General features: G+C 62.5%; 56 protein-coding genes, 1 tRNA gene and 2 riboswitches (2 of these 59 only partly in view). Of the genes, 16 read left to right on the forward strand and 41 right to left on the reverse strand.

Features of this window, described 5'->3' with window-relative positions; translation table 11 throughout:
* From AC0JZ4_RS05995 to obgE, 7 genes are all read right to left on the reverse strand, one after another.
* Positions 1–534 carry the 5' portion of a murein hydrolase activator EnvC family protein gene (locus AC0JZ4_RS05995; RefSeq protein WP_471885502.1) on the reverse strand. The gene continues 828 nt to the left of window position 1, outside the view, so the window shows 534 of its 1362 coding nt (coding positions 1–534); its start codon is at positions 532–534; the stop codon falls past the left edge of the window.
* Between the two features lie 136 nt (positions 535–670).
* The gene (gene rlmH / locus AC0JZ4_RS06000; RefSeq protein WP_471885503.1) at positions 671–1153 is read right to left on the reverse strand and encodes a 23S rRNA (pseudouridine(1915)-N(3))-methyltransferase RlmH; all 483 of its coding nucleotides are present in this window, start codon (positions 1151–1153) and stop codon (positions 671–673) included.
* A 103-nt stretch (positions 1154–1256) separates the two neighbouring features.
* Entirely contained in the window at positions 1257–1646 is a 390-nt protein-coding gene (gene rsfS / locus AC0JZ4_RS06005) for a ribosome silencing factor (RefSeq protein WP_471885504.1), read from the reverse strand.
* Positions 1647–1843: 197 nt separating this feature from the next.
* Positions 1844–2437, reverse strand: coding sequence for a nicotinate-nucleotide adenylyltransferase (locus tag AC0JZ4_RS06010; protein WP_471887812.1), 594 nt, complete (start codon positions 2435–2437; stop codon positions 1844–1846).
* Positions 2438–2485: 48 nt separating this feature from the next.
* Entirely contained in the window at positions 2486–3766 is a 1281-nt protein-coding gene (locus tag AC0JZ4_RS06015; RefSeq protein ID WP_471885505.1) for a glutamate-5-semialdehyde dehydrogenase, read from the reverse strand.
* Positions 3756–4937: a glutamate 5-kinase gene (gene proB, locus AC0JZ4_RS06020; protein WP_471885506.1), complete on the reverse strand. Its 1182-nt coding sequence runs from the start codon at positions 4935–4937 to the stop codon at positions 3756–3758. Before proB ends, AC0JZ4_RS06015 begins: the two co-directional genes overlap by 11 nt.
* Positions 4934–5998 (reverse strand): GTPase ObgE, encoded by a 1065-nt coding sequence (gene obgE / locus AC0JZ4_RS06025; protein ID WP_471885507.1) that lies wholly within the window; start codon positions 5996–5998, stop codon positions 4934–4936. The genes proB and obgE overlap by 4 nt, the downstream gene beginning before the upstream one ends.
* Before the next feature lie 102 nt (positions 5999–6100).
* Here obgE and AC0JZ4_RS06030 point away from each other — a divergent pair, with 102 nt between their 5' ends.
* Positions 6101–6964 carry an endonuclease/exonuclease/phosphatase family protein gene (locus AC0JZ4_RS06030; protein ID WP_471885508.1) on the forward strand — a complete coding sequence of 288 codons (864 nt, stop codon included), beginning with the start codon at positions 6101–6103 and terminating at the stop codon, positions 6962–6964.
* Between the two features lie 38 nt (positions 6965–7002).
* Here the strand turns inward: AC0JZ4_RS06030 and AC0JZ4_RS06035 are convergent, their stop codons facing one another.
* The 4 genes from AC0JZ4_RS06035 to rplU form a co-directional block, all read right to left on the reverse strand.
* Complete coding sequence (locus AC0JZ4_RS06035) at positions 7003–7590, reverse strand: GNAT family N-acetyltransferase (RefSeq protein ID WP_471885509.1); 588 nt, start codon at positions 7588–7590, stop codon at positions 7003–7005.
* The gene (locus AC0JZ4_RS06040; protein ID WP_471885510.1) at positions 7587–8234 is read right to left on the reverse strand and encodes a GNAT family N-acetyltransferase; all 648 of its coding nucleotides are present in this window, start codon (positions 8232–8234) and stop codon (positions 7587–7589) included. The genes AC0JZ4_RS06035 and AC0JZ4_RS06040 overlap by 4 nt, the downstream gene beginning before the upstream one ends.
* Before the next feature lie 127 nt (positions 8235–8361).
* Positions 8362–8631, reverse strand: coding sequence for a 50S ribosomal protein L27 (rpmA, locus tag AC0JZ4_RS06045; protein WP_132278681.1), 270 nt, complete (start codon positions 8629–8631; stop codon positions 8362–8364).
* 32 nt (positions 8632–8663) lie between these two features.
* Positions 8664–8975 carry a 50S ribosomal protein L21 gene (gene rplU / locus AC0JZ4_RS06050; protein ID WP_148143782.1) on the reverse strand — a complete coding sequence of 104 codons (312 nt, stop codon included), beginning with the start codon at positions 8973–8975 and terminating at the stop codon, positions 8664–8666.
* 315 nt (positions 8976–9290) lie between these two features.
* Here rplU and AC0JZ4_RS06055 point away from each other — a divergent pair.
* From AC0JZ4_RS06055 to AC0JZ4_RS06065, 3 genes are all read left to right on the forward strand, one after another.
* Positions 9291–9380: transfer RNA gene (locus tag AC0JZ4_RS06055), tRNA-Ser, on the forward strand.
* A gap of 137 nt (positions 9381–9517) precedes the next feature.
* Positions 9518–10186: a pseudouridine synthase gene (locus AC0JZ4_RS06060; RefSeq protein ID WP_471885511.1), complete on the forward strand. Its 669-nt coding sequence runs from the start codon at positions 9518–9520 to the stop codon at positions 10184–10186.
* A gap of 12 nt (positions 10187–10198) precedes the next feature.
* The gene (locus AC0JZ4_RS06065; RefSeq protein ID WP_471885512.1) at positions 10199–10834 is read left to right on the forward strand and encodes a class I SAM-dependent methyltransferase; all 636 of its coding nucleotides are present in this window, start codon (positions 10199–10201) and stop codon (positions 10832–10834) included.
* Positions 10835–10861: 27 nt separating this feature from the next.
* Here AC0JZ4_RS06065 and AC0JZ4_RS06070 read toward each other — a convergent pair whose 3' ends face one another.
* The 4 genes from AC0JZ4_RS06070 to AC0JZ4_RS06085 all read right to left on the reverse strand — a co-directional run bounded on the left by AC0JZ4_RS06070 (position 10862) and on the right by AC0JZ4_RS06085 (position 14481).
* On the reverse strand, positions 10862–11482 hold the full coding sequence (locus AC0JZ4_RS06070; RefSeq protein WP_471885513.1) for a nucleoside triphosphate hydrolase: 621 nt from the start codon (positions 11480–11482) through the stop codon (positions 10862–10864).
* On the reverse strand, positions 11479–12303 hold the full coding sequence (locus tag AC0JZ4_RS06075; protein ID WP_471885514.1) for an ATP-binding cassette domain-containing protein: 825 nt from the start codon (positions 12301–12303) through the stop codon (positions 11479–11481). The genes AC0JZ4_RS06070 and AC0JZ4_RS06075 overlap by 4 nt, the downstream gene beginning before the upstream one ends.
* The gene (locus AC0JZ4_RS06080) at positions 12279–13358 is read right to left on the reverse strand and encodes an ABC transporter permease (protein ID WP_471885515.1); all 1080 of its coding nucleotides are present in this window, start codon (positions 13356–13358) and stop codon (positions 12279–12281) included. The genes AC0JZ4_RS06075 and AC0JZ4_RS06080 overlap by 25 nt, the downstream gene beginning before the upstream one ends.
* 97 nt (positions 13359–13455) lie before the next feature.
* Positions 13456–14481, reverse strand: a complete 1026-nt coding sequence (locus AC0JZ4_RS06085) for a substrate-binding domain-containing protein (RefSeq protein ID WP_471885516.1) — start codon at positions 14479–14481, stop codon at positions 13456–13458.
* A 226-nt stretch (positions 14482–14707) separates the two neighbouring features.
* Here AC0JZ4_RS06085 and AC0JZ4_RS06090 point away from each other — a divergent pair, with 226 nt between their 5' ends.
* Positions 14708–15940 carry an ROK family transcriptional regulator gene (locus AC0JZ4_RS06090; protein ID WP_471885517.1) on the forward strand — a complete coding sequence of 411 codons (1233 nt, stop codon included), beginning with the start codon at positions 14708–14710 and terminating at the stop codon, positions 15938–15940.
* Between the two features lie 62 nt (positions 15941–16002).
* On the opposite strand, the gene AC0JZ4_RS06095 is transcribed toward AC0JZ4_RS06090, so the two are convergent.
* The 5 genes from AC0JZ4_RS06095 to AC0JZ4_RS06115 are packed head-to-tail and all read right to left on the reverse strand — an operon-like array spanning position 16003 to position 20871.
* The gene (locus AC0JZ4_RS06095) at positions 16003–16758 is read right to left on the reverse strand and encodes a 5-formyltetrahydrofolate cyclo-ligase (protein ID WP_471885518.1); all 756 of its coding nucleotides are present in this window, start codon (positions 16756–16758) and stop codon (positions 16003–16005) included.
* Positions 16759–16776: 18 nt separating this feature from the next.
* A complete protein-coding gene (locus AC0JZ4_RS06100; protein WP_471885519.1) occupies positions 16777–18360 on the reverse strand; it encodes an ABC transporter permease in 1584 nt (527 codons plus the stop codon).
* Positions 18350–19120, reverse strand: a complete 771-nt coding sequence (locus tag AC0JZ4_RS06105) for an ABC transporter ATP-binding protein (protein WP_471885520.1) — start codon at positions 19118–19120, stop codon at positions 18350–18352. Before AC0JZ4_RS06105 ends, AC0JZ4_RS06100 begins: the two co-directional genes overlap by 11 nt.
* Positions 19120–20091 carry an ABC transporter substrate-binding protein gene (locus tag AC0JZ4_RS06110; protein WP_471885521.1) on the reverse strand — a complete coding sequence of 324 codons (972 nt, stop codon included), beginning with the start codon at positions 20089–20091 and terminating at the stop codon, positions 19120–19122. The genes AC0JZ4_RS06105 and AC0JZ4_RS06110 overlap by 1 nt, the downstream gene beginning before the upstream one ends.
* 42 nt (positions 20092–20133) lie before the next feature.
* Positions 20134–20871, reverse strand: coding sequence for a 5-formyltetrahydrofolate cyclo-ligase (locus AC0JZ4_RS06115; protein ID WP_471885522.1), 738 nt, complete (start codon positions 20869–20871; stop codon positions 20134–20136).
* A gap of 100 nt (positions 20872–20971) precedes the next feature.
* On the opposite strand from AC0JZ4_RS06115, the gene AC0JZ4_RS06120 reads away from it, so the two are divergent.
* Positions 20972–21820: a MurR/RpiR family transcriptional regulator gene (locus AC0JZ4_RS06120; protein ID WP_471885523.1), complete on the forward strand. Its 849-nt coding sequence runs from the start codon at positions 20972–20974 to the stop codon at positions 21818–21820.
* Positions 21821–21855: 35 nt separating this feature from the next.
* On the opposite strand, the gene AC0JZ4_RS06125 is transcribed toward AC0JZ4_RS06120, so the two are convergent.
* Together AC0JZ4_RS06125 and cobA are read right to left on the reverse strand one after the other, a co-directional pair.
* Positions 21856–23169 (reverse strand): cobyrinate a,c-diamide synthase, encoded by a 1314-nt coding sequence (locus tag AC0JZ4_RS06125; RefSeq protein WP_471885524.1) that lies wholly within the window; start codon positions 23167–23169, stop codon positions 21856–21858.
* Positions 23166–23969, reverse strand: a complete 804-nt coding sequence (gene cobA / locus AC0JZ4_RS06130; RefSeq protein WP_471885525.1) for a uroporphyrinogen-III C-methyltransferase — start codon at positions 23967–23969, stop codon at positions 23166–23168. Before cobA ends, AC0JZ4_RS06125 begins: the two co-directional genes overlap by 4 nt.
* A 47-nt stretch (positions 23970–24016) precedes the next feature.
* On the opposite strand from cobA, the gene AC0JZ4_RS06135 reads away from it, so the two are divergent.
* The gene (locus AC0JZ4_RS06135) at positions 24017–25138 is read left to right on the forward strand and encodes a cobalt-precorrin-5B (C(1))-methyltransferase (protein WP_471885526.1); all 1122 of its coding nucleotides are present in this window, start codon (positions 24017–24019) and stop codon (positions 25136–25138) included.
* On the opposite strand, the gene cobM is transcribed toward AC0JZ4_RS06135, so the two are convergent.
* From cobM to cbiE, 3 genes are read right to left on the reverse strand one after another with little or no spacing between them, the layout of a single operon-like run.
* Positions 25114–25911, reverse strand: a complete 798-nt coding sequence (gene cobM / locus AC0JZ4_RS06140) for a precorrin-4 C(11)-methyltransferase (protein WP_471885527.1) — start codon at positions 25909–25911, stop codon at positions 25114–25116. The two genes, AC0JZ4_RS06135 and cobM, sit on opposite strands and share 25 nt — an antisense overlap.
* A complete protein-coding gene (locus tag AC0JZ4_RS06145; protein ID WP_471885528.1) occupies positions 25908–26294 on the reverse strand; it encodes a cobalamin biosynthesis protein in 387 nt (128 codons plus the stop codon). Before AC0JZ4_RS06145 ends, cobM begins: the two co-directional genes overlap by 4 nt.
* The gene (cbiE, locus tag AC0JZ4_RS06150; RefSeq protein ID WP_471885529.1) at positions 26291–27523 is read right to left on the reverse strand and encodes a precorrin-6y C5,15-methyltransferase (decarboxylating) subunit CbiE; all 1233 of its coding nucleotides are present in this window, start codon (positions 27521–27523) and stop codon (positions 26291–26293) included. Before cbiE ends, AC0JZ4_RS06145 begins: the two co-directional genes overlap by 4 nt.
* Positions 27524–27542: 19 nt before the next feature.
* Between cbiE and AC0JZ4_RS06155 the strand changes: the two genes are divergently transcribed.
* A complete protein-coding gene (locus tag AC0JZ4_RS06155; protein ID WP_471885530.1) occupies positions 27543–28310 on the forward strand; it encodes a cobalt-precorrin-6A reductase in 768 nt (255 codons plus the stop codon).
* On the opposite strand, the gene AC0JZ4_RS06160 is transcribed toward AC0JZ4_RS06155, so the two are convergent.
* The 7 genes from AC0JZ4_RS06160 to AC0JZ4_RS06190 are packed head-to-tail and all read right to left on the reverse strand — an operon-like array spanning position 28274 to position 36549.
* On the reverse strand, positions 28274–29038 hold the full coding sequence (locus AC0JZ4_RS06160; RefSeq protein WP_471885531.1) for a precorrin-3B C(17)-methyltransferase: 765 nt from the start codon (positions 29036–29038) through the stop codon (positions 28274–28276). The genes AC0JZ4_RS06155 and AC0JZ4_RS06160 overlap by 37 nt on opposite strands.
* On the reverse strand, positions 29035–29790 hold the full coding sequence (locus AC0JZ4_RS06165) for a precorrin-2 C(20)-methyltransferase (RefSeq protein ID WP_471885532.1): 756 nt from the start codon (positions 29788–29790) through the stop codon (positions 29035–29037). The genes AC0JZ4_RS06160 and AC0JZ4_RS06165 overlap by 4 nt, the downstream gene beginning before the upstream one ends.
* Complete coding sequence (locus AC0JZ4_RS06170) at positions 29787–30416, reverse strand: precorrin-8X methylmutase (protein ID WP_471885533.1); 630 nt, start codon at positions 30414–30416, stop codon at positions 29787–29789. Before AC0JZ4_RS06170 ends, AC0JZ4_RS06165 begins: the two co-directional genes overlap by 4 nt.
* Positions 30413–31774 (reverse strand): precorrin-3B synthase, encoded by a 1362-nt coding sequence (gene cobG / locus AC0JZ4_RS06175; protein WP_471885534.1) that lies wholly within the window; start codon positions 31772–31774, stop codon positions 30413–30415. The genes AC0JZ4_RS06170 and cobG overlap by 4 nt, the downstream gene beginning before the upstream one ends.
* Positions 31771–35061 carry a cobaltochelatase subunit CobN gene (cobN, locus tag AC0JZ4_RS06180; RefSeq protein ID WP_471885535.1) on the reverse strand — a complete coding sequence of 1097 codons (3291 nt, stop codon included), beginning with the start codon at positions 35059–35061 and terminating at the stop codon, positions 31771–31773. Before cobN ends, cobG begins: the two co-directional genes overlap by 4 nt.
* 25 nt (positions 35062–35086) lie before the next feature.
* Positions 35087–36136 carry a cobalamin biosynthesis protein CobW gene (gene cobW, locus AC0JZ4_RS06185; protein ID WP_471885536.1) on the reverse strand — a complete coding sequence of 350 codons (1050 nt, stop codon included), beginning with the start codon at positions 36134–36136 and terminating at the stop codon, positions 35087–35089.
* Positions 36133–36549, reverse strand: a complete 417-nt coding sequence (locus AC0JZ4_RS06190) for a DUF1636 family protein (protein WP_471885537.1) — start codon at positions 36547–36549, stop codon at positions 36133–36135. Before AC0JZ4_RS06190 ends, cobW begins: the two co-directional genes overlap by 4 nt.
* Positions 36550–36650: 101 nt before the next feature.
* A riboswitch (cobalamin riboswitch) is annotated at positions 36651–36858 on the reverse strand.
* A gap of 59 nt (positions 36859–36917) precedes the next feature.
* Positions 36918–37129: riboswitch (cobalamin riboswitch) on the forward strand.
* Between the two features lie 38 nt (positions 37130–37167).
* On the opposite strand from AC0JZ4_RS06190, the gene AC0JZ4_RS06195 reads away from it, so the two are divergent.
* The 4 genes from AC0JZ4_RS06195 to AC0JZ4_RS06210 are packed head-to-tail and all read left to right on the forward strand — an operon-like array spanning position 37168 to position 40195.
* Entirely contained in the window at positions 37168–37341 is a 174-nt protein-coding gene (locus AC0JZ4_RS06195) for a CbtB domain-containing protein (protein ID WP_471885538.1), read from the forward strand.
* Positions 37342–37355: 14 nt separating this feature from the next.
* Positions 37356–38120, forward strand: coding sequence for a CbtA family protein (locus tag AC0JZ4_RS06200; RefSeq protein WP_471885539.1), 765 nt, complete (start codon positions 37356–37358; stop codon positions 38118–38120).
* On the forward strand, positions 38120–38734 hold the full coding sequence (cobO, locus tag AC0JZ4_RS06205; RefSeq protein WP_471885540.1) for a cob(I)yrinic acid a,c-diamide adenosyltransferase: 615 nt from the start codon (positions 38120–38122) through the stop codon (positions 38732–38734). The genes AC0JZ4_RS06200 and cobO overlap by 1 nt, the downstream gene beginning before the upstream one ends.
* Before the next feature lie 3 nt (positions 38735–38737).
* A complete protein-coding gene (locus AC0JZ4_RS06210; protein WP_471885541.1) occupies positions 38738–40195 on the forward strand; it encodes a cobyric acid synthase in 1458 nt (485 codons plus the stop codon).
* Here AC0JZ4_RS06210 and cbiB read toward each other — a convergent pair.
* Positions 40179–41144 (reverse strand): adenosylcobinamide-phosphate synthase CbiB, encoded by a 966-nt coding sequence (gene cbiB / locus AC0JZ4_RS06215; RefSeq protein ID WP_471885542.1) that lies wholly within the window; start codon positions 41142–41144, stop codon positions 40179–40181. The genes AC0JZ4_RS06210 and cbiB overlap by 17 nt on opposite strands.
* A 19-nt stretch (positions 41145–41163) precedes the next feature.
* Between cbiB and cobD the strand changes: the two genes are divergently transcribed.
* Positions 41164–42168 carry a threonine-phosphate decarboxylase CobD gene (cobD, locus tag AC0JZ4_RS06220; protein ID WP_471887813.1) on the forward strand — a complete coding sequence of 335 codons (1005 nt, stop codon included), beginning with the start codon at positions 41164–41166 and terminating at the stop codon, positions 42166–42168.
* On the opposite strand, the gene AC0JZ4_RS06225 is transcribed toward cobD, so the two are convergent.
* The 3 genes from AC0JZ4_RS06225 to AC0JZ4_RS06235 all read right to left on the reverse strand — a co-directional run bounded on the left by AC0JZ4_RS06225 (position 42165) and on the right by AC0JZ4_RS06235 (position 46080).
* Positions 42165–43160, reverse strand: a complete 996-nt coding sequence (locus AC0JZ4_RS06225; protein ID WP_471885543.1) for a P1 family peptidase — start codon at positions 43158–43160, stop codon at positions 42165–42167. The two genes, cobD and AC0JZ4_RS06225, sit on opposite strands and share 4 nt — an antisense overlap.
* Positions 43161–43170: 10 nt before the next feature.
* Complete coding sequence (amaB, locus tag AC0JZ4_RS06230; RefSeq protein ID WP_471885544.1) at positions 43171–44712, reverse strand: L-piperidine-6-carboxylate dehydrogenase; 1542 nt, start codon at positions 44710–44712, stop codon at positions 43171–43173.
* 84 nt (positions 44713–44796) lie between these two features.
* Complete coding sequence (locus AC0JZ4_RS06235; protein ID WP_471885545.1) at positions 44797–46080, reverse strand: NAD(P)/FAD-dependent oxidoreductase; 1284 nt, start codon at positions 46078–46080, stop codon at positions 44797–44799.
* Positions 46081–46177: 97 nt separating this feature from the next.
* Between AC0JZ4_RS06235 and AC0JZ4_RS06240 the strand changes: the two genes are divergently transcribed.
* Together AC0JZ4_RS06240 and AC0JZ4_RS06245 are read left to right on the forward strand one after the other, a co-directional pair.
* A complete protein-coding gene (locus AC0JZ4_RS06240; protein WP_471885546.1) occupies positions 46178–47101 on the forward strand; it encodes a LysR family transcriptional regulator in 924 nt (307 codons plus the stop codon).
* A 50-nt stretch (positions 47102–47151) separates the two neighbouring features.
* On the forward strand, positions 47152–47388 hold the full coding sequence (locus AC0JZ4_RS06245; RefSeq protein WP_471885547.1) for an Lrp/AsnC ligand binding domain-containing protein: 237 nt from the start codon (positions 47152–47154) through the stop codon (positions 47386–47388).
* 80 nt (positions 47389–47468) lie between these two features.
* Here AC0JZ4_RS06245 and AC0JZ4_RS06250 read toward each other — a convergent pair whose 3' ends face one another.
* The 3 genes from AC0JZ4_RS06250 to purU all read right to left on the reverse strand — a co-directional run bounded on the left by AC0JZ4_RS06250 (position 47469) and on the right by purU (position 51667).
* The gene (locus tag AC0JZ4_RS06250; RefSeq protein ID WP_471885548.1) at positions 47469–47666 is read right to left on the reverse strand and encodes a hypothetical protein; all 198 of its coding nucleotides are present in this window, start codon (positions 47664–47666) and stop codon (positions 47469–47471) included.
* 407 nt (positions 47667–48073) lie between these two features.
* Entirely contained in the window at positions 48074–50695 is a 2622-nt protein-coding gene (locus AC0JZ4_RS06255; RefSeq protein WP_471885549.1) for an aminotransferase class III-fold pyridoxal phosphate-dependent enzyme, read from the reverse strand.
* A gap of 87 nt (positions 50696–50782) precedes the next feature.
* Positions 50783–51667, reverse strand: a complete 885-nt coding sequence (gene purU / locus AC0JZ4_RS06260) for a formyltetrahydrofolate deformylase (protein WP_471887814.1) — start codon at positions 51665–51667, stop codon at positions 50783–50785.
* 392 nt (positions 51668–52059) lie between these two features.
* Between purU and AC0JZ4_RS06265 the strand changes: the two genes are divergently transcribed.
* The gene (locus AC0JZ4_RS06265; protein WP_471885550.1) at positions 52060–53106 is read left to right on the forward strand and encodes a glycoside hydrolase family 5 protein; all 1047 of its coding nucleotides are present in this window, start codon (positions 52060–52062) and stop codon (positions 53104–53106) included.
* 56 nt (positions 53107–53162) lie between these two features.
* Here the strand turns inward: AC0JZ4_RS06265 and AC0JZ4_RS06270 are convergent, their stop codons facing one another.
* A complete protein-coding gene (locus tag AC0JZ4_RS06270) occupies positions 53163–54191 on the reverse strand; it encodes a lysine-2,3-aminomutase-like protein (protein WP_471887815.1) in 1029 nt (342 codons plus the stop codon).
* A 14-nt stretch (positions 54192–54205) separates the two neighbouring features.
* Positions 54206–54248, reverse strand: partial view of an EF-P lysine aminoacylase EpmA gene (gene epmA, locus AC0JZ4_RS06275; protein ID WP_471885551.1) — the end only. Its footprint extends 1022 nt past the window's final position; only the last 43 of its 1065 coding nucleotides appear in the window; the start codon falls outside the window, past its right edge; it ends in the stop codon at positions 54206–54208.

The following is a 54248-nucleotide window of genomic DNA, read 5'->3' on the forward strand; positions in this document are numbered from 1 at the left end:
GACGAGGCGTTCGGCCTCCGTGCGCATGCCGGGCACGACGGCGCCGAGAAGGATCGCGCTTCTGACCGAAGCGAGCGCATCCTCCGGCTTGACCAGAAGCGCTGGCGGTGGGTTGCGTCCCATGCGCTCCAGAGCGCCCAGAACTTCAGCGAGAACGCCGCGGCGGCTGCGCAGCGACGCCTTGATCGCGTCTTCCTGCACCCCGAGTGCGGCGATCTTCGTCTCGCTGTCCTGGATCTGTTGCTCGAGGGTCTTTCGCTTGGCAGCGGATTCGATCAGCGCCTGACGGATCTGGCTGCTGTCGCTGGTCGTCTGGGCTATGCTACGCTCAATCTCCGCCACCTTTTCGGCGGAGAGCTGCATCGTCCTGCCAAGCGTCTCGAGTTCTTCGCGTGTCTGTTGCTGCTTCAGCTGCAGCTCGGCTGTCGGCCCGGCTGATGCCGTATCGCTGGACATCGCTTCAGGCGTTTCGGCAGACGTTTGCGCATGGCTGGACTCGGGCGTCGCCAACAGCAGGCCGCCAGCGGCCAGCATCACAACCAGACCTGATCCGCATGTGCCAGATATCGTCCGCTCTGCGCCCATTAAAGCTCCGTTTCAAGTGGCAAAGACTAAGGTGATTTGCCCTGCCATGCCACAAACAACATCGTGTTTGAGCTTCAACGAAAGGTTAAACGCGGTGGTAGGGGTGACCGGAAAGGATGGTGACGGCCCTGTAGAGCTGCTCCGCAATCAGGATGCGGACGAGCTGGTGGGGCCATGTCATGGTGCCGAGGTTGAGAACGATGTCTGCACGATTTCGCAGGTCGGGATCAAGTCCATCGGCGCCGCCGATCGCCACCATCATCTCGCGCTTGCCGTTGTCACGGAAACGGCCGAGCGTATCGGCGAAGGTCTGGCTGTCCATCGTCTTGCCGCGCTCGTCCAGAAGAACGAGCACTGCGCCATCTGCCAGAGCCTTCTCAAGCACTGCCGCTTCCTCGCGCTTGCGGGTGTCCGGGTTGGAGGCACGGCTTTCCGGCACTTCGACGAGCTTTGCCAATTCAAGCCCGATGGCCGGACCCGCCTTGGCAAACCTGTCGAGATAACGGGACGCAAGATCCTTCTCCGGTCCGGCTTTCAGCCGTCCCACGGCAAAAAGGGTAATACGCATGTCCTGGTCCGTCCAAATTCAAGCCGCCAAATTCCTCAAGCCCGGTGCGACGCACCAGCTTCGCTTTAGCGGCTTCAGACGATTCAGGCCAAGCCCAAACCGCTTAATGGAGCAGCGGTCCCTCTTCGATTTCCGGAGCCGCCCACATCTTTTCGATGTTGTAGATCTCGCGGATTTCGTGACGGAACACATGCACGATTATATCGCCGGTATCGATCAGCACCCAGTCGCCCGTTTCCAGGCCCTCGACCCGCGGAAAGCCGAGGCCTTCATCCTTCAGGTCGGTGACGAGATGTTCGCTGATCGCCATGACATGACGGCTCGATCGCCCGGTGACGACGACCATGTAGTCGCCAAGCGCCGACTTTCCAGCAATGTCGATGGAGACGATATCTTCTGCTTTTGAGTCCTCAAGGCTGTTGAGGATCAGTTCGAGAGCACGTTCGGCAGCATCGGCGCCGCGTTCGGAACTCTGCGGGAGGATGGTCGCCATCCGTCCCTTGGCGTGTACTGTTGTCAGGGTCTGTCCTTTCGTCCAAGTAACAGCAACAAGCACTTTCAGCTGCACCGATCAAGAGTCGGCCGCTTACTCGAAGGTGGCACCGAATGGTTAATCTTTCAAGGGAGAACCATAAAAGGTGAACGCTATACGCGCGGTCTTCACCTGCCTGTCACGGTAGGGATTGATTGCTATGCTTTGCCGCCGTTGATCTTTCTGAGCGCGGTTGAGCTGAGGGTCGAGCGCGGGCCATGGATGAAGGTCCAGGCCGGCGGACGACGTTTCCAGAGCGTGCCTGCATCGTCCTCGTCGATACGCGCATAATCGAAGGTCCGTGCCATTTTCGACGAGAGGAACGACAGGGTCGAGCCGGGGCGATCGATCACGGCGATCGGAAAGGTGGAGGCGATGTCGCGCCATTTCTGCCAGAGATGAAACGACCTCAGGCTATCAGCGCCCATGATCCAGACGAAACTCGTCTGCGGGTTCTTCGCCTTGATATGGGCCAGCGTGTCGGCCGTGTAGGCGCCGCCGAGGCTTTTCTCGAAGGCTGTGACCTTGATGCGCGGGTCATCGATCAACCTCTCGCTCATCGCCAGGCGATCGGCAAGCGGTGCCAGTTCGGACCGGCTCTTGAGTGGATTTCCGGGTGTCACCATCCACCAGAGCTGATCGAGGCCGAGACGGCGAAGCGCGATCTCCGCCACGAGAAGATGGCCTTCATGCGGTGGATTGAAGGAACCGCCGAACAGGCCGACGGCCATGCCACGTTCGACATGCGGCATGGAGAGGTATCGACGTTCGATCCTTTGCTCCTCCACTTCGTACGCGCCTTATGGACGGATCTGGCCGGTGCCGTGCACGCGGTATTTGAACGAGGTCAGCTGTTCGACGCCGACGGGGCCGCGTGCATGCATCTTGCCGGTCGAGATGCCGATCTCGCCGCCCATGCCGAACTCACCGCCATCGGCAAACTGGGTCGAGGCATTGTGAAGGAGAATTGCGGAATCGATCTCGTTGAAGAACCGCGCAACAACGGCAGGATCTTCCGCGATCACCGCCTCGGTATGGCTGGAGGAGTAGGTGTTGATATGACGTGTTGCGCCATCGATGCCATCGACTATGTCTACCGAAATGACCGCATCGAGATATTCGGTACGCCAGTCCTCCTCGGTCGCGGCCTCTGCGGTGGCATCTGCAAGCAGGACCTCCGCCGATCCGCGGATAATGCAGCCGGCGCCCTTCAAGCCTTCAAGAAGCGGGACGAGATGCGTTGCTGCGGCTGCACGGTCGACAAGCAGCGTTTCGGCCGCGCCACAGACGCCGGTGCGGCGCATCTTGGCATTGACGACGATCTTCTTTGCCATGTCGAGGTCGGCTGACCTGTCGACGTAGATATGGCAAAGGCCTTCGAGATGGGCGAAGACTGGTACGCGTGCCTCGTTCTGGACGCGGGCGACAAGGCTTTTGCCGCCGCGCGGGACGATGACGTCGATTGTGCCACTCAGGCCCGAGAGCATGGCGCCGACGGCTGCACGGTCCGTCGTCGGGACGATCTGGATTGCGTGTTCCGGCAGGCCTGCGGATTTGAGGCCTTGCACGAGGCAGGCATGGATCGCCTGCGATGAATGGGCGGAATCCGAGCCGCCACGCAGGATCACGGCATTGCCGGCCTTGAGGCACAGAGCGCCGGCATCGGCGGTCACGTTCGGGCGGCTTTCATAAATCACGCCGATAACGCCGAGCGGCGTGCGGACGCGCTCGATGTTAAGGCCGTTCGGGCGCTCCCAGGCGGCGATGACTTCGCCGACCGGATCCTTGAAATCGGCGATCTCGCGCAGTGCCTGCGCCATGCCGGCAATGGTCTTCGGTGTCAGCGTCAGTCGATCCAGGAAGGAAGGGAGTAGGCCCTTGCCCTCGACATTCTTCAGGTCCGCTGCATTGGCGGCGAGAATGGTCTCGCTTGCGGCCAGAATGGCATCGGCCGTGGCGTGAAGCGCCGCATTCTTTGCTTCGGTCGATGCGGTGGCGAGCTTGCGGGCAGCCGCTTTGGCGTTGCGGCCGATCTCGGCCATCACGGCCTCGACATCGCCACTCGATACCTTATCCAGCATGAACCGTCTCCTCGATGCTCGTTCTCTGGCGGACTTTCGCGGTCATCACCATGTCGTCGCGATGGATCATCGCGGCGCGTCCGGCATAGCCGAGAATGTCCTCGATCTCGCTCGACTTGCGGCCGGTGATCTGGCGTGCCTCCTCGGCATCGTAGCTTGCCAGGCCGCGTGCGATCTCCCGGCCATCGGTGCCGATGATCGCGACGGTATCGCCACGATGAAACTGGCCCGCGATGCGGCGAACGCCGGCCGGCAGCAGGCTTTTCCCGGACCTGAGCGCCTTTTCCGCGCCTTCGTCGACAAACAACTCGCCGGCGGGCTGCAGCTGCCCGGCAATCCAGGTCTTGCGCGCCGTAACCGGCGTATCGGACGGTGCGAACCACGAGGACCTGGTGCCCTGTTCTATGGCCTGCAGAGGATGCTCGGTCTTGCCAGAGGCTATGATCATGGCGCAGCCGGCGCCCGTGGCAATCTTGCCGGCATCGATCTTGGTACGCATGCCGCCGCGCGACAGTTCTGATGCCGCGCCGCCGGCCATGGCTTCGATTTCCGGCGTGATGGCGGCGATCGTATCGAGGAATTTCGCTTGCGGGTCGATATGCGGCGGTGCCGTGTAAAGGCCGTCGATATCGGAAAGAAGGATCAGCAGGTCCGCTCCCGTCATCGTCGCCACTCGGGCGGCGAGGCGGTCATTGTCGCCGTAGCGGATTTCCGAGGTGGCGACCGTATCGTTCTCGTTGATGATCGGCACTGCGCCGATCTTGAGCAGTTGCTTGATCGTCGCGCGGGCATTGAGATAGCGGCGGCGCTCTTCCGTGTCGCCGAGCGTCAGCAGGATCTGGCCGGCGACGATAGCGTCACGCGACAGGCTTTCCGACCAGGCGCGCGCCAACGCGATCTGGCCGACGGCGGCCGCCGCCTGGCTCTCTTCGAGCTTCAATGCGCCGGGAGCAAATTCGAGCACGGTGCGGCCGAGCGCAATGGCGCCCGACGAGACGACGAGGACATCGATGCCCGATGCCTTGAGTGCGGCGATATCGCTGCAGACACTGTCGAGCCAGGCCGACTTGAGGCCGGTCTTCCGATCGACCAGCAATGCCGAGCCGATCTTGATGACGACGCGGCGATAACTCGCAAGGGGCTTGCGGGTGCTGGCCTGCAGGTGGCTCATTCGTCGTCGCCTTCTTCCATGTCGTCTTCAACGGGCGTCGAGCGGTCGGGTAGCGCGGTATTCTCGCCGTCGCTCGCCTCGATGATGACATCGCGCAGCGCACGCAGCACTTCAGTCATACCCTTGCCGGTGACGGCGGAAATCAGGAACGGCGTCTCGCCGGAGGCTTTTGCAAGCTCCTTGGCTTTCTTCTTCAGTTCCGTCTCGTCGAGAATATCGATCTGCGAGAGGGCGACGATGACCGGCTTGTCGATCAAACCGCCGCCATAGGCTTCCAGCTCGGCCTTTACGGTCTTGTAAGACTGGCCGACATTTTCTTCCATCGACGAAACGAGATGCAGCAATACGCGGGTGCGCTCCACATGGCCGAGGAAACGGTCGCCGAGGCCTACCCCCTCATGGGCACCTTCGATCAGGCCCGGAATGTCTGCAAGCACGAACTCGCGACCGTCGATCGACGCGACGCCCAGGTTCGGGTGAAGCGTGGTGAACGGGTAATTGGCGATTTTCGGGCGGGCGCGGCTGACCGATGCGAGAAAGGTCGACTTGCCGGCATTCGGCAGGCCGACGAGGCCTGCATCGGCGATCAGTTTCAGCCGCAGCCAGACCGTCTTTTCCTCGCCTTCAAGGCCGGGATTGGCCCAGTTGGGCGCCTGGTTGGTGGCGGATTTGAAATGGGTATTGCCGAAGCCGCCATTGCCGCCCTTGGCAAGCCGGAACTTCTGGCCTTCCTTGACGAGGTCGATGATCAGCGTCTCGTTGTCTTCCTCGAAGATCTGTGTGCCGACCGGCACTTTCAACGTTACGCTGTCGCCATTGGCGCCGGTGCGGTTCCGGCCCATGCCGTGGATGCCGATACTGGCCTTGAAATGCTGCTGGAAGCGGAAGTCGATGAGTGTGTTGAGACCGTTGACCGCCTCCACCCACACGTCGCCACCGCGCCCTCCGTCACCGCCGTCGGGTCCGCCGAACTCGACGAATTTTTCGCGACGGAACGAAACTGCGCCCGCGCCACCGTCGCCGGAGCGAATATAGACCTTTGTTTCGTCGAGAAATTTCATCTTACTGCCGTCAGTTCCGTGTTACGCCGGGTCTCAAAAGGCTTTTGGACGCCTAGCTTGGGTTTTCGATACCGTTCGTTGCGGTGGAGGTCAAAGATTATCATGAAGTTCGTCAGCTATAACGTCCAATACGGTATCGGCATGGATGGCCGGTTCGACCCGGAGCGGATTGCCGATACCGTGCGTGACGCGGATGTGATTGCGCTGCAGGAGGTGACGCGCGGTTCTCCGGAGAATGGTGGCGTGGATCTCGTCGCCCGCTTTGCCGAATTGCTGCCGGAGCATTTCCATGTGTTCGGCGCACCTTGCGATGTGTTGCTGGAAGCCTCGATCGAAGCCGGGCGCCGTAGCGAGCGGCGCTTTCAGTTCGGCAACATGATCCTGTCGCGCTATCCCATTCTCGCCACTCGGCATTTTCTGCTTCCGCGTACGCGCAGCTTCGACAAGCTGAACCTGCAGCGCGGCGCGCTGGAAGCGCTTATCGATGCGCCTTGCGGCCCGATCCGCGCCTATTCCGTTCATCTGGACCATGTCTCGCCCGACGAGCGCATCGCGCAGATCCTTTATCTCAAGGACCGCGTGCTGAACTTCGCAGCCGAGGGCGGGTCGCTGACCGCGCCGGGCGAGCGCGGATTTCCGCAGCTGCCGCTGCCGGAGGATTTCGTCGTGATGGGCGATTTCAACATGGTGCCGGGTTCCGACGAGTACATTGTCGCGACCGGTCGGCCGGATCGCTATTACGGCCGCTCGCTGAAGGGCGACCAGTTCGTCGATGCGCTGGCGCAGGTCGGCGCACTGTCTGACGACAGTTACAGCTGGGCGGAGCCGCCGGGCGAGGGAACGATGAGAATGCATCTCGATTACTGTTTCATCAATGCCGGTCTGGCGCTCAGACTTCGGTCGGTCCTTGTCGACAATAGCGTGCTTGGCTCAGACCACTTTCCGGTCTGGCTCGAGTTGGATTGAGGGACATTCCCGGCTTGCGTCGGGAATGTCGATGATCGTCACCGTGGGTTGGGCAGGGTGAGGTCGGCTGCTTCGAGGACAGTCTCGATATGCGGCGCCATGCGGTTGCGCGACACGGAGAACAGTTCGCCCGCGTCGACGATGCGAAAACCGAGCTTCCGCTGGATGTTCAGCGACGCGAGGTTGTCGGCAAAGGCGCCCGAATGGACGGTCGCGTCCGGCATGCGCCGGAAGAAGCGTTGCAGAACGGCGCCTGCGGCTTCCGTCATGTAACCGCGATCCCAGTAATAGCGGTTCAGCCAGTAGCCGAGATGCCATCCGTTGCGCCGCAATTCCATGCCGACGGTGCCGATATGGACATCGTCGCCGGTGGTGATCGCCAGGTTCCAGTCCGGCATCAGGCCGGATGTCTGGCGGACCAGCCAGTCGAGCGCGTCTTCCCGATGATAGGGCTGTGGCACGCGTGACAGCATGCGGGCAACCTTGAAATCGGCGAGCGAGGCGGAGATCGCCTCCGCATCGGAGAGCCTGTGCGGCCGAAGCGTCAGTCTGGCCGAGTGGATGACCGGGCAGGGCCCCGGCGATAAGGGCCGGTCGATCATGGTCTGTACAACGGCCGCGTTCATCTCAGCTCTCCCCAGCTTCTGAGCGATATCCAGGTCTTGCGGTCGAGGCGAAACCATTCGACGGGCACCATGGCGCCTTCGGCCAGGCAATCGATCATGCCCGCCCCCTGGAACTGGAAGCCGCATTTCTGGATCACCCGCTTAGAGGCGATGTTGGTCACCCGGCAGCGTGCATCGATCTGGTCGATTTCGCTTCTGGTGCGAAACGCCATGTCGATCAGCGCATGGGCCGCCTCCGTGCCGTAGCCGTCGTTCCAATAGCGCTCGCCCAGCCAGTAGCCGATTTCCAGCGTATGGCCGTCGCTTTGCGGCTCGAGGGCGCAGCAACCGAGAAAGGCGCCGTCATTGGCGCGGGTAATGGCATAGACGCATTTGCCAATCTCGCCGGCATTCGTGCGTCGCACGAAATCGGCTGCGTCTTTCGCCGTGTAGGGATGCGGCATGCGCGACACCATGGTCGCGACTTTCGCATTGTTGGCGAGATGGGCAAGTGCGTCAATGTCTTCGATATGGGGCGCGCGGAGAACCAGTCTCGGCGACAATAAGACGGGGCACTCGCTTCTCGACAGGTCCCTGGACCTGTCCGGCCGCAGCCGTTCTTCCGGCGGCCGGGATTGGCTCGCCCTCAACAATTCGACTTGCATGGTTCAGTCTCCTCTGGAGGTAAAGAAAAAGGGGAGGTGGGTGGCGCCCCATCTCCCCTTTTCTTTGACTGAACCTTTGAACGGTCAACCGGGTCGATGAGACGCCGGTTGCTAACGCTTGCCGGCTTTATTCTGCGGCTTCGGCTTTCGGCATAACGGACACGTACACGCGGCCGTTGGCCTTCGTACGGTAGTTCACGTTACCTGCCGTCAGGGCGAAGATCGTGTGGTCCTTGCCGAGGCCGACATTGGCGCCCGGATGCCACTGCGTACCGCGCTGACGCACGATAATGTTGCCCGCAATGACGACTTCGCCACCGAACTTCTTCACGCCGAGGCGCTTGGAATTGGAATCGCGACCGTTACGCGACGAACCGCCAGCTTTTTTATGTGCCATTGGTGTTCTCCTTTAACCTTCGAAAACCTGAATTAGCCGAGGATGTCCGTGATGCGGACGACCGTGTGATGCTGGCGATGGCCACGAATACGCTTGGAATTCTGGCGACGACGCTTCTTGAAGGAGATGACCTTCTTGCCACGGTTATGCTCGACAACTTCGGCCTTGACCGTTGCGCCCGAAACAAACGGTGCGCCGATCTTGGCATCGGCGCCTACGCCGACAACCAGGACTTCGTTGAATTCGACTACTGCACCAGCTTCGGCTTCCAGCTTTTCGATGGTCAGCACGTCGTTGGCGGCCACGCGGTACTGCTTACCGCCGGTCTTGATGACTGCGAACATTTTATATCCTTTCATGTTCGTTCCGGCTCTCTTCCCAAAGAGAAGGGCCGTCTTTTTCTCAGTCGGTCTTTAGCAGGGGTTGGAGAAGAGAAATCTTTTCGAACGGAACTGCCGGTGAAATCGCATGGAAACACGTGGTTTCCGCGCAATCGCCGGTTATGGACATAATTCCACAACCTGAACGCAGGCGGGCATACGCGAGTGACAAAAAACTGTCAAGGCGAAAGGATGTGAAGAGTTTTACTTGCCCCCTTGCCAGCCTGATTTTTCGCCGCTATGAGACAGCCCGCGCAACATTGCGCCGACCAGCAAAGCGGAGAGGTGGCTGAGTGGTCGAAAGCACCGCACTCGAAATGCGGCGTGCCTGCGAGGGCACCGTGGGTTCGAATCCCACCCTCTCCGCCATTATTTCAAATGCCAGAATTACGTTCATAGCCGTGACTTCATGATGTCTCGCTTAGCCGCGTCGATATCTGTCTGGTGCCGTGCGTCGTTCGTTCGCTAATCTTACGCGTTTGCGTTTTTGTGATAGAAACGCGGTCATGACTGCTCTCGACGATGTGCTTCCCATCTATCATCCGCCAATGGACCCCTATCTCTCGCTTCTTTACCGTGACGAGGATCTTCTTGTGTTCGACAAGCCGAGCGGGCTGCTCTCCGTACCGGGGCGGCATCCTGTGCTTTTTGATAGTCTGCTGACGCGGGTGCAGAAGGAGTTTGCCCAGGCGTTGATCGTGCACCGGCTGGACAAGGATACGTCCGGCGTCGTTCTCATGTCGCTCAATCGGGGCGCCCATGCCTTCGTCGCCGCGCAATTCGAGGCGCGTACCACCGAAAAGTCCTATGTGGCGGAGGTGTTTGGACATGTTCGGGACGAAGAGGGCATGGTGGATCTACCCTTGGCGATCGATCCGGACAACAAGCCGCGGCACCGCGTCGATGTCGATCTTGGCAAGCCGGCGCAGACGCGGTGGAAGGTTCTGGGGTATGGAGAAAACAGGACGCGCCTGCGTCTGTTTCCCTTGACCGGACGGACGCATCAGCTGCGTGTGCATATGAAGGCTATCGGTCACGTCATCCTCGGCGATGAGTTCTATGCGGACGATGCGGCCCTTTCGGCGGCCGGCCGGCTTTTGCTTCATGCTGAAAAGCTGAGTTTCCGGCATCCTCGTGGCGAAGACGTCACGTTTACAGCCCCCACTCCCTTCTAAGGTCGGATATCGGTGCAGAAATTCGAAGAAGCATCGCTGGTCGTCGATTTTGTCGGTGGAGCCGTCGGGCATCGCTTTCGCGCCGGCGAGGGGCGAAACCAGGCACTGCCGAAGGCCGTAGGCTTTGCAAAGGGCGTGATCCCGGAGGTCGTCGATGCAACCGCGGGCCTCGGACGCGACGCATTTCTTCTCGCGTCGCTGGGGGCGCGCGTGACACTTATCGAGCGCTCGCAGACGATGCACAGGCTTCTGGCCGAAGGGCTTGAGCGGGCACGGGCCGAGGGCGGCAGCTATGCCGAGACCGTGGAGCGGATGACCCTTATGCACGGGGATTCGCGGCTGCTGCTTCCGCAGCTGAATCCGCAGGTCGTGCTGATCGACCCCATGCATCCGCCGCGCGACAAGACGGCTTTGGTCAAGAAGGAGATGCGGCTGATCCGCGACATCGTCGGGACGGATGCCGATTCAGTCGAGTTGATGCAGGTCGCGCTTGAGGCGGCGCAAAGCCGGGTCGTGTTGAAGTGGCCGCTGCGCGGTGAGCCGATGCCGGGCGTGCGCAAGCCGTCGCATCAGATTGCCGGGAAAAGCACGCGTTACGACGTGTTCGTCAAGGCAAAGATCGCAGCCGTGTCCGGTTGCGGCACTTGAGATCGAACATCGGCTTTTCCGCCAGCGTCAGGTGATGGTCATGTCCGCATCCCGCGAATGGTCGCGAATGAGGATGCCGTTCTTCAGATCGTTGTCCTGCGTTTTTTTGCGCGCTGTCGCCTCGTCTAGGCCAAGGGACAGCCAGCGATGCATCAGGCGCTCCTCGAGCGTCGCTGTCGGCGGAGAGATCATAATGGTGAAGTCGAAAAGGTCCGCAAGGTCGGCCCAGGGCGCCTGATCCAGCAGAAGATAGTTTCCTTCGATGATGACGAAACGGGTCGATGCCGGGATGATCCGGGCGGCGGCGATGGCGATCTCGCGGGATCGATCGAAGACCGGGGCAAGGATTTCGCCGTCGGCTTTCCTGGCTGCCACGATGATATCGACAAAACCGCGCACGTCGAACGTTTCGGGTGCGCCCTTGCGGGCCAGCGTTCCCTTCTGTCGCAGGACGGCGTCATCCATGTGGAAGCCGTCCATGGGCAGGACTTCGGCCGCTTCACCCCTTGCGGTCAACGCATCGCGAAGCCGGTCGGCCAGCGTCGATTTTCCGGCGCCGGGCGGGCCGGCGAGGGCGACCAGAAACCGCGTTTTCCCGGTCGCCTTCGCCAGAATGGTTTCAGCAATGCCTGTCGTCTCCAATGTCATGCGGCGATCGGCTCCGGTACCTTTGCGCCGGTCATGAAGGCGACGGCGTCCGACATCGTATAATCCTTCGGATTGATGACGGTAAGCCGTTTGCCGAGACGATGGATATGGATGCGGTCGGCGATCTCGAAGACATGCGGCATGTTGTGGGAGATCAGCACGATCGGGATGCCGCGCGAGCGCACGTCGAGAATGAGTTCCAGCACGCGTCTGCTCTCCTTGACGCCGAGCGCGGCGGTCGGCTCGTCGAGGATGATGACCTTCGAGCCGAAGGCGGCGGCGCGCGCAACGGCCACGCCCTGGCGCTGGCCACCGGACAGGGTTTCCACCGCCTGGTTGATGTTCTGGATCGTCATCAGGCCGAGTTCGGAAAGCTTTTCGCGCGCCAGCCGTTCCATTGCGGCATGGTCGAGTTTTCGCAGGAACTTGCCCATGAAGCCCGGTTTGCGGATCTCGCGGCCGAGGAACATGTTGTCGGCGATCGACAGCGCCGGGGAGAGGGCGAGGTTCTGGTAGACGGTTTCGATACCGGCCTTGCGGGCTTCGATCGGGGAGGCGAAATGGACGAGTTCGCCATCCATGCGGATCTCTCCCTCGTCGGGGCGAATGGCGCCGGAAACCGCCTTGATCAGCGATGATTTTCCCGCGCCGTTATCGCCGATCACGGCAAGGATTTCGCCGGGATAGAGGTCGAAATCGGCATTGTCGATGGCGGTCACGCGGCCATAGCGCTTGATCAGGCCGCGGCCGGTGAGGATAGGTTTTCTGGTCTGAAGCTGGTTACTTTCCTGGGGCATCAGCGTGAAGCCTTTCTGATCCATTGGTCGGCTGCGACGGCAACGATGATGAGGACGCCGATCAGGAGATAGGTCCATTGAACATCGGTGCCGAGAAGGCGCAGACCCAGCGAAAAGACGCCGACGATCAGGGCGCCGAACATCATGCCGAGGATGGAGCCGCGGCCGCCGAACAGCGATATGCCGCCGATCACCACAGCGGTGATCGATTCGATGTTGGCGAACTGGCCGGCGGTCGGCGAGACGGAGCCGATGCGGCCGATCAGTGCCCAGCCGGCGAGCGCGCAGATGACGCCGGACAGAACATAGACGGAAATCAGCATGCGCTGCACGTTGACGCCGGAGAGGTCTGCTGCTTCCGGGTCGTCGCCGACGGCATAGAGATGGCGGCCCCAGGCCGTGTGGTTGAGCACGTACCAGAGTACGCCGACAAGCAGGATCATGGCGATGACGCCATAGGTGAAGACCGCCCCACCGATACGGAACGTCTCGCCGAAGAATTGCAGGATCGGTGCGTTCGCCTCGATTTCCTGGGCCCGGATCGTCTCGTTGGCCGAATAGAGAAAGTTGCTGGCCAGCACGATCTGCCACATGCCGAGCGTGACGATGAAGGGCGGCAGCTTGACCTTGGCGATCAGCACGCCGTTGATGAAGCCGCAGAGCGCGCCCGTGGCAAAGCCGCAGAGGATGGCGAGTTCAGGCGGCAGCCCGTAGCGGAAGGTGAACTGGCCCATGACCACCGACGACAGGACCATGATCGCGCCGACCGAGAGGTCGATGCCGGCGGTCATGATGATCAGTGACTGGGCGGCGCCGACGATGCCGGTGATCGCCACCTGCTGCAGGATGAGTGTCAGCGAAAAGGCCGAGAAGAACTTTCCGCCGAGTGTCAGGCCGAAGACGATCAGCGAGACGAGCAGCACGATCAGCGAGACGGCCGACGGATTGGAGTGCAGGAAATGGCGGAACTTGTGAAGGGCAGACGGCTGTTCGTGATCGAAGGAGGCAACCTCCTTCGAACTATCCTTCAGCACCTTTTCGTAATCGTTATGCGGTGCGCTCGCCGTTGGCTCGCTCATGAAATCCTCCCGCTTTTGTCTAATGCCGGTTCAGGCCGGTTTGCCGTGGCAGGTCGGTGAAACGTGTTCCACCGACCTGCAGGACGTGGCTAGAGGCTCAACCCCAGCACTTGTTGAGGCCTTCCTTGGTGTCGATCGACTTGATCGACGGTACCGGTTTGTCCGTGACCAGAGTCACGCCGGTATCAAAGAAGTTCTTGCCTTCTGTCGGCTTGGGTTTTTCGCCAGTATCGGCAAATTGCTTGATCGCCTCGATGCCGAGCGCCGCCATCTGCAGCGGGTATTGCTGCGACGTTGCGCCGATTGCGCCGTCCGCGACGTTGCGTACGCCGGGGCAACCGCCGTCGATGGAGACGATCAGGACATCCTTCTCGCGCCCGACCGATTTCAGCGCCTCATAGGCGCCGGCGGCGGCCGGTTCGTTGATCGTGTGGACGACGTTGATGGTGGGATCCTTCTGCAGAAGGTTCTCCATCGCGGTGCGGCCGCCTTCTTCGTTACCGTTGGTGATGTCGTGGCCGACGATGCGCGGGTCATCCTCGTCGCCGATCTTGTTCGGATCCTTCGGGTCGATGCCGAAGCCGATCATGAAACCCTGGTCGCGCAGAATATCGACGGAAGGCTGTGATGGGGTGAGGTCGAGGAAGGCCACCTTGGCGTCCTTGGCGGCATCGCCGAGCGTATCCTTGGCCCACTGACCGATCAGCTTGCCGGCGAGAAGGTTGTCTGTGGCAAAGGTCATGTCAGCGGCGTCGATCGGCTCAAGAGGTGTGTCGAGCGCGATCACCAGCATGCCGGCGTCGCGGGCCTTCTTGAGGTTCGGTACGATGCCCTTGGTATCGGATGCGGTGATCAGGATGCCCTTGGCGCCGTCGGCGATGCAGGTTTCGATCGCCGCCACCTGGCTTTCACTGTCGCCATCGATCTTGCCGGCATAGGATTTCAGCGTCACGCCGAGTTCCTTGGCCTTGGCGGTGGCGCCTTCCTTCATCTTGACGAAGAAGGGGTTGGTATCTGTCTTGGTAATCAGGCAAGCCGAAACATCGGCTGCATTGGCAGGGGCTGCGAACGCTACGCCAAGCGCCAGCGCGCCGAATGACAGCGACAAAAGGGATGTCTTCATGATCTCCTCCCAGAGACGGGGTCCGCGACCGCGGACGGTTCCTCCACATGCAGGCCGGATTGAGCCAGGTGCCTCCTCCAGGCGTTCCTGCATCCTTACAATCGTCAATAATCGCGAAAGAAAATCGCCTGTCAATAATTAATTCCAATTGAATTATTTATTCGCCGGCTGCATGTTCGCATTGAACGAGATTGCCGCTTATGGCCGCATGTGGGAGGAGGGCCGGATGTCGATCACAGAAAGCCCCGTCGCGGGCGCCATTTCTCCTGTCAGCTTTTCGGGTGGCTCCAACCAGTCGCGGGTGCGCGCCTACAACGAACGGCTCGCTCTCTCGCTCGTGCGGCTGCATGGTGCCCTGTCCAAGGCGGATATCACGAGGCTGAGCGGGCTTTCGGCGCAGACCGCTTCGGTCATCGTGCGCTCGCTGGAGAAGGACGGCCTTCTCCTGAGAGGGGAGCCGCTGCGTGGCCGCGTCGGCCAGCCTTCGGTACCGATGCGGCTCAATCCCGACGCAGTTCTTTCCTTCGGCGTGAAAATCGGCCGGCGTAGCGCCGATCTGGTGCTGATGGATTTCGTTGGTTCCATCCGCAGGCAGTATCACGAGACCTATGCCTATCCCGAGCCGCAGAGGATACTCGATATCATCACCTCGGGGATCGGCAGGATCGAGACCGAGCTGAGTGAGGAGGAGCGGAGCCGGATTGCCGGCGTCGGTATCGCGGCCCCGTTCGAACTGTGGAACTGGGCGAACGAAGTCGGTGCGCCGCCCGGTGCGATGGACGTCTGGCGGCAGTTCGATCTGCAGGCTGAGGTCTCCGCCAGGGTGGTCTATGATGTGCACCTGCAGAACGATGCGACAAGCGCTTGTGGTGCTGAACTGGTTTTCGGCATCGGTCCGCAATATCCCGATTTCATCTATCTGTTCATCGGCTCTTTCATCGGCGGCGGCATCGTCCTGAACTCGGCCATCTTTTCCGGGCGGACGGGAACCGCCGGCGCGGTCGGCCCGCTGCCGGTGCGCGATGCAAAGGGCCGTAACCGGCAGTTGCTGGAGATCGCCTCGATCTTCGTGCTGGAGAATTTGCTCAGGGAGAACGGCATAGATCCGCAGCCGCTCTGGTATTCCGCCGATGACTGGATCGATTTCGGTGCGCCGATGCAGCAATGGATCGACGATGCGGCAGCGGCGCTGGCGCAGGCGATCGTTGCGGCCGCCTCGGTGATCGATTTTGGCGCGGTGATCATCGATGGCGGTTTTCCGCACTGGGTTCGCAAGCGTCTCGTCGCGGCGACATCCGAGGCGGTGAACCAGCTCGACCTGCAGGGGATCGTCATGCCGCGGATCGTCGAGGGGGCCGTCGGCTCGCAGGCACGCGCCATCGGCGGTGCAAGCCTGCCCATTCTCGCCCGCTATCTCATCGACCAGTCAGTTTTGTTCAAGGCCCCAGTTGCCTCGTAGGCAACGCAGAAATGGCCGCGTCTTGCCGCGGCCATAGGTATTCGAGGTTTCCGTCGTCCGGATCAGAGGCCCATGGCCTTCAGTTCCTGCAATGGCGGGATGGTGTCGAACATGTGCTGATCGAGACGATCCCAGATGATGCCACAGGTCGGCTTGTGCGGGCTGCAGACGCTGATCGAACGGGTCGGCGTGAAGATGGCGTCAACGACGGTGTCGTAGACATCCGGGTTCAGCTTTTCCGACAGGACCTGGCAATCGTGGACGACGGCGGCACAGGGCGTTTCCACCGAAATCTTGCCAAGCTGATAGAGCATGCCCCATTCGGCATCGAAGAAGCCGTGGCCCTTGCCGAAACGCACGCCTTCCAGATTGATAGCGCCGGTGCCGGTGACCATGTAGTCGACATTCGGCAGCTTCACCTGGATCTCGGCAAGCGTCATGTGCTGGCCGATGCGCTCCATTCCGTCGAGCGTCGAGGCATAGAGGTAGAGTTCGGGAGCGATCTTCGACGGATCGAGCAGCCAGAAACCGCGCTTGATCGAATAGGTGGTCATCAGTACCAGCTTGCCATCCTTCAGGGCCTGCAGGCGCAGACGGTCGAGGCAATTGTCGGGCGTGATGAAGATCAGGCGGGCGTCGTGATAATACTGATTGTCGAGGAGGCGGTCGACTGCCGCCTCACCGCCTTCGAAGTCGGCGATGAATTCGCCGAAATCGAAGTGGAAGCGGCTGTCGGCGACGGCGACCTTACGCAGTTCGGTCCAGACGCGCTCGCGAACGGAGGACTTGTGATCAGCGATTTCTGATGCTGTGGACATGGAAACTCCTTGTAATCCTTATGCCGTCGGCTGCATGCCGCGCTTTTGCAGCACGCGCCGTTCGATGACGATGACGATTTGATAGAAGAGGACTGCGATGAGGACCGAGACCACGGCGACCGTCCAGATCATGCCGTAGTCGAGATAGCCTCGTGACTGGTTCAAGAGATTGCCGAGCCCGGTGCCGGTGGCGAGCCATTCGGCGATCATGACGCCAAGCAGCGCGCGCGGCACGGCCAGCCGCATCGCGGCGAACAGATAGGGCAGAGATGCCGGAACCGAGACGAGGCGCAGCTGGGCAAGCGGGCTGGCGCCATAGGCGCGCACCACGTCAAGCGCACCGCGCGATACCATGCCGAGCCCTTGTGCCAGCGTGACGAAGGCCGGGAAGAAGGTTACGGAGATGGTGATCCAGAGGATGACCGAGGGGCCGCGTCCAAGCAGCAGAACGAGAAGCGGCGTCAGTGCCACCAACGGCATGGTCTGGGTGACGAGGGCGATCGGCATGAACGAGCGGACGATGCCGGGACGCACGACCGAGGCAAGCGCCAGCGCGAAGGCGAAGGCTAAGCCGGCGGCCATACCGATCAGCGTCATCGGCAGGGTCTGTCCGAGTGCTGCGATCAGCCGCGTCTGGGCCGATGCTGCGGATGGGGCAAGAAACAGGTAGTCGAACACGCCGGCCGGTGTCTTGGCGATCATTGCGGGCGTGCCGAGTATCTTCAGCAGCAGCCACCAAACGAGGAAGGGCAGGGCGATGGAGGCGAGCGTGAGCGCGATGCCGGAAAGATAGTTGGTCTCGGACCGCGTTGCCGGCGGCGTTGCGGCGACCGTGACCGCAAGCGTGGAGCGGGTAAGGCGCTTTTCGATGAGCGCGAAGATGCCATAGGCGACAAGCGCCATCATCGTTGCGGCAAGACCTATGCCCCAGAGGCGGGCCGGGTCGGCGCGGCCGAGCGAACCGATCAGATAGGCGCCGAGACCGAAGCGGCCACCGCCGCCGAACTCCGCGAGGATCGAGCCGAGCACGGCAGCGGGTGCGGCGATGCGCAGGCCGGCAAGGATGGCGGGCAGGGCGGCGCGGATCTCGACGAAGCGCAGAAGGGCGAGACGGCTGCCGCCATAGGCGCGCACCACGTCGAGCATGCGCCGGTCGGTCTGGCTGATGCCGGTGACGGTGGCGCTCATGGTGACGAAATAACAGCCGAGGGCGGCCAGCACGACGCGTGGGGTCATGCCGGAAAAGGTGAGCACCAGGATCGGCGAGATGGCAATCGGCGGCAGCGCGAAGAGCGCGACATTCAGGCCGCGCCCCAGGCGCGCGGCGATCGGCGAGACGGCAAAGAGAATGCCGGCGAGGATGGCGAGGCCGTTGCCGATCAGGAAACCGAGCGAAGCTCCTTCCAGTGTCGCGAGGACATGCAAGGGGTAGTCGCCGCGATCCTGCCAAAGCCGGACCAACACCTCGGTCGGGGCAGGCAGGGCGCCGCCGGCCACCAGCTTGAAGCGCCCGAGCAGTTCCCACACCACGAGCAGGATTGCTGCGTTGCGCAGTGCCGCCCAGTGGCGAAAGCCCACGGATTTGGCCGTCTCAATGGCCATCAAGTGCCTCCGCGACCTGGTCTTCCAGCGCATGGAATTCCGGTGTCGTGAATATTTCCGGCAGGCGCGGGCGGGCGAAGGGGATGTCGATCACCTTGCCGATGCGGCCCGGGCGGCTCTGCATGACGACGACTTTGTCGGCGAGGAAGACAGCTTCGTCGATGCCATGGGTGACGAGCAGGGTCGTGGCGCGGCTTTCCATCCAGATGCGCTGCAATTCGACATTCATCTGGCGGCGCAGGATCTGGTCGAGCGCGCCGAAAGGTTCGTCGAGGAAGAGGACCTTCGGATCGGTGACGAGGGCGCGGGCTATGGCGACGCGCTGGCGCATGCCGCCGGACAGCTCGCCGGGTAGCGCCTTTTCGAAGCCGTTGAGGCCGACGAGGTCGATCAGTTCGGAGATCTTCTTCGAAAAATCAGCGCGCTTGCGGCCGAGAACATCGAGCGGCAGGGCGATATTGTCCTCGACGCTGCGCCAGGGCATCAGGGCCGCATCCTGGAAGGCGACGCCGGTCAGGCCGGCCTTGGCCGCCTGCTGCGGTCTCATGCCGGCAATGCCGATTTCACCCGAGGTTGCCGTATCCAGTCCGAGCGCGAGGCGCAGCATGGTGGACTTGCCGCAGCCGGACGGGCCGATCAGGGCCGTGAAGGAGCCCGCCGGGCAGCTAAGCGATACATTGTCTAGCGCCTGCACAACGGTCTCGCGCCCCTGAAAGGAGCGCGAGATGTTTTCAAGCGTGATGCCGGTATTGGAGGTCATCAGACTTCTTCGAGGACGGTGGTATCGAAATGCTCGCGCTTGGCGGTGATGCCGACGGCGGCGAGCGCTTCGATATTGGCGGCGATCGATTCCTCGCTCATGGAGAAGATGCCACCGGCAGCTTCCATCAGCGGCTTCTGGGCCGTGTTGAAGTAGACTTCGTTCTCGATCGAGCGGCCGGTACCCTTGAACCAGGTGTCGGCAAAGGTCTTCGGGAAAGCGGTCGGGTCGGCGAGGTTTTCGTCCCAGCCCTTGCGGCTGGCCTTCAGGAAGGCGACGATTTCCTTGCGCTTGGCCTTCAGCGTCTCTTCGGTGACGACGACGGTGTCGTTGAAGATGGTGAAGCCGAAATCATAAAGCAGGAACGAGGTTGCCTCTTCGCCGGCCTGTTTGATGGTGAAGGGCACGTTGGTGGTGAAGTCGACGGAGGCGTCGATCTCCCCCTTGATCAGCGGGGTCGGATCGTAGGCGTATGGTACGATGTTGACCTGGGCGCGATCGATGCCGGAAATCTTCAGCATGGCTTCGACCGAGATGACGTTGACCGGCGGCACGGCCAATGTCTTGCCGATCAGGTCCTTCGGCTCCTTGATCGGGTTCTTCGCCAGAGAGACGATGCCGATCGGGTTCTTCTGGTACTGGGCACCGATGATCTTGAAGGGGGCGCCCTGTTCGACGATCGCCTTGATGGTCGTGTCCGGCGTGGTCAGCGTCAGGTCGGCCTTGCCGGCGATGATCGTGCTTTCCGGGATGACGTCCGGACCGCCGGAGAAATATTCCAGCTCAAGGCCGGCTTCCTTGTAATAGCCCTTGTCGGCGGCAAGGAAATAGCCGGCGAATTCCGCATCATTGATCCAGGACGCCTGGAAGTTGAACGGCGAGGCGGCGGATGCCATGCGCGCCATCATCGGCATGGCGGCGGCTGCGCCCATGAGGCCCATGAAATGACGGCGGTTGAGGGAAAGATGCATCGGGCTGTTCCTGGTTCTAGGGTGAAGTCGGTAATCGGTCTGTCAGGCGATGCCGCGCATGCGGGCAAGCTCTTTGAGCGGCGGCGTATCGGCGATCTCGTCGCGCGTCAGCCGGTCCCACTTGATGCCGCGGGGCCGGCGGCTGGCGCGCTCCACGATAGCAAGCCTGTTCGGCGTGGCGATGTAGTCGACCTGGATATCTGTCTCGCTCGGGCTCAATTGCTCGTCGACGACCTGCACGTCATGGACGATGGCGGCGACTGCCGTCTTTTCGTCAACGAGGCCGAGATCGGTGAACATGCCCCATTCGAGATCGAAATAGGTATGGCCCTTGCCGAAGCGAATGCCGTCCCTTGTCACGGCGGAGGCGCCGGTGGCGAGGAAGTCGAAGCGGCCGATGCCGGTCAGTTCGGCCAGATTAATCGGCCTTGCGAAATGCTCCATGCCGTCGAGCCAGGCGGCGAAGGGGGCAGCCTCCGGCGGCACTATGCCCGGCTCCAGATAGAGGAAGCCGCGCTGCATGTTGTAGGTCGACATGACGAAGGGTTTGCCCTCGACGATCAGCCGGCGGCGAAGCTCGGTCATCGAATTGTCGGGCGTGACGAAGGCCAGGCGACTTTGCGTGAACGCCGGCAGTGCGGCGATCCTGCACGTCGCCTGTTCGACGCCTTCGAAATCCGGAATGAACTCGCTGAAACTCAGGTGAAAGCGCGTGTCAGGGCGAGCGACGGCCTTCAGGCTGTCCCAAATTCTCTGCCGGAATACACGTGGTTGCGCCATGACGGCCTCGGTTTCAGTGTTTCATAATTCTGAAACAAAGGTTTCATTATTGCAAGTGGGGTGCTAATCTTTTTATGCAGAGCGGCAACCCGGAGTAATCATGGCCTCGCGTCTCGTCTTGCGCATTCAGGAACGCTATCAGCGGCTCACGGCCGGCGAGCAGAAGCTCGCCCAGCTCATTCTCGACCGCCAGGATGACATCCTGACCCACTCGGCTACCGAGATCGCCGAGATGGCCGGCGTTTCGAAGGCGACGGCGGCGCGCTTCTTCCAGCATCTCGGTTATGCCGATTTCAACGAGGTGAAACTGCAGGCGCGCGAAGAACGCAACCGCACGGAGCCCTATGGCTATTCGGTGACGCAGTCTGAACAGGTGGCGCTTGGCCGGACGATCGGTGCACATCTGGAACTGGAGCTGAAAAACCTCACCAAGACATTCGAGGAAATGCGTTCCGACAAGGTGCGTCAGGCGGCGGAGATGATCGGGGCCGCGCCGAAGGTCTGGATACTGGGGCTCGGGACGGAAGAGGGCGTGGCGCGCTATGCGCGACTGGTCTTCTCACGCCTGCGCCACAGCGTCATGATCCTCGGCATCAATCAGGGATCATGGGCCGAAGACCTTGCCATGACCGGGCCGAAGGACGTGCTGATCCTCGTCACCCTGCCGCCGCACCAGCCTATCCTCAAGCCTATCCTCAGCCATGCTGCGACGAGCCGGCTCAACATCATTACGATCACCGATCGCAACTCGATGCTGGAGGCGCAGCGCTATTCGAATGTCGTGCTGCCCTGCCATGTGGCGAGTTTCGCGCTCGGACCTTCGCATACGACCGTGCTCAGCACGGTGCGGCTTCTGGCGCTGACCTTTGCGGCGCATGCCGGCCGATCCGCCGAGCAGCGCTCGGAGATCATTTCGGCGATCCACGAGGAACTCGGTGACATCGACTGAGTAAAGTCGGCGCGCCTTCTCCCTCGCGCAGGATTTCAGTCGCTCGCTATGGCGTGGAAGAAGGTGCCGGTGACAGGCCCTCGTTTTCCGCCCGAGGGGCCGATCTCGACGCCACGGCCATCCGCTATCATCGCGAGGGGCTGATCGCTTCCGGCATCGATCACGCGTGCGTAATGGAACTCGTGGCCGCGCACGAGATCGCCTGTCGTGCCGATCGCCGACGGGCCGAGCAGCCGGGCCTGACGGTAGCCGAGGTTCATCTTGCGCTTGGCAAAGCTGGTGGAGTGGGAGAGCAGGCCCGTCATTGCGTGGATGACGCCGTCTGCATCCTCCAGCGTTTCACCGAGAACCATATAGCCGCCGCATTCGCCATGAACCGGCCGGGTCTCGGCAAAGGCTTTCAGCCCTGATCTGAAACGGTCCGCCTGTGCCAGTCTTCCGGCGTGAAGCTCCGGATAGCCGCCGGATAGCCAGCAGATATCGCAATCGGCGGGTGGGGCTTCGTCGGCAAGCGGCGAGAAGGTGATGATCTCGGCGCCCATCGCCCGCCATTGCCGCTTGAGATGAGGGTAGAGGAAGGTGAAGGCGGCATCTTCGGCAAGCGCTACCCGCTGGCCCGGCGGGGGAAGTGCTTTTTCCGTAGAGCCTTCCGGGATATCGAATGGCTGAGCGGCCGCAAAGATCGCGTCGAGATCGAGCGAGCGCTCCATGACATCCGCGAGCCGCTCGATATGGGCATCCATTTCCGGGTGCTCGCTTGCCTGTACGAGGCCGAGATGGCGTTCGGGCAGGGTGAGTGTCGGATCGCGCAACACGGTGCCGGCAACCGGCAGTCCGAGTGCCTCGATCGCGTCGCCGGACAGTTTTCTGTGCCGCTCGCTGCCGGCGCGGTTGAGCACACAGGCCGCCATTTTCACCTCAGGATCGTAATGCATGAAGCCACAGGCGATGGCCGCTGCCGTCTGGCTCTGGCCGGAAACGTCGAGGACGAGCAGAACCGGAAGGCCGAACAGGCGGGCGAGATCGGACGCCGCGCCTGAGCGGTTCGGCTCGGTCACGATACCGTCAAACAGGCCCATGGCGCTTTCGATCAGGACAAGCTCGGCGTCTTCCGCCTGCTGGCGCGCCAGGTGCCGCAGAAGGTCGGGCGCCATCGCCCAGCTGTCGAGATTGAGGCCTGGCAAGCGGGTGGCGGCTTCGTGAAAGCCGGGATCGATGTAATCCGGCCCCGTCTTGATACCGCGCACCTTGACGCCGCGGCGCTGAAACGCGCGTAGAAGGCCGATCGTCACGCTGGTCTTGCCGGAGCCGGAGCGCGGCGCGCCGATGATGAGTGCGCGCGCGGTCATTGGCCGTCGTCCGAACGCTTCGTGTCACCTGCAAGAACGGCCTGCATGTTGACGATGCGGCCGATGACGATGAGTGCCGGCGCTGCAAAATTCTGTCGCTGGATTTCCAATTCAACCGTGGCAAGCGTTGCCGTCATCGATCGCTCGTCGGGTGTCGTTGCCGCCATCAGTACGGCGACCGGCGTGTCCGCAGGCAGGCCGCCCTCCATCAGCAACCGGGCGATCGTGCCGATCGTGCCGACGCCCATATAGACGACGATCGGCTCGCCGGTTTTCGCAAGCGCCTTCCAGTCCAGGTCGCCGGGCGTGCCGGCGGCGTGGCCGGTCGCAAGCGTGATCGAGCGGCTGATGCCGCGCATGGTGGCCGGAATGTTGGCGGATGCCAGTGCCGCGAGCGCCGAGGTCATGCCGGGCAAGACGCGGAACGGGATGCCTTCCTTCACCAGAGCTTCGGCCTCCTCGCCGCCACGGCCGAAGATGAAGGGATCGCCGCCTTTCAGCCGCAGCACGCGCTTGCCGGACCGCGCGAGTTCGATAAGCCTTGCGGTGATGTCGTCCTGGGCAACGGAGGGTTTGCCGCCGCGCTTGCCGACGAAGATCAGCTCTTTCGTTGCCGACAGCGACAATACCGCGTCTGAAACGAGTGCGTCATGGACGATCACATCCGCCTTTTTCAGCGCATCGGCAACCTCCAGCGTCAGGTAACGCGGATGGCCCGGTCCGGCGCCCGCCAGCCAGACATGGCCGGAGGCAAATTCGGGGGCATCGACGATCGTTTCGATCAGCTCATTGACGGACATATGCAAACCTTTTGCCGGACGATTGCGGCCGGGCTATAGAGACCGCCATGGAAGCGGCCATTGAAACAGAAAGCAAGGACCTGCGCCGTGGCTGGACCACGGGAACCTGTGCTGCGGCTGCGGCCAAGGCGGCGTGCCTTGCGCTGATTTCCGGCGAGTTCCCCGCGATGGTCGAGGTGGCGCTTCCCGGTGGACAGCGGCCAAGCTTTGCCCTTGCCATGGAAGATAGCGGTGACGGTTTTGCCACCGCGGGCATCGTAAAGGATGCCGGCGACGACCCGGACGTTACCCATGGTGCGCTGATCATGGCGACGGTCCTGTACGGCGCTTCCGGTTCCGGCATTACCTTCAAGGCGGGAACGGGCGTCGGCACTGTAACGCGGCCCGGCCTGCCCTTGCCGCCCGGCGAGCCGGCGATCAATCCGGTGCCTAGGCAAATGATTGCTCAGGCGATCGCCGAGGTTGCGGGCGAGGGAGGCGATTTCGAGATCGAGGTTTCCGTCGCCGACGGCGAGAAGATTGCCGAGAAGACATTGAACGGCCGCCTCGGCATTCTGGGCGGCATATCGATCCTCGGGACGACGGGCATCGTCATCCCGTTTTCCTGTTCCGCATGGATCCATTCGATTTGGCGCGGCATCGATGTAGCGCGGGCGGCGGGCCTCGATCATATTTCCGGCGCGACCGGGAATATGTCGGAAAAGGCGGCGCAGGCGCATCATGGACTGTCCGAGATTGCGCTGATCGATATGGGTGATTTCGTCGGCGGCATGCTGAAATATGTTCGCAGCCATCCGGTGCCGAAGGTGACGATTGCCGGCGGCGTGGCGAAGATGACGAAGCTCGCCCAAGGCATGCTCGACGTGCATTCCAAGCGGGGGCTTGCCGATCTCGAAGCGCTTGCCAAGGTCGCTGCCGAAGCTGGCGCGGACGCCGAACTGGTGGCGCAGATTACCAATGCGAACACCGTTTCGCAGGCCTTCCAGCTTGCTGGAGACCGTGGACTTGCGCTTGGCGATCGCGTTGCGGCTCGCGCCTGGGCGACGGCGGCGAAGGCGTTGCGGGACCCGAACATCGCGCTCGAAATACTGGTCTTCGATCGCCAGGGTGCGCTTGTCGGCCGGACTGAATTCGCACCGTCCGATCATTCCGGCCCCTTGTCGGCCTGATCCTGTTGCAACTGCTCCCAGCCGGGGCGGAAGCGGCGTACATAGTCGGCATTATATAGCTGGCTCTCGACGAAATCCGATGCGCCCAAGCCCTTGCCGACAAAGATCAGCGCGGTGCGTTCGACCGGCTCCTCCGCCAGCCTTGCCTCGATATCGGCAAGCGTGCCGCGGATGATCCGCTCTTCCGGCCAGGAGGCGCGCACGACGATTGCGACCGGGCAATCGCCGCCATAAAGCGGTGTCAGTTCCTCGACGATCCTGCCGAGCGCATGGATGGCAAGGTGGATCGCCAGCGTGGCGCCGGTCGCGCCGAACGCCTTCAGCGTCTCGCCCTCCGGCATCCTGGAGGCGCGGCCGGACACGCGGGTGAGCACGAGGCTCTGTGCCACTTCCGGGATCGTCAATTCGCGCTTCAATGCGGCTGCGGCGGCGGCAAAGGATGGCACGCCGGGCGTCAGCGTGTAGTCGATGCCATGCTTTTCCAGCCTGCGGATCTGCTCCGCCACCGCGCTCCAGACGGACAGGTCGCCGGAATGCAGGCGGGCGACGTCCTTCGAGGCCTTGTGGGCGGCGACATATTCGGTCTCGATCTCGTCGAGCGACAGCGAGCCGGTGTCGACGATGCGGGCATCCTTGGGACACCAGTCGAGCAGTTCCTTCGGCATGATCGAGCCCGCATAGAGGCAGACCGGCGAACGGGCGAGGATATCCCGGCCGCGCACGGTAATGAGGTCCGCCGCACCCGGTCCGGCGCCGATGAAATGTACGGTCATGCTGTTTCCTTCGACGCTGCAAGTGCGCATGTCGCGCCCTGCGATATCAGGCGCGTAACGATCAGTTCCGACGTCGCACCGGCGGCGGCAAGTGCGGCTGCTTCGGAAAGGCAGGGCGACCGGGTTCTGGCAAAGCTGTGGGCGGAGACGGTTTTCGTTCGCGGTTCGGCAGCCATCAGGGCCTCGTCGTCGACGACATGCAGCGGCAGGCCACTCGTTTCGGCCAGTTGCAGCATGCCGGGTTCGTCGCGCTTGATCTCGCCGGTGGCCAGCGCACCGATCAAGGAGCGTGGAATGCCGGCCTTGGCGCAGGCGGCATCGAGCGCCGAGAGAAGTTCTTCCGATGATGCGCCCTTACGGCAGCCCAGTCCGGCGACGATCATGGCTGCGTCCCCTTCGTCCAGCTCCACTGCGTCACCGGCATTGCCGGTTTCCAGCCCTGCATCGTACCGACGGGCGCTGCGCGGGAAAGGTCGATGCGGACAAGCGCTCCACCGAGTCTTGCCTGCGCCGAAAGAAGCACGGTTTCCATTTCCAGCGTCACCGCGTTGGCAACGAGACGGCCGCCGGGCTTCAGGGCCTCGACGGCGCGATCGAAGACGCCCGGCTCGCTGCCGCCGCCGCCGATGAAGATCGCGTCGGGTTGGGGCAGGTCCGAGAGCGCCGTCGGTGCCTCGCCTTCGACAATCGAAAGTCCGGGCACGCCGAAGCTTGAAGCATTGCGCCTGATCCGCGCTGCCCGCTCGGGATGGCCTTCGATGGCGATCGCCCGCATGGACCGGTCGGCCAGCATCCATTCGATGCAGACGGATCCTGCTCCGGCACCGACATCCCAGAGGAGTTCCCCACTCCGGGGGGACAGCGCCGACAGCGTGAGTGCCCGGATTTCGCGCTTGGTGATCTGCCCGTCATGTTCGAACAGCGCATCGGGCAGTCCGAAGCCGCGCGGGATGATGCGCGCGCCGATATCGGACTTCACCTCGATGGCGACGACATTGAGGACGTTGATATCCTGCATTGCAAAGGTGGCGGCTGTCGAAGAGCGGTGTCTCTCTGCCTCGCCGCCCAGAGCCTCCAGAACCGTCATTGTCGATTGGCCGAAACCGCTTGCGTCGAGCAATCCGGCCAGTTCCGCCGGGCCTCGTTCATCCGAGGTCAGTGCGATGATGCGCCGTCCCACATGCAGGAGCGGTCGGATCAGGTCCAGCGGGCGGCCGTGCAGCGAAACGGTTTCTATCTCCTGCAACGGCCAGCCGAGGCGGGATGCGGCGAGGGAAAATGCCGATGGTGACGGGTAGGCGGTCATCTCATCTGCCGGGATGTGGCGCGACAAGGTCGCACCAACGCCGAAGAAGAAGGGATCGCCCGATGCGAGCACGCAGACAGGCCGGCCACGCAGCGCCAACACATCGCGCATGGCCGCATCGAAGGGCACGGGCCAGGCCCTTGCCTCGCCGTTGATGGCGGGTGCCGCCAGCTCCAGATGCCGCCTACCGCCAAAGACGACGGAGGCTGCAGCAATCGCTGCCATGGCATTTTCGCCAAGACCCTTTGTGCCGTCCTCACCGATACCGACGATGGACAGCCACCGGCTTTGGTTTAAAGCTCTCATTCCTGATTCAGGAGGCAATTTGACTTACTCCATCCTCATATTGGGCGGCACGGCGGAAGCCAAGGCGCTCGCGGCCCGCCTTTCCACCAGCCAGGATTGCCGCATCCTGCTGTCGCTTGCCGGCCGTACCAAAGCGCCGGCCGAACAGCCGGTGCCGGTGCGTATCGGCGGGTTCGGAGGGCCTGAGGGCCTGGCGAGTTTCATTCGGGAGCACGGCGTGGACCTGCTGATCGATGCGACGCATCCCTTTGCAGCGCAAATTTCCGCCAATGCGGCGCAAGCGGCGAAGGCGGCCGGTATCGACATCATGGCGCTGCGCCGTCCGGCCTGGTTGCGGCAGAAGGACGATCTCTGGCAGGAGGTGGCCGATATCGAGGCGGCTGTCGCAGCCCTCGATATCGCGCCGCGAAAGGTCTTTTTGACGCTCGGCAGGCAGGAGCTTCTGCCTTTCGAGGCGATGAAGCAGCATCACTATCTGGTTCGCAGCGTCGATCCGGTCGATCCGCCGCTCGATCTGCCGAACGTCACCTATATCACGGACCGAGGCCCGTTTTGCGAACCGGAGGAAATCCGGCTGCTCGAAACGCATGCCATCGATCTCATCGTCTCGAAGAATAGTGGTGGAACGGCGAGCGTCGCCAAGATTTCCGCCGCGCGTCGTCTCGCCATCGAGGTTGTGCTGATCGAGCGCCCGCGATTGCCGGACGTGGCTTCGGCGCAGAATGTCGAAGACCTTGCCGGCATGGTGCGTCACTGGGCGCTCTCCCGCATGAAACGCGGCGAATAGACGATCGGGCGCCTGTCGGCGCGTTCGATCAGGCGGGTTTCCGCCGTGCCGACGATGACGCAGGTCGCCATGTCGGCCATGTCTCCCTGTGCCTGCGACAACGGAACGATGCGGATCGCTTCATCCGGGCGTCCCGCAGCGCGGCCGAAAATGACCGGAACCGTTGCCGGAAGATGGGCACGCAGGATGTCGAAGGCCTCGCCCAGCTGATGCGGGCGCGCCTTGCTGATCGGATTGTAGAAGGCCATGACGAAGCCGGCGGACGCTGCCGCGACAAGCCGCTTCTCGATGATCGCCCAGGGTTTCAGGTTGTTGGACAGCGATATGGCACAGAAATCGTGGCCGAGCGGTGCGCCTGCCTTGGCGGCTACCGCCAGCATGGCGGTGACACCCGGCACGATCGACACGTCGAGTTCGCGCCATTCGGCCGGGCCTTCATCGATCGCCTCGCAGACGGCTGCCGCCATGGCAAAGACGCCGGGATCGCCGCCCGAGACGACGCAGACCCGGTTGCCCTTCGCCGCCAGTTCGAGCGCCGCCCTGGCGCGGTCCAGTTCCTCGCGGTTGTCCGAAGCATGGCGGCGCTGGTCGGCGCGCAGGTCCAGCCGGTCGATATAGGGAAAGTAACCGAAGAAATCGGTGGCGGCCCTGACGGCATCCAGCGCTTCCGGGGTGATCTGGTCCGGGCTGCCGGGGCCAAGGCCGACTACGGTCAGCGAGCCTGTCATTTCTCTATTCCTTGCGGTCGCGTTGCCCATCCGGGCACGAGGACGATGGAAAAATAGGGGGCAGGGCTTTCGTCGCGGGTCTCCAGCCGCTCTGCTGCGCCATTCGCCATCGTGCCGCGCTCGACGTAGAGCGCCTCTGAGAGCTTTCCGACGGCCGCAAGCGCGCGGCGGATTTTCGGCAGGTTGCGACCGACCTTCATGATGACGGCGCCATCGGTGATTGCGAGCCGCTCGGTGAGCTTTTCCTCCGACAGGGTGCCGGGCAGCACGCTGAGGATATCGTCACCCTGTACCAGCGGCAGACCGGTCATCGACCAGCAGCCGGACATTGCGGTCACGCCGGCGATCACGCCCGCCTGGTAGCGATCCTTCAGCCGCAGATGCAGATGCATGTAGGAGCCGTAGAACAGCGGATCGCCCTCGCTCAGCACCGCGACATTGCGGCCGGCGTCGAGGTGGACAGCGATTTCTTCCGCCGAGCGATCGAAGAAGTCGTTGATCGGGTTCTTGTAGTCGGGCTCGTCCTTGTGGGTCTCGATCGTCACCGGATAGACGAGCGGCAGTTCCACCGTGCCGGGCCGGATATGGGCCTCGACGATGGCACGGCCGTTGCCGGTCGAGCCCTTCTTGCAGAAGAAGGCGACGACATCGGCTTCGCTTACGGCGCGCACGGCCTTTAGCGTCAGGAGTTCGGGGTCGCCCGGCCCGGTGCCGACTCCGGTCAATCTGCCCTTGATGGTTGCGGCGCTCAAAGCCCGGCCCTCGCCAGCGCGTTGATGGCAGCGGCCGTCATTGCCGAACCACCCATGCGACCGCGCACCACGGCGTAGGGGATGTCATGGGTCGACGCCATCAGTGCTTCCTTGGATTCCATTGCGCCGACGAAGCCGACCGGCATGCCGATGATCGCCGCCGGGCGGGGAGCGCCGGCATCCAGCATTTCCAGCAGGCGGAAAAGGGCCGTCGGCGCATTGCCGATGGCAACGACCGCGCCTTCCATCTCGTCCCAGAGATCGAGTGCGGCGGCTGATCTTGTATTGCCGATCGTTTTTGCCAGTTCCACGGTGCGGCTGTCGCGCAGGGTGCAGATCACCTCGTTCTCCGCTGGCAGTCTGGCACGGGTCACGCCACGCGCCACCATCTCGGCGTCGCAATAGATCGGCTTTCCGGCCCTGAGCGCCCGACGCGCGGCTTTTACGAAATCATCCGAGAAGCGGAAATGCTCGGCTGCTTCCACCAGACCGCAGGCATGGATCATGCGCACGGCTATATCGGCCTGTTCCTCGGTAAAGGCTGACAGATCGGCTTCGGCACGAATGATGGCGAAGGACTTTTCGTAGATCGCATCGCCTTCGCGGATATAGTCGTAAGTGGTCATGGTCGTCCTGTGGCAACGGCTGCCAGACGCGCGGAACCGATCCGGGCAAGGCAGGCGGCGGAGTTTTCGCCCGGCCGTCGTTCTGATCTTACAAGATCGGAAAGGCGGCGAAGCGTGGCGTTGGTATCGGCAAAATCCGTGAAAGCAAAGGGTGCGTCGGCCGCTTTTCCCTCGGCAATCAGGGAAACACCGGCGGCGGTGCCGCACAGCGCGAGCGCCGAGGGGGCGGGATGGGCACATCCCTTGGCGCAGCCGGTCACATGCAGCTTGAAGGATCCATCCAAAAGATCCGTGCATTCGGCTGCGGCTCGCTCTGCAATCGCATGCGTGGCGATCGTGGCGGATGTGCAGGCAGGGCGGCCGGTGCAGCTTGCGACATGGCCGCGCGGATCATCCGCCCTCACGACGAAGCCGCGGTTTTCGGCAAAGCTTCGCAGCGCGTGGCATGCGGGTTCGGAGCCGAAGAAGAGAAGAGAATGATCCAGTGCAGGACCTGCCGATCTTATTCCAAGCCGGGTGGCTTCGTCGCAAAGGGCAATGAGGGCCGGCGCTTCCGTCTGACCGAAGGCCGGACCGATGCCGACGGCATGGAGACCAGCGCGCAGGATAAACAAGCCGAATGGGGACGTGGCTGCAATGCCCGTTGGCAGGCCCTGGTCCGTTGCGCGCAACGCCGACGGATCGGCATGTTCGAGAGGCGGCTCAGATGCTGCGAGCATGAGGGATGCGAGATCGCGTCCGCGAGCCTTGTTTCCCAGTGCCTTTAGCCTTTTCAACAGCTCCAGAACTGTGCCGACAACAAGTGTTTCACGTAAAACATTGAAAACGTGCCCTGAATCCTCTGTGCCGCCGAGAATGATGGTCCATTCGCCATTTGCTGTGGCAACAATCCGGATATCGGCGAGAAGTTTCGAATGCCGAAGCTGGCCATGGCCATCGACCACGATCGCCATTTTCGGCGCCAGTCCGGTGGTGTTGCCGGCAGCTTGCCTGATCGCTTCCGCAAGTGGTCGCGGATCGGCGATCTCACGGGCGTCGAGGCCTGCGAAAGGCGGTGTCTCAACGGCGAGGCCGTCGCGCAGTGGCAGGTTCAGTTTCCGTATCTCGGCATCGAGCCTGGGGGCGGACGCTTCGGTGAGGCCGCGCACCTGGAGATTGCCGCGGGCGGAAATGTCGAGCATGCCATTGCCGTGCACGACTGCCAGGCGGCAAATCCCCGCGAGATCTGCCGGTGAAATCGCCTGTGTCAGCGCTATGCGCGCCAGCAGCCCGTCGCCGGTCATCATCGGCGTCGAGAGAGCCGGGCATGCGCCCCGCCGCATGTCGGATCTCGGTGTATCCTGCGGGAGCACCGTCATGCGATCTCTCCCTTCAGCATTTCCAGTTCGGCATGCACCGCGTTGCGGCGCGGATGCCAGAGGCCGCGGTCTCGTGCGGAGCGGAACCGCTCGCCCATGTAGCGCGCGCCTTCCGGGTTCTGCGCGAGGAGGAAGTCGCGGACGGTCTCATCACCCAGATAGGCGTCGTAAGTGGCGTCGATCAGTGATTGGGGGATGGCATGGGTCGTTTCGGCAAAGCCGATCAGCCGGTCTACCGTTTCCACCAGTTCGGCTGCGCCGCGAGGGCCATGGCGCATCTGGCCTGCGATGAAGCGTGGATTGGTGGCCCGCGCCCGCACCACACGGGTCACGGCTTCGGAAATGGACCTGGCTTTCGGTCTTGCCGGATCGGTCGTGTCGAGCGCGATCATGTCCGCCTTGCCGCCCAGGGCTGCGACGGCGGCTGCAAAGCCGCCGATGAAGGCGACGTCGGCGGAACCATCGAGCAGGTCGCGGCCGGGATCGTCGCCGGTATGGACGAGCAGGTCGGCCGACCCTATCCGCCCGGCAAATTCGCCGGGCCGATGGCTGGCCTCGCCGTCGGCACCGCCAAAGGCGTGGCTGGTCGCATCGAGATAGATGCGGCCCAGTTCCTCGCGCTCGGCCCATGTGCCATCGGCAAGCTTTTCCTCGATGCCGGAGCCATAGGTGCCGGGGGCCGAACCGAAGATGCGTGGCGGGGCATGACCGAGTTTCAGCGCTTCCTCCGCCAGCGGATTGTCGCCGGGGGCTTCCTCGCGCGCGGCGATGGCCCGCATGGCGGTATCCAGCAGGGCGATCAGTGCCGGGAACATGTCACGGAACAGGCCGGAAATACGCAGCGTCACGTCCACGCGCGGGCGCCCGAGCTGTGCCGGGGGAAGGACCTCTATGCCGGTGATACGCCCGGTCGCCATGTCCTGCACCGGCTTTGCACCGATCAGCGCCAGAACCTGCGCCACCTCTTCGCCGCCGCTTCGCAGTGAAGCGCTGCCCCAGAGATCGAAGACGAGGTTCTTGGGCCAGTCGCCATGATCCTGAAGGTAGCGGCGAAGAATTTCGTCGGCGGCACGCTTGCCCAGCTCGAAGGCTGTCGGTGTCGGCAGCGTGCGCGGGTCGCTTGCGAAGAGGTTGCGGCCGGTCGGCATCACATCACGTCGGCCACGCGCCGGCGCGCCGGACGGGCCGGGGCGGATGTGCCTGCCATCCAGCGCATCGAGCAGTGCCTGCCTTTCCGTTTCAGCGCTTGCGATGCGCAGCGGATCGTCATCGCCTTCTGCGACTGTCCCGAACACGTGCTGGCCATCCTTGATGGCGAAGTCCTTGAGGTCGCAGAGGAAGGCATCGATGCGGGCGAGCGCCGTGTCCGGGTCGTCGTCACGGGAAACCCCGGCATCGGTCGCGATATTCGTGTCACGCGCCGCATCGACGATCAGCTTTGCCAGCCGGTCGCGGCGGCGGCGGTCCAGTCCATCTGCCTGGGCGTATTCGTCGACCAGAAGTTCCAGCTTTTTCTCATCGTCTGAAAGGCCTGCGCCGGTCAGAACCGGCGGCAGATGGCCGATCGTGACAGCCGCAATCCGGCGCTTGGCGACCGCTGCCTCGCCAGGGTTGGAGACGATGAACGGATAGATCACCGGCAGGCCGCCGGTGACCAGTTCCGGGAAGCAATCCCTCGACAGCGCGACTGTCTTTCCAGGCAGCCATTCCAGCGTGCCATGTGCGCCGACATGGATGACGGCATGCGTGCCCCGCGTGTTGCGCATCCATTGGCCGAAGGCGATCAGTGCATGGCGGGGCGGCAGGTCCGGACTGTGGTAATCGGCACGGCGGTCAGCATTGCGGCCACGATCCGGCGCCAGGGCGACCGTGACGTTGCCGAAGTCCGCGGCGCGGAACCGATAGGCTCCGGCTTCGAGATCGCCGTCGTTTTCCGCTGTGCCCCATGCCGCATCGGCACCGGGGGCTGCACTATAGTCGTCAAGCAGCAGGGCGCCCGTCTTGCGATCGAGGCTGTCGAGTAGCTCGCGCGGCGTTGCCGGAATATCGGACACCGAATAGCCGGCGATGGAAAGCCCGTGCAGCATGGACAGCACGCTTTGCGGTACGTCCAGTCCGACCGCATAGCCTGTGCGGCCCGGAGCACTCGGATAATCGGGCATCAGGACGACGATCTTTCGCTCGGCGCGCGGTGTCTGCTGCAACCGAACAAAGGCGGCGATGCGCTCGGCGACCCGCTCTACCCGATCCGCTTCCGGCCGGTTGGCGAGATTGGCGGAGTTTGCGCCATCCTTGAAGGAGATTGCGCCGGCGAGAATACGTCCGTCCAGTTCCGGCAGGACCACGTGCATGGCAAGATCTGCTGGGTTGAGGCCACGTCTTCCCTCCACCCAGCCCTCACGCCGTGTCGTGGCGACGACGATCTGGAAAACCGGAATGCCGCTGCGGTCGAACAGCGTCTCGCCATTGTCGTCGGCGCTGCTGGCAAAGGCCGTCGTCGTCAGGATTGCCGCGGGAGCAAGCTCTGCGATGGTCTGCTCGACGAAGGCGATCGCCTCGGCATCCTTGAGGCCTGAGACGAAGACTGGAATGGGCGCAAAACCGCGTGACGACAGCGCTGCAAAAAGTGCATCGACCGGCTCGGCATCATTGGCGAGCAGCATGGAGCGATAGAAGAGTATGGGCAGCCGGGGCGCCTGTGGCGGGAAGACGGATTTGAGGTCCGCAAGCGCGATGATACCGGCGCCGGGCATGTAAAATCCGGCTTTCGGCATAGGCGCTGCTGCGGGCAGAGGGCGCACTTCGCCTTTTGCCAATGCGCCAAGTTTGCTTGCCAGAAGCTGCATATTGGCCGGCCCGCCCTCACGGAAGCACGCCAGAAGATCGGCCAGCGTTTCTTCGGAAACCGTGGATGCGGCAGCCAGCCGGTCGTCGCGCATGCTGCATTCGCCCGGCAGCATGGCCAGCGAGATTTTCCGGCGCTTCGCCAGTCGTGACAGCTCTTCGACGCCATAGGACCAGCGATCGTAGCCGCCAAGGATGCGCAGCAGGATGACTTTCGCATGGGCAGCCGTCTTTTCCGCCCACAGATCGACGGACATCGGATGGCGCAGATCCGAAAGGTTGGTCAGGGCGATGGAACTTCCTCCATCGTCCCATCCTGCTGCAACCCCGTTCAAGTCACTTCCGGAGAAGGACAAAACCACCACGTCGGCCGGCAACTGGTTAAGGTCGACCGGCTCTATCAGGTCGTCGAGTGACGACGATGTTGTGGCGAGTATATGCATCCTTCCTGCCCCGGTCCGGTGGCCTTCAGGCCGCCAGCATCTTCTCGATTGCAGCGCGGTCCAAGCCCTTTTCACCGATGATGACCAGACGGCTCCGGCGCGTTTCGTCAACACCCCATGCGCGGTCGAAATAGTGGTTGACCCGCGATCCTACCGCCTGAACCTGTAGGCGCATCGGCTTGTTCGCGACATCAATGAAGCCCTTGATGCGCAGCACGTTTTCCGCCTCCGCCGTGGCGGAAATGCGGTCGGCCAAGGCTTCGGCATCCGAAACAGTGGGCAGATCGATGACGAAACTGTCGAAATCGTCATGATCGTGGTCGTGTTCCTCGTCGTGGTGGGTCTTGCGGTTGTCGATGTCGTCCTCGACGGCAAGGCCGAGACCGATCAGCACGCCCGGATCGACGGCGCCATTGGCAGCCGGGACTATCTTTACCGCACGCGGCAGATGCGCCTGAATGCGGCCCTTGGCGGCGGCGAGCGAGGCCTGGTCCAGAAGGTCGGTCTTGGTCAGCACGATCATGTCGGCGCAGGCAACCTGGTCCTCGAAGACCTCCTCCACCGGATCGTCGTGATCGATGGAAGCATCCGCCTGACGCTGGGCTTCCAATGCGTGGTGGTCATCGGCGACACGGCCCTCGGCCAGCGCCAAGCCGTCGACCACGGCGATGACGCCGTCAACGGTGACGCGCGCTTTCACGTCCGGCCACTGGAAGGCCTGAACCAGCGGCTTCGGCAGAGCAAGGCCCGAGGTTTCGATGAGGATGTGATCGACGCGCGGCTCGCGGGAGAGGATCTGGTCGATCGCCGGAACGAAATCGTCGGCAACCGTGCAGCAGATGCAGCCGTTGGCCAGCTCGATGATGTTGTCATCCGGGCAGCTTTCGATGCCGCAGCCCTTCAGCACTTCGCCGTCGATACCGACATCGCCGAATTCGTTGACGATGATCGCCAGCCGCTTTCCGTCGAGTTTTTCGATCAGGTTGCGGATCAGCGTCGTCTTGCCGGCGCCGAGAAAGCCGGTGATGACGGTGCAGGGAACCTTGTCGAACTTGGTGCCGGAATTGACGTTCATGAAGGCATGTCCTCGTGATGATGAAAGGGTGGAATGCGGGCCGTCATGCCCTTGCCGCGCAGGCAGGAGGGGCGGCCGCGAAGGGGAAGAAAGCCGCGCTCGTCCTCAGCCAGCATCATCGCGCCGGTGACGATGTCGTCGGCATTGTCGTTGGACAGGTGGCCGAAGACATAGGACCAGCCGGAGCGGTGGTTGAAGGCGGCACTCGGGCTCTTGTCGCAATTGGCGAGACAGGTGACGGGCTTGATGGCGAGCGGCTTGCCTTCGGCAGCAATGCGCAGCGCCTCGATCAGGCCAACACCTGGACGGGCCTGACTGTCGGTCGCCTCACGACAATTGGTGCAGACGAAGATCGTCACGTCTGCTTCACCGGCGGCCGTTTCGCCATCGTTCTTTCGCACGTCACTCGTCATCGGGCCGCATACCGCCGGTCTGTCTACAATCGGGGTGCGCAACAGGCGGACGAGCCATCCTGCAGTGGAAAGAAAGCTTCGCCCGGAGCACCCCGCCGGAAAAGCGCAATTTTTGAACGGCAGGTCTCCTGGCTCGCGGGTCGTCACCATCTGCCTGCCTTCCCGGATGTCTCCAGTGGCGTTTCTGGCAGGATGGCTCGCCGCACACAGTTGCGGGGGCAGCCGCGGCATTGGATGATTGCCATCCGCACCGCATTCTCTCTTAGCCCCGACCGTTGCCGGCAAGGGACCGTCATGCCGTTCAAGTAAGCTTTCCGGTGGTGAACTGTCAATGTCGCAAAGCCGATTGCCGAGACAACCGAATTGTTTATAGTGATCGTGTCTTTGGTGCTTCAACGAGCTACCCAAGGGAATGCGGTGCGACGAAGCTCGTCAATTCCGCGGCTGCCCCCGCAACTGTAGGCGGAAAGCTTTTGCCCAACACGGCCACCAGGCCGTTACGCCACTGGAGAGATCCGGGAAGGCGGGCAAGGGCGCCAGATCCGCAAGCCAGGAGACCTGCCAGGGACATTCGGCATTTTAAACAGCCCTCGGGTGGAGGGCAGAAAGACGAAATCCATGGTTAGCTCCGCCGCAGGCGCAGTCAGCGTCTCCGCATCCAAAATCCTTCCTCTCGGCATGTCGGCCGTTCTCGGTCTCTTCATCGTCGGCTTTGTCGGCTTCTCGCATCTGGAAGTCGTCCATAACGCGGCTCACGATACGCGCCATTCGCTGGCATTTCCCTGCCACTAAAGAGGAATTCCCATATGTCGCTGTTTCGTAACATCGTCCTTGCGGCGGTGATCGCCGGCCTGTTGTCCGGTCTCCTGATGACCGTGATGCAGAGCTTTTCCACGGTGCCGCTCATTCTTGCGGCCGAAACCTTTGAGACTGCCGGTGGGGAAGATGCCGGGCACTCCCATGACGTGGCCCCGGCCGCCGGTGCTGCCGCGCCTGCCGAAGCCGACCATCATCACGATGCGGAAGCCTGGGCGCCTGCAGATGGCCTGGAGCGCTTTATCTACACCGCTGCAGCCAATATTCTTTCTGCGGTTGGTTTCGCGCTCGTTGCCATTGCTGTCGCCGAGGCACTCGGCGGGTTTGGCGGATGGCGCGGCGGCCTGATGTTCGGCATTGCCGGCTTCCTTACCGTCAGCCTGGCACCCGGCCTTGGCCTGCCGCCGGAACTGCCGGGCATGCCGGCGGCGGAACTCGGGCCGCGCCAGGTCTGGTGGACGGCGACAGTGGTGTGCACCGCGATTGGTCTCGGCCTTCTCGCCTATAGCCGTTCGGCGCTTCTTGCGGCGCTGGCGATCGTGCTTCTTGTGGCCCCGCATCTCATCGGTGCACCGCTGCCGCCTACGCACGAGACGGCCGTGCCGATCGAGCTTCATGCCCGCTTCGTCAATGCCGTCTATGCAACCAACCTCGTCTTCTGGGCTGTTCTCGGCGCGCTGGCCGGCGTATTGCGGCAGAAACTTCGCAGCGGCGAGGCCGCATCCATCGGATCAAACCGGGAGCTTGCAGCATAGTGAAAGACGTCGATCAGACCGCCGAGGAGCGCCATCGCGCCAAGATGGCGAACCGCAAGGCGGTTCAGGATGCGGAAGTCGCCGAGAAGACCCTCGAAAAGGGTCTTCTCATCGTCCATACAGGCCCCGGCAAAGGCAAGTCGACCGCAGCCTTCGGGCTAGCGCTTCGCATGCTCGGCAACAATCGCCGCGTCGGGATCGTGCAGTTCATCAAAGGCGCATGGTCGACGGGCGAGCAGCCGGCGCTCGCCGTCTTCGGCGATCGCGTTGTCTGGCATACGATGGGCGAAGGCTTTACCTGGGAAACCCAGGACCTGAAGCGCGATATCGCGGCAGCCGAAAAGGCGTGGGAGAAGGCGCTCGAGCTGATGGCGGACGAGACGATCGGTCTCGTCATTCTCGACGAACTGAACATTGCCCTGCGCTACGACTATCTCGATCTCGAAAAGGTCGTCGCCGGCTTGTCTGCCCGCCGCCCGGACCTGCATGTCGTCGTCACCGGCCGCAACGCGAAGCCGGCGCTGATCGAGGCGGCCGATCTCGTCACCGAGATGTCGCTGGTCAAGCATCACTTCAAGGCGGGCGTCAAAGCCCAGGCCGGAATCGAGTTCTGACCGATGCCGGCAAAGTCGCTGATGTTCCAGGGAACAGGCTCCGATGTGGGCAAGTCCCTCATCGTTGCAGGTCTGGCGCGTGCCTTCAGTTTGCGTGGACTGAGCGTTCTGCCGTTCAAGCCGCAGAACATGTCGAACAATGCCGCGGTCACTGCGGATGGCGGCGAGATCGGCCGCGCGCAGGCGCTGCAGGCGCGCGGCGCCGGCGTGCCCCTCAGCGTCCACATGAACCCGGTTCTTCTGAAACCGCAAAGCGATATCGGTTCGCAGGTCGTCGTGCAGGGGCGGGTGGAAGGCAATGCCAAGGCGTCCGAATACCAGCATCTGAAACCGAAGCTTTTGCCGAGGGTGCTGCAAAGCTTCGAGATACTGCGGGAGAGAGCCGATCTCGTTCTCGTCGAAGGGGCCGGCAGTGCCTCGGAAATCAACCTGCGCAGCAACGATATCGCAAACATGGGCTTCGCCCGTGCCGCCGACGTGCCCGTGGTACTGATCGGCGATATCGATCGAGGCGGCGTTATCGCCAGTCTTGCCGGCACGAAGCTCGTCATAGACGCCGACGATGCAGCGATGATCCGTGGCTTTATCGTCAATCGGTTTCGCGGCGATCCGGCGCTGTTTGCCGAGGGCATGGACATGATCGGCAGATTTACCGGCTGGCAGTCCATCGGCCTTTTGCCGCATTTCGCCGATGCGGCACTGCTGCCGGCAGAGGACGCGCTTGGCCTCAACCAGAGCTTTGCCCGCAAGCCGGGCGCAAAAATCCGTATCGCTGTACCGATCCTGCCGCATATTTCCAATTTCGACGATCTCGATCCGCTGGAAGCCGAACCGGATGTCGAGCTTATCCGGGTGCGGCGCGGGGAGGTCATTCCCGGCGATTGCGATCTGGTGCTGCTGGTCGGATCGAAGGCGACGATTGCGGATCTTTGCGCCCTGCGCGAGGCCGGGTTCGATGTCGATATTGCTGCGCATCACCGTCGCGGCGGTCGCGTTCTGGGGCTTTGCGGCGGTTACCAGATGCTCGGCAGGCGGCTTTCAGATCCCGAGGGTACGGAGGGGCAGCCGGGCGCCGTCGAAGGACTTGGCCTGCTCGATGTAGAGACGGTGCTTGCCGGCACCAAGAGGCTCGAAGCCGTCTCGGGCACCAGTTTCGACGGCATATCCTTCGCTGGCTATGAAATGCATATCGGCCGGACTTCCGGCGTCGATTGCGCGCGGCCGTTTGCAACGATCGCTGGGCAGTCAGAGGGGGCCTGCTCGGCCGATGGGCGGGTTGTCGGCAGTTACGTCCATGGATTGTTTTCCGATGACGCGCAGCGGTCGGCGTGGATCACGCGACTGGGTGGGGGGGCGTCGGGTCTCGATTACGAGGCCAATGTCGATGCCATTCTTAATCGTCTTGCCGCGCATATGGAGCGGCATCTCGATCTGACCGGGCTGCTCAGACTTGCCAGATGAGAAGCGCCAGGGCGCCGAAAAGTCCGATCAGCAGCATATCGGCGATACGGGCGATCTTCAGCGCATCATAGATATCGTCATAGGTCAGTTCGGTGCGTCCGCCTTCGCCCATATAGCGGGCCTCGATCATCTCGCCCGCATAGCTGCGCGGGCCGGCGAGAGCGACGCCGAGAGCGCCGGCCATCGCAGCTTCCGGCCAGCCGGCATTGGGGGAGCGATGATGTCTTGCATCGTGGCGGATCGCCCTGATGGCATTGCCCGGCGATGCATCGCGGACGAAGAAGGCGGACGCGACGAAAAGCCCCGCGGTCAGCCGGGATGCAGGCAGGTTGATCACGTCGTCGAAACGCGCGGCCGCCCAGCCGAAGGCCTCGTGGCGCGGCGAGCGATGGCCGATCATGCTGTCGGCGGTATTGGCCGCCTTGTAGGCCGCGCCGGCCGGCAGGCCGCCGATGCCCATCCAGAAGGCCGGTGCAACGATGCCGTCGGAAAAGTTTTCGGAAAGGCTTTCGATCGCCGCGCGGCAGACGGCCGCTTCATCGAGCTGGTCGACATCGCGTCCGACGATCCTCGAAACGGCTGCGCGGCCGGCCGGCAGGCCGTGATGCTTGAGCGAGGACGCCACATCGCGCACATGCCGCTCCAGGCTCTTCTGGGCGGGAAGGCTGGCGGCGACAAGGATCAGCACGATCGGGCCGAGCGGAAGGGCAAGCAGGATATCCTGAAGGATGGCGCTGACAACGATGACCACCGCCAGAAGAACGAGCAAAGCCTTGATGCCCATGTTCTTGCGGGTGGCGAAATCGTCGGTTTCCCGGTTCCATCGGCGGTCGAGTTCCGATATCAGCCGGCCGATCCAGGTCACGGGATGGCCGATGCGCCTGAACAACCAGTTCGGATAGCCGGTGAAGCGCTCCACGATCAGCGCGAGAAATGCGAGAAGGAACATTGCGGTGGCTATCTCTGAAATGAGCGGCATTATTCAGCATGGCGGCAATCTTGCCAGGGCGCGTGCGCTGTTTCCCCAAGCGTCCGAGCCGTGGATCGATCTGTCGACCGGAATCAGTCCCTATTCCTATCCGCATTCGCCGATCCCCGGCAATGCCTTGTCGCGACTTCCCGAACCGGCATTGCTCGATGATCTGAAGAGAATTGCGGCGACGGCCTATTCCGCGCCGTCTTCAGCGCATATCGCCGCGGGACCCGGCACGCAGATGCTCCTGCCGGTTATTGCCGGACTTTTTGCCGGCCGTGTCGCAGGCAAGAGCGCGGCGGTGCTGTCGCCCGCCTATGCGGAGCATGCCCGCGCGGCAAAAATGGCGGGTTTCGACGTTACCGAGACCGACGACCTGAACCGCCTGGCGCGTGCCGATCTTGCCGTCGTGGTCAATCCGAACAATCCGACCGGTCGTATCGTATCGAAAGGCGATATGCTTGCTCTTGCAGCCTGCATGCGGACCAAGAGCGGGCTGCTCGTCGTGGACGAGGCCTTCATGGATGTATCGGAGGCGGAAAGCGTAGCCGGAGCTGTCGGCGAGGGCGGGCTTCTGGTGCTGCGTTCCTTCGGCAAGTTCTATGGCATGGCAGGCCTGAGGCTTGGCTTTGCCATCTCGCAGCCGGAGACCGTACGGCGGATCGAGGGCAGGCTGGGGCCGTGGGCAGTCTCCGGCCCGGCACTGCATGTTGCGAGCGAGGCACTGGCCGATATCGACTGGCAGGACGAGATGCGGGCACGCCTCGTGACACAGGCGGCGCGGCTCGATGGACTGCTTGCTGCCGCGGGTTTCGGCATTCTCGGCGGAACGTCTCTGTTCCGCACCATCCGGGATGAGCGCGCGCAGGCGTTGTTTCACCATCTCGGCAGCCGCGGCATCATCACCAGACGATTTGACGAGCGGCCGAATGATCTTCGCATCGGGCTTCCCGATGAAGGCGGATGGCAGAGGCTGGAAGCGGCCTTCCAAAGCCTTTAGCCGGCGAAGCGATCTCGCCAGCTTTGCTGCGCGCCTTCGACCGGCAAGGCAGTCGCCTCATAGACGCCACGTGCCACGGCGCGTGCGGTGACGAGCGTTGCGAGGTGGCAAAGTTCGGCAAAGGCCGTCATGTCGCCAAGGGGCTTTTTACCGGTCGCGGCGGAAAAGATCGTGTCGCCATCGCCCGGCAGATGGGCCGGCAGCACGGCGCGGGCGAGGCCGTCATGGGCCATGATCGACAGACGATGCGCCTGTGCTTTCGTCAGTGCCGCGTCGGTAACGACCACGCCGATCGTCGTTGCCGTCAGCTTTATACCTTTCATCCGAAGCGCGGAATGATCCTGGGTGAATTCTTTTGGCAGGCCGAGCCCGCCGAATTCGCCATCCCGCTCGAAAGGTGCTGCCCAGAAGTAAGGTTCATTGCCAATGGTTGCAGAGCCCATGGCATTGACGGCAAGCAGGGCTGCAATCCGGTGGCCGGTAGAAGTTGTGGCGCTGGCCGAACCGATACCGCCCTTGACCGTTGCGGTCGTCGCACCGGTGCCTGCGCCAACGGTACCGAGATCGAAGGCACCGTATCCGGCTGCGTTGAAGGCCTGATAGCCCATGTCCCGGTAAGGCGAGTGGAGGCCCCAGTCCTTGCTGCCGCCATTCAGCAGATCCATCAGGATCGCCTGCGGCACGATCGGGACTTTCGTCGTGCCGACCTCGAAGCCTCGGCCGATCTGGCGCAGACCTGCCTGCACGCCGCCAGCAGCATCAAGCCCGAAGGCCGAGCCGCCGGAAAGCACGAAGGCATCCACCGCCTGCACCGTCATCGATGGATCGAGAAGGGCCGTATCGCGCCCACCCGGCGCGCCGCCGAGAACAGAGCCGGAGGCAATCGCCGGCTCGTCGAAAACGATCGCCGTGACGCCGGAACCAAGCACGAGATCGGTGGCATGGCCGACGGCCACGCCTTCGATATCGGTGAGAAGGTTCAAAAGCGCCACGGGTTTTCCGTCACTCGATATCGAACTTGACGCCTTGCGCCAATGGCAGGGTGCGGCCGTAGTTCAGCGTGTTGGTGGCGCGGCGCATATAGGCCCTCCAGGCATCCGAACCCGATTCGCGGCCGCCGCCGGTTTCCTTCTCTCCGCCGAATGCGCCGCCGATTTCAGCGCCGGACGGGCCGATATTGACATTGGCTATGCCGCAATCGGAGCCCCGGGCGGAAACGAAGGTCTCGGCCTCGCGCATGTCGTTGGTGAAGATCGAGGACGATAGACCCTGCGGTACATCGTTATGCAGCGCCAGCGCTTCGTCGAATTCGGAGTATCGCATCACGTAGAGGATCGGCGCAAAGGTCTCTTCCTTAACCGGGCCGGTCTGCGTCGGCATCTCGATGATCGCCGGGCGGACGTAATAGGCGCCGGTGGCTTCACCATCGAGCACGCGTTCACCGCCGACAACCTTGCCGCCGGCAGCCTTTGCTGCCTCTAGCGCGGACTGCATCTTGTCGAAGGCGGCCTTGTCGATCAGCGGGCCGACAAGATTGCCGGCCGTCAGAGGCGAGCCGATGGTGACGGACTGATAGGCCTTGGCGAGGCGCGGAACCAGCGCGTCGTAGACGCTGTCATGGACGAAGAGGCGACGCAGTGTCGTGCAACGCTGGCCGGCCGTTCCCATGGCGGAGAAGGCGACGCCGCGCAGCGTCAGGTCGAGGTCTGCCGTCGGTGTAACGACTGCGGCATTGTTGCCACCCAGTTCCAGGATCGACCGGGCGAAGCGCTGGGCCAGCTTCGGGCCGACTTCGCGGCCCATGCGGGTGGAGCCGGTGGCGGAAACCAGCGGCACCTTTTCATGATCGACGAGAAGTTCGCCGATCTCACGGCCACCGATCAAAAGCGTCGACAGGTTCTTGGGCGCAGTGCCGCCATCGGCGATGTAGCGGGAAAGCGCCTTCTCGAAGATCGCCTGGGTGGCGAGTGCGGTGAGCGGTGTCTTCTCCGATGGCTTCCAGACGGTGGAGTTGCCGCAGACGATGGCAAGCGCCGCATTCCAGGACCAGACCGCGACGGGGAAGTTGAAGGCGGAAATGATGCCGATCGCGCCGAGCGGATGCCAGGTTTCCATCATCCGGTGTTCGGAGCGCTCGGTGGCGATGGTGAGGCCGTAGAGCTGGCGCGACAGGCCGACCGCGAAATCGCAGATGTCGATCATTTCCTGCACTTCGCCGAGGCCTTCGGACGTCACCTTGCCGACTTCGATGGAGACGAGACGGCCAAGCGCATCCTTGGCGGCGCGCAGTTCCTCGCCGAGCAGGCGGATCAGTTCGCCACGCTTCGGGGCGGGCACAAGGCGCCATTCGAGGAATGCCTGATGGGCCGCATCGATTGCGTTCTTGGCGTCGATGGCGCTGATTTCAGGCAGGTTGCCGATCTCTGTACCGGTAATCGGCGAGCGGACGGCAAGGGTGCCGCCCTTGTATTGGCTGGAGGCTACGCCGAGATCGGAAAAGATCTTGTCCACTTCGGCGGCTAGGTCGAGTTTGGCGAGCGTCATATCAGTCTCCGGTGTCTTGAATTCGGTGGTCAATCTACAAATCGGCGGGCTTTTCGCAACAGGCCGGCCGAGAAAGGTGTGGGCTCAGAAGCGTTCGCCGGTGAAATGGGTGATCTGGGCGCCGGCTTCGTAATAGGCCTCCCTGGCGGTACGGAAGCGCTGCTGCGTCACCTCGGTGAGCGGCAGCGGCAGGTCCTGTTCGGCGATCTCACCCAGTATGTGGAGGGCCAGAACCTTGCCGAAGGTCGTACCTGGCGAAATTCCGCGGCCGTTATAACCCGAGAAGCCGAGGACGTTTCTGCCGAACCTGTGGAAGCGCGGCAGGGCATTGTCGGTCATGCCGATCTTGCCATACCACTCGGATTCGAACTCGACGTCGCCCAGTTGCGGGAAAAGCCGTTTCAGTGAACGCCTCGCCCAGGCCTTGTGAACGGCAATTCCCGTACCGCGCAGGGCGCCAACGGAGCCGAAGACAAGCCGGCCGGCCTGATCCATGCGGAACGACGACAGCACTTCCTTCGTATCCCAGCAGCCTTCCGCATTGGGCAGGATCGAGCGGCGCAGATTGGCGGAAAGCGGCCTTGTCGCCAGATTGAAATAAGGCAGATGAACCTGCTCGCGGCGGACTTCAGTCCATGGGCCTGTCGAATAGGCGTCGGTTGCGACAATGATCCAGTCAGCCGACACCTCTCCCGATGCGGTCCTGACGATCTTGCGACGGTTCACCTCGTCAGTGGAGACAACGGCGCTGCCGGTGTGGAGCGTCGCGCCCGCCTTGATTGCCGCATGGGCCAAGCCGCGGGCGTAGGCAAGCGGTTGCAGGGTTCCGGCGCGCATGTCGAGCAGCGAGCCAGAATAGGCCTTCGTACCGATACGGCGTTCGGTTTCGGCTGCGTCGAGAATGGTCACCGGCGCACCACGCTTCTGCCATTGGCGCGCGCGCTCCTCCAGTTCCTTCATGCCGCCGTTGCCAACGGCGCAATGCAGCGTACCGTTCGTTTCCAGCTCGCAGGCGATGCCGTGCTTGTTGATCAGCTCGCGGACGAGATAGGGGCCATTGCCGAGCAGCTCAAGTGCGCGCTCGCCATATTGCTCGCCGAGTTCCTTCGGAAAATCATCCGGCATAACCCACATGCCGGCATTGATCAGCCCAACATTACGGCCGGCGCCGCCAAAACCGATCTCGGCCGCTTCCAGAAGCACGACATTGGAGCCTGCTTCGGCCAGGTGGAGCGCCGCGGACAGGCCGGTATAGCCACCGCCGACAATCACCACGTCAGCAGTCAGGCTTCCCCTCAACGGAGACGTCACGGGGGCAGGCGGTGCGGTTTTTTCCCACAGGCCGTGGGAGCGCTGATCGTCGAGCATCGAAGTTCCCGGTTTTTATGTTTCCCAGGACTTTACAGAGGAGGCATTGCGGTGAATATCGACATAATCTCAACAGGTCATTCGCAGGAGGAATGACATGCTTCCCCCGAGACGGTTCCTGCCGTCCTTTTCGCTTCTGTCCGCTTTCGAAGCTGCGGCCCGTACTGGCAGTGTTACCGCGGCTGCCAACGAACTCGGATTGACCCAGAGTGCGGTCAGCAGGCAGATCTCGGCACTCGAAAAGCAGCTGGGGGTGGAGTTGTTTTTGCGCGAACGGCAGACGATCAGGCTTACGCTTGCCGGAGATACCTATGTGCGCGAAGTGCGAGAGGCGTTGCGACGCATTTCCAACGCCTCGCTCAATCTGAAGGCCAATCCGGCCGGTGGCACGCTTAACCTCGCCATCTTGCCATTCTTCGGCACGCGCTGGCTGACGCCGCGCATTGGCCGGTTTCTCGATACTCATCCCGGCATGGTGATCAATCTGATTACCCGGCTTGAGCCGTTCGACTTCCGGTTCGATACGCTCGACGCGGCCATCCATTTCGGTGTTGCCCGATGGCCGGGGGCGGCACTCAGCTATCTGATGGATGAAGACGTCATTCCCGCCTGCAGCCCCGCCTTCAAGCAGCGGCAGTCGCTGATCGGCGCGCGCGATCTGCTCGGCGTACCGCTCCTGCACCTCAGCACCAGGCCGGATGCCTGGGAGCTTTGGCTTGCCCGCAACCAGGTGGCGTTCGATACTGTGCATGGCATGCTATGCGACCAGTTCGTGACCCTGGTCGAAGCGGCGCGCTCGGGCCTGGGAGCCGCGCTCCTGCCGCGTTTCCTGATCGCCAAGGAACTGGAGGAGGGAAGGCTGGTCAGCGCGATCGACTGCGCGCCTATGCCGACCGGTCAGTATTACCTCGCCTACATGCCGGACCGTGCCACCTATCCGCCGTTGGCTGCCTTTCGTGATTGGATCATGCAGGAGATCGAGGCCGATGCGCTTGCGCTGCCCGGCACCATCGGCCAATAGTCGATCCATGATCATCAGGACCGCGCGCGGTCGAAAGACGAGAAGAATCCATGAAGCCAATCTTCGTCCAGCTCCGCTGCAAGCCCGGCAAGACCTATGAAGTGGCCGATGCCATCTACAAGACCGAGCTCGTCTCCGAGCTTTACTCCACCAGCGGCGAATGGGACCTGCTGTTAAAAGTCTATGTCAGTGACGACGCCGAGATCGGTCGCTTCGTCAACGAGAAGATCGCCTCGATAGCGAATATCGAGCGCTCCTTGACGACTTTGACCTTCACTGCGTTCTGACTTGAAAACGATACCCTGGATAAGCGAAAGCCGCCTCTCTGGGCGGCTTTCGTGTTTGAAGCTTTTATCGGTGACTGCGATCAGGCGTGGGCTGCCGGCGCAGTGTTGCGAGCCGCGACCAGCTGGCTGATCGCCATCCGCACATCATCGGGTGTGTCGAAACGCTGCTCGTCCAGATCGATGACGTGGAATTTCACGGCGATGAATTTCAGCCGGTTCTCATCCGGAACGACAATGCCGACGGGCTCGCCGGCGAATTCTATGACTTGTTTCTGCATTACAGAACTCCCGCATTGGCTGCATCACGAGCAGCACAAAACGAATGATAAATTCAGGAACTTTGGGAACCGGAAGCGTTACATTCGACAGCACGGAAGGGAGCGGCATTCCGTACCAATCATATTGAGCGCATGCCGTTGGAAGGCAGCTGTGCATATGGTGTCGATCATGTCACGCTCCTTTTCCAGCGCTGCGTTTCTCGATCGGAATCAAATTCCAACTGTTGATCATTATAGCCGGCATCGGCATACTGATCAATGAAATCCTATTTAGGCAGAATATTTTTCTGCAAGATGACAGGATGAAGGCGATATTGTGAAAATACATTCGCAATTTCGGCGCCTTGTCCGATGCCCTTAAATTGGGTGGCTAACGGCCTCAAACAAGAGGCGGCCGTTTTTTAAATTCACGTGGGGTGATTTTCGAAACCATCTCGAAGCTTATCCATACAGAAAATCGCACTTTCCTGGCTCAGGCAAAGGGGCGCGATCAGGCGTATATGCCGCGCGCCTGGTGCGGCATGGCGAACGGCTTGGGCGAGGCCTGCCGAATAATCAGGGCTTTCATCTTTCAGTTGCAGTTCCCAAAGAAAACCGCCGCCGTCAAGCGACTTTATCGTCGGGAAATCGACCGAGAGCTGTTTTAAGCCAGCGGCAAATGTCTGGCCGATCGTTGCCGCGTGCGCTTGCGAATCCTGGTCGATTACGATCCGAAGGGCGGCCAAGGCCGTCGAGGCGTCGACCGGGCTGACCGGCAACGCATGGAGTTTGAGGATTTCGGCGCGGTCATCGTTGCAGAAGATGACCGCCATCGCGCTCGTGTCGCAGCTTCCGGCGAGGACGAAATCGGGTTCGGCATCCATTTGATCGGTTGCCCAGAGCGCGCTGCCGAGGCGACCATAGCCGGTGTGCCATTCGTCAAAGACGACGAGGTCGCCTTCCTTATGCGCGGCTGCGACGTCGTCCTCCGACATATCTAGACCGGGAAGCGGCTCTAAAATGCGTAGCCCGGTTTCGTTGTGGCTGCTTGTCGGTTCACTGTCTCCGGTCGGCAGCTCTGTCTCTTCGGCATTACGGTCTGCGACGGCGGCGCGAGACAGGGCGGTCAAAGCCGACTGGCGATCGGGAAACAGAACGGCACGGGGAGCGCGCCTTGGCGCTATATCCTCCAGCGCAGTGAGCAGTGCTGCAGCTTCCGCCTGCCCATCTCCTTTGGCCGCCATCAGCAGGTGCTGGCGATAGCTTGCAGCGGCGATGGCTGGGTGTCCGTGGCCGACCAGCGGGGCGGCGCCCGAAAGATCGATCTGCCGGCAGCCGGTTTCATCGAAGACGAATTCTCGCCAGCCGCGTGCCAACGCGCCGCCGGTCGCCGGCGGCGCGTCGCAGTCGGTGCGGAGAAGCGGAGATGGGGAAGGCGAAATGTGGCGCCAGATGGCCGCCTGGCTTGCAGCAGCGAAGAGCGGCGGCATGCGCTCATGGTCGCGCGACAGGCGTATCCGCAGGCCGCCGACCGAACCGTCCGCGCCACCGACCGAGCCGAGTTCGGCGCCGATCCGGACATCTGCGCCGACCGTAGTCTTCGAATTCATCCCTTCCAGTATGAGCGTCGCTTCGTCTCCGCGAAGCCGGAATTGTGGTTCCGTCTCGATCACGGTGCCGGAGAAGGGGGCGCAGACGGACGTGCCGGCCGGGAGACAGGCATCCACATGGAGGGCGAGGTTTCCCGCTTCGTTTCTGCCTGCGCCCGTGCGGCTTCGCGACAGGCGGTAGTCGCCATACCTTGTGCTGCCAATGCCCGTTTCCCATGCAACGCGGGCAAGAAGCTTCCAGTCGCAGTCTGCGTCCATCCAGTTACCATCGGAAAAAAGCGGGCTGCGCACGCCAAGATCGGCGGTTCGGATGCGTTCGGGGTCTATATCCGGCAAAAGCGGACCGAGCGTCAGCGGGACCGGCGCCAGATTGCAGGCATCGAGGATGGCCGCATGCATGTAAGCGCTGGTGACCGTCGAGGCTGCCGCAAGGATCTTACGGTTGAGGACTGCCGCATCCGCTGCGTCGCTATCCTGAGGTTCGATGGAGTGCCGGTTCTCGGCCGTTGCGGCGATCAAGGCCATGTCGGACATGACCATCGGCCAGAGCGCCTCTATCTCCTGCGGGTTCAGTGGGGCGACAGCGTGATAGGCCGCGATGGTCGAAAGTATGGATCGGGGCTCGCCGTCATTGCTCGCCAGAAGCTTTGCGCATGCCTTGGCGAGGGCTGCGACATGCCAGGTGCGCGACAGGCCTGCGATATTGTCGATGCCGGTCGGGCGCCAACCTTGCTCGCCGGTCTCGCCAACCAGGTCCTCCAAGGAAAGATCGGGCAATGTCAGCCCAAGCCGGAATGCCGGCGCCAGGGGGTGTATTCGGCGAAGCGCCGCAACCATGGTGCGGGCAATCATGTCGCGTGCCTGCTGATCCGTCACCTGTGAAAGCAGGGACACCATCTTCGGGCCGGACTTTGTCAGCTCATCTTCCTGCCCGCCATTCCAGATCTCCGTATCGAAATCTGCGAGGCTCAGCGAGAGGCTGGCGAGCAGCGTTCCAAGCGATGCCTTGGCGGACTCCGATAGCGTTTCGCCCAGTGGCGTCTTCTCGCCGTCGAGTACCGTCAGGAGGCGCAGGATGCGATCCTTGCCATCAGCCGATATCGCCACAATTTCCGGCCCGGCCTTCGTCGGGACCGGTTCGGGCACCGGTGGGCCATCCGGACTGCGGATGATGTGGCGCATCGCCTCATGTTCGGCTCGAAATGCCGCCTCGTTGGCCGGCTCCCTTACCTCCAGCAGATAGCGCAGATGGCCATTGTCGATGAGGAACCCGGCATCGTCGTCGCCTTCTACCGGGAATATCTGGCCGGAAAGCCCCCAGTGCTGGCGCAGCAGGCCTTCGACCGTCTCCAGCGAAAGTCCTGCCGCCGGATCTTCGGAGCGAACGGGTTCATCGGGGACGACAGGGGCATGCAGCACGTCTGGCGCGGCGTCCGACATTCTCGCTCTCCGGGAGGAACACGAGAATGAGGATAGCGCGCGGAAACGTCGTGTCCATAGGGGATTTCAGCGCTTTTTTAGCGCCGATCAGCCCATCCGCTCGGAGGCGTAGGAGCCGGGGCTCGGCGGAAAGACGACCGTACGGTTGCCGTTGATGAAGGTCCGGTGGTGAATGTGGGCGTGGATGGCGCGGGCCAGTACCTGGCTTTCCACATCGCGGCCAAGCGAGACGTAATCGTCGGGCGACTGGGCATGGGTGATTCGGGCGACATCCTGCTCGATGATCGGACCTTCATCGAGATCGGCGGTAACGTAATGCGCTGTCGCTCCGATCAGCTTCACGCCGCGCTGGTAGGCCTGCTTGTAAGGGTTGGCGCCCTTGAAGGACGGCAGGAAGGAATGATGGATATTGATGATCCTGCCCGACATTTTTGCGCAGAGCTGGTCGGAAAGAACCTGCATGTAGCGCGCCAGAACCACCAGTTCCGCGCCGCTGGCCTCGACGACTTCAAGCAGCTGCGCCTCGGCCTGCGGCTTGTTGTCCTTCGTCACCTTGATGTGGTGGAAGGGGATGTCATTGTTGACGACGAGCTTCTGGTAATCGAAATGATTGGAGACGACGCCGACGATATCGATCGGCAGCGCGCCGATCTTCCAGCGATAGAGAAGGTCGTTCAGGCAGTGGCCAAAGCGCGAGACCATCAGCAGAACCTTCATCCGCTCGGCACTGTCGAAGACTTCCCACTCCATGTCGAATTTTCCTGCCACCGGCGAGAAGCCGGCCATCAGGGCGTCACGATCGGTACCCTCTTCGGAAATGAAACTGACACGCATGAAGAACTTGCCGGTATCGAGGTCGTCGAACTGGGAACTGTCGATGATGTTGCAGCCCTTTTCGGCGAGGAAGCCGGATATGGCGGCGACGATGCCCCTGGTTGATTTGCAGGATACGGTCAGGACGTAGTTCTTCATCATCGGAATTTCCCCAGCGGCTGCATCTCAGGCGGCTCCCTCTTCTGTCGAAAGGCGAAGCCGATCTGTCTGTTCGTGTCTGAGCAATTCCGGATGCAAACCGTTTCCGCTTTTTGCCGGAAGTGCTCTGGCGGCGATGACCTATACGCGAAGGTGATGGGATTGGAACCTCATCTTGGTGCCAGCGATCAATTTTCTCTGACCGGTTTGCGCTTGCCATCACCCGTTGCTGCGTCACATTAGGGCGGGCGGCGCAAAATCCCGTTCCCGTAGCGTCTTTTGCGGGTGCATCACCGTCGCGTTCATCGGCTTTTGCAGTCTTCTTGCGGCATTAGCCATTTTCTAAGCCGGCCGTGCGACGTTGCCGAAACAGGATTGAGCGGAGGAACGGTGTGACCAAGCGCGAGACAGGGCTGAAGATCCAGGTTCGAAGGCTGCTCGGGGTTCTGTCCGGTCTCACCATTGCCAGTACGCCGGTACAGGCCGCCCAGTGCATGCGTGGCATCAATCTTGCCGGCGCGGAGTTCGGCACGGTCGGCCAGCCCTATGAACAGGGTTATATCTATCCGTCAGCACAGACGATTTCCTATTTCCGTGACCAGGGATTTACCGGCGTGCGTCTTCCGTTTCTCTGGGAGCGGCTGCAGCCCAAGCTCTATGCCAGGTTCGATGCAGCCGAGGTGCGGCGTTTGCGGTCCACGGTCAAGGCCATACGCTCGGCCGGCATGCAGGTGGTTCTCGATCCGCACAACTATGCCCGCTACCAGGGACAGCTGATCGGCTCCAATGCGGTGCCGCAGAGCGCGTTCGCCGATTTCTGGCGACGGCTCTCGGCCATGTTCGCCAATCAGGACGGGGTCATTTACGGCCTGATGAACGAGCCTTACGAGATCTCGGCGGAAGATTGGCTCTCGGCCGCTAACGGTGCGATCGCATCCATTCGCCAGACCGGCGCCGGAAATCTCGTGCTTGTGCCCGGAACATCTTGGACCGGCGCTCACAGCTGGACCGGCGGCGACTACGGGACGGCAAATGCGGCTGTCATGACCGGCGTTGCCGATCCGGCCGATAACTATGCCTTCGAGGTGCATCAGTATCTGGATGCCGATTTTTCGGGAAAGACCGAGGAATGCAGCCGGGCGGCAGATGCGATCAAGGCCGTCGGCGATATGGGCGAGTGGCTGGCTGCACAGGGGCGACGTGGCTTCCTCGGCGAATTCGCCGTCTCCACCATGCCTGCCTGCCAGCAGGCTTTGAAAGATATGGTCGCCGTGGTCGAAAGCCGGCCGGATGTCTGGCTCGGCTGGTCCTATTGGGCGGCGGGCGACTGGTGGAAGCCATCCGAGCCACTCAACATACAGCCGACGGAGGATGGCGATCGGCCGCAAATGCAGACACTGCAGGCGGTGTTCGCAGAGCGCAAGTCCTGCGGCGGCTGATCGTGCCCGGCGCAGTTCCGGACACAAAACCGCTGCGCGCTTTTGCTGGAATTGCTCTATCGCGGTGGGTACTGGTGCTCCGTGCCACGGAAATCGCTGACGGAATAGCAGTCGCCACCCTTACGAACGGCACTCTCGCCGATGACAGCCTTGCCGTATCCGCCGGGGATATCGAGCACATAAGTGGGTTGGCAGAGGCCGGAAATCGTGCCGCGTAGGGCCGAGACGATCTTCTGGCCCTCGGTGATATCGACGCGAAAATGGCTGGTGCCGGGGGCGAGATCGGGGTGATGAAGGTAATAGGGCTTTACCCTCGTCTCGACGAAGGCTTTCATCAGGTCGCCCAGCACTGCCGTATCGTCGTTGACGCCCTTCAGCAGCACTGTCTGGCTGACCATCGGAAATCCTGCATCGACCAGTCTTGCGCAGGCGGCGCGGGCCTGGTCCGTCAGCTCGCGCGGATGATTGGCATGCAGCGCGACATAGATGGTCTTTCCGGCCTCCTTGAGTGCCGCGACCAGCGCATCATCGATCTTGCCGGGTTCGACGACGGGAACGCGGGTGTGAAAACGGACGATTTTTACATGTTCGATCGCGGCCAGCCCACGCATGATCTCGACCAGCCTGCGCGGCGAAAGCACGAGCGGGTCGCCGCCGGTGAGGATCACTTCCCAGATCTCGGTGTGATCGCGAATATAGGCGAAGGCTGCGGCCAGTTCGTCCGCAGCCAGCGTGCCGTCGCCCTGCGGACCGACCATTTCGCGACGGAAGCAGAAACGGCAATAGACCGGGCAGATGTGTACCGCTTTCAACAGGACGCGGTCAGGGTAGCGATGGACGATACCCTTGACGGGGCTATGGGCCGCGTCGCCGATCGGGTCGGCAAGTTCTTCCGGTGTGGTCAAGAGCTCGGCGGCATCGGGCACGAACTGCCGCGCGATCGGATCGTCTGCATCGGCGCGGTCGATAAGCGAGACGACCGTGGGCGTCAGCGCGATCGCGTAACGACCGGCGACGGCGCGGATCGCGTCAAGCCGGTCCGCGGTCACGAGGTCGGCCGCGTGCAAGTCGTCAGGTGTCTTCAGGGGGCGGGCGGCGCTCACGAATGCACCTCCGCGACCGGCGCCCACATGACCTGCTCG

It is taken from the genome of [Rhizobium] kunmingense, assembly GCF_977018605.1.

Excerpts from the sequence above, each read along its gene's own strand:
- AC0JZ4_RS06125 (WP_471885524.1), bottom strand. The coding sequence starts at position 23,169 with ATGACCGCGCGCGCACTCATCATCGGCGCGCCGCGCTCCGGCTCCGGC.
- AC0JZ4_RS06190 (WP_471885537.1), bottom strand. The coding sequence starts at position 36,549 with ATGACGAGTGACGTGCGAAAGAACGATGGCGAAACGGCCGCCGGTGAA.
- AC0JZ4_RS06135 (WP_471885526.1), top strand. The coding sequence starts at position 24,017 with ATGGAAGCGGCCATTGAAACAGAAAGCAAGGACCTGCGCCGTGGCTGG.
- AC0JZ4_RS06100 (WP_471885519.1), bottom strand. The coding sequence starts at position 18,360 with ATGGCCATTGAGACGGCCAAATCCGTGGGCTTTCGCCACTGGGCGGCA.
- cobN (WP_471885535.1), bottom strand. The coding sequence starts at position 35,061 with ATGCATATACTCGCCACAACATCGTCGTCACTCGACGACCTGATAGAG.
- AC0JZ4_RS06030 (WP_471885508.1), top strand. The coding sequence starts at position 6,101 with ATGAAGTTCGTCAGCTATAACGTCCAATACGGTATCGGCATGGATGGC.
- AC0JZ4_RS06075 (WP_471885514.1), bottom strand. The coding sequence starts at position 12,303 with ATGGATCAGAAAGGCTTCACGCTGATGCCCCAGGAAAGTAACCAGCTT.
- AC0JZ4_RS06235 (WP_471885545.1), bottom strand. The coding sequence starts at position 46,080 with ATGCTCGACGATCAGCGCTCCCACGGCCTGTGGGAAAAAACCGCACCG.
- AC0JZ4_RS06105 (WP_471885520.1), bottom strand. The coding sequence starts at position 19,120 with ATGACCTCCAATACCGGCATCACGCTTGAAAACATCTCGCGCTCCTTT.
- AC0JZ4_RS06095 (WP_471885518.1), bottom strand. The coding sequence starts at position 16,758 with ATGTCCACAGCATCAGAAATCGCTGATCACAAGTCCTCCGTTCGCGAG.
- rlmH (WP_471885503.1), bottom strand. The coding sequence starts at position 1,153 with ATGCGTATTACCCTTTTTGCCGTGGGACGGCTGAAAGCCGGACCGGAG.
- AC0JZ4_RS06085 (WP_471885516.1), bottom strand. The coding sequence starts at position 14,481 with ATGAAGACATCCCTTTTGTCGCTGTCATTCGGCGCGCTGGCGCTTGGC.
- cobM (WP_471885527.1), bottom strand. The coding sequence starts at position 25,911 with ATGACCGTACATTTCATCGGCGCCGGACCGGGTGCGGCGGACCTCATT.
- AC0JZ4_RS06170 (WP_471885533.1), bottom strand. The coding sequence starts at position 30,416 with ATGACCACTTACGACTATATCCGCGAAGGCGATGCGATCTACGAAAAG.
- AC0JZ4_RS06035 (WP_471885509.1), bottom strand. The coding sequence starts at position 7,590 with ATGAACGCGGCCGTTGTACAGACCATGATCGACCGGCCCTTATCGCCG.
- AC0JZ4_RS06245 (WP_471885547.1), top strand. The coding sequence starts at position 47,152 with ATGAAGCCAATCTTCGTCCAGCTCCGCTGCAAGCCCGGCAAGACCTAT.
- AC0JZ4_RS06195 (WP_471885538.1), top strand. The coding sequence starts at position 37,168 with ATGGTTAGCTCCGCCGCAGGCGCAGTCAGCGTCTCCGCATCCAAAATC.
- AC0JZ4_RS06120 (WP_471885523.1), top strand. The coding sequence starts at position 20,972 with ATGGCCTCGCGTCTCGTCTTGCGCATTCAGGAACGCTATCAGCGGCTC.
- AC0JZ4_RS06070 (WP_471885513.1), bottom strand. The coding sequence starts at position 11,482 with ATGACATTGGAGACGACAGGCATTGCTGAAACCATTCTGGCGAAGGCG.
- AC0JZ4_RS06240 (WP_471885546.1), top strand. The coding sequence starts at position 46,178 with ATGCTTCCCCCGAGACGGTTCCTGCCGTCCTTTTCGCTTCTGTCCGCT.
- cbiE (WP_471885529.1), bottom strand. The coding sequence starts at position 27,523 with ATGAGAGCTTTAAACCAAAGCCGGTGGCTGTCCATCGTCGGTATCGGT.
- rplU (WP_148143782.1), bottom strand. The coding sequence starts at position 8,975 with ATGTTCGCAGTCATCAAGACCGGCGGTAAGCAGTACCGCGTGGCCGCC.
- AC0JZ4_RS06200 (WP_471885539.1), top strand. The coding sequence starts at position 37,356 with ATGTCGCTGTTTCGTAACATCGTCCTTGCGGCGGTGATCGCCGGCCTG.
- AC0JZ4_RS06090 (WP_471885517.1), top strand. The coding sequence starts at position 14,708 with ATGTCGATCACAGAAAGCCCCGTCGCGGGCGCCATTTCTCCTGTCAGC.
- obgE (WP_471885507.1), bottom strand. The coding sequence starts at position 5,998 with ATGAAATTTCTCGACGAAACAAAGGTCTATATTCGCTCCGGCGACGGT.
- AC0JZ4_RS06040 (WP_471885510.1), bottom strand. The coding sequence starts at position 8,234 with ATGCAAGTCGAATTGTTGAGGGCGAGCCAATCCCGGCCGCCGGAAGAA.
- AC0JZ4_RS06080 (WP_471885515.1), bottom strand. The coding sequence starts at position 13,358 with ATGAGCGAGCCAACGGCGAGCGCACCGCATAACGATTACGAAAAGGTG.
- cobW (WP_471885536.1), bottom strand. The coding sequence starts at position 36,136 with ATGAACGTCAATTCCGGCACCAAGTTCGACAAGGTTCCCTGCACCGTC.
- proB (WP_471885506.1), bottom strand. The coding sequence starts at position 4,937 with ATGAGCCACCTGCAGGCCAGCACCCGCAAGCCCCTTGCGAGTTATCGC.
- AC0JZ4_RS06160 (WP_471885531.1), bottom strand. The coding sequence starts at position 29,038 with ATGACAGGCTCGCTGACCGTAGTCGGCCTTGGCCCCGGCAGCCCGGAC.
- AC0JZ4_RS06250 (WP_471885548.1), bottom strand. The coding sequence starts at position 47,666 with ATGCAGAAACAAGTCATAGAATTCGCCGGCGAGCCCGTCGGCATTGTC.
- cobA (WP_471885525.1), bottom strand. The coding sequence starts at position 23,969 with ATGTCCGTCAATGAGCTGATCGAAACGATCGTCGATGCCCCCGAATTT.
- cobG (WP_471885534.1), bottom strand. The coding sequence starts at position 31,774 with ATGACGGTGCTCCCGCAGGATACACCGAGATCCGACATGCGGCGGGGC.
- cbiB (WP_471885542.1), bottom strand. The coding sequence starts at position 41,144 with ATGTTCCTTCTCGCATTTCTCGCGCTGATCGTGGAGCGCTTCACCGGC.
- AC0JZ4_RS06145 (WP_471885528.1), bottom strand. The coding sequence starts at position 26,294 with ATGATCGTCGCCGGACTGGGCTGCCGTAAGGGCGCATCATCGGAAGAA.
- AC0JZ4_RS06060 (WP_471885511.1), top strand. The coding sequence starts at position 9,518 with ATGACTGCTCTCGACGATGTGCTTCCCATCTATCATCCGCCAATGGAC.
- amaB (WP_471885544.1), bottom strand. The coding sequence starts at position 44,712 with ATGACGCTCGCCAAACTCGACCTAGCCGCCGAAGTGGACAAGATCTTT.
- AC0JZ4_RS06115 (WP_471885522.1), bottom strand. The coding sequence starts at position 20,871 with ATGGCGCAACCACGTGTATTCCGGCAGAGAATTTGGGACAGCCTGAAG.
- rpmA (WP_132278681.1), bottom strand. The coding sequence starts at position 8,631 with ATGGCACATAAAAAAGCTGGCGGTTCGTCGCGTAACGGTCGCGATTCC.
- purU (WP_471887814.1), bottom strand. The coding sequence starts at position 51,667 with ATGAAGAACTACGTCCTGACCGTATCCTGCAAATCAACCAGGGGCATC.
- AC0JZ4_RS06110 (WP_471885521.1), bottom strand. The coding sequence starts at position 20,091 with ATGCATCTTTCCCTCAACCGCCGTCATTTCATGGGCCTCATGGGCGCA.
- AC0JZ4_RS06255 (WP_471885549.1), bottom strand. The coding sequence starts at position 50,695 with ATGTCGGACGCCGCGCCAGACGTGCTGCATGCCCCTGTCGTCCCCGAT.
- AC0JZ4_RS06210 (WP_471885541.1), top strand. The coding sequence starts at position 38,738 with ATGCCGGCAAAGTCGCTGATGTTCCAGGGAACAGGCTCCGATGTGGGC.
- AC0JZ4_RS06010 (WP_471887812.1), bottom strand. The coding sequence starts at position 2,437 with ATGCCGCATGTCGAACGTGGCATGGCCGTCGGCCTGTTCGGCGGTTCC.
- AC0JZ4_RS06015 (WP_471885505.1), bottom strand. The coding sequence starts at position 3,766 with ATGCTGGATAAGGTATCGAGTGGCGATGTCGAGGCCGTGATGGCCGAG.
- cobD (WP_471887813.1), top strand. The coding sequence starts at position 41,164 with ATGAGCGGCATTATTCAGCATGGCGGCAATCTTGCCAGGGCGCGTGCG.
- rsfS (WP_471885504.1), bottom strand. The coding sequence starts at position 1,646 with ATGGCGACCATCCTCCCGCAGAGTTCCGAACGCGGCGCCGATGCTGCC.